We start from the raw sequence: 56,863 nt of genomic DNA, 5'->3' as shown, positions 1-56,863 counted from the left end.
CAAACGGATCGGGGTCATGTACATCTGGACGACCCTCGGTTTCTTCGTGGTGGCCGGGATCCTCGCCCTTTTGCTGCGCCTCAAACTCCTGGTGCCGGGTCCCGCCCTGTTCAGCGACCACACCTACAACGTGCTCTTCACCATGCACGGGGCGATGATAATCTTTCTCTTCATCATCCCCGCCATCCCCTCGGCGTTGGGGAACTTCTTCATCCCGCTGTTGATCGGCTGCCGGGACGTGGCGTTTCCCCGGCTGAACCTCTTCAGCTACTGGATCTTCGTTGCGGGGATCCTGGTCACCGTGGGGACACTGGTAGCGCCGATGGACACCGGTTGGACCTTTTACACCCCCTACTCGACCCGGACCTCGGCTGCCGTCACGTCGCTGAGCTTCGGGCTCTTCCTGATCGGCATGTCCTCCATCCTCACCGGCCTCAACTTCATCGTCACCATCCACACCATGCGTGCTCCCGGCATGAGCTGGTACCGGATGCCGCTCTTCATCTGGGCCATGTACGCGACCAGCGTGATCCAGGTGCTCTCCACCCCGGTCATCGGTATCACCTTCCTGCTTCTCGCGGCGGAGCGGGTCTTCGGCATCGGCATCTTCGACCCCGCCAAGGGGGGCGACCCTCTCTTGTTCCAGCACTTCTTCTGGTTCTATTCCCACCCGGTGGTCTACGTCATGATCCTGCCGGCCATGGGGATCGTTTCCGAAGTGGTGCCGGTCTTCGCACGCAAACCGATTTTCGGCTACAAGGCGATCGCCTACTCGGCCCTGGCCATCGCCTTTATCGGTTTTCTGGTCTGGGGACACCACATGTTCGTCAGCGGCATGTCCACCATCTCCGGGGTGATCTTCTCGTTTCTGACCTTCTTCGTCGCCGTACCCACCGGGATCAAGATCTTCAACTGGATCGCCACCCTCTACAAGGGGTCCATCAGCTTCGACTCGCCGATGCTCTACGCATTGAGCTTCATCTTCCTGTTCATCATCGGCGGGCTGACCGGCCTCTTTTTGGGGTCGCTTGCCACGGATGTGCACGTACACGACACCTACTTCCTGGTGGCGCACTTCCACTACACCATGATGGGTGGGACCGTGATGGGGCTCTTCGCGGGGTTGCACTACTGGTTTCCCAAGATGACCGGCCGGATGTTCAACGAGACCTGGGCAAAAAACGCCTGGTGGCTGGTGGTGGCCGGCTTCAACATCACCTTCTTTCCGATGTTCATCCTGGGGATGCAGGGAATGCCGCGGCGCTACGCCGAATACCCCGCCAAGTACCAGCCGCTCAACGTGGTCGCCACGGTGGGGTCCTGGTTCCTCGCCCTTGGGGTCATCATCATGTTCGCCAACTTCGTCAGGTCGTTGCGCAACGGCGAACCGGCCCCGGACAACCCCTGGCGGGGCCTCACCCTGGAATGGCAAACCAGCTCTCCCCCGCCCGAGGAAAACTTCCACGAGATTCCGACGGTAACCGACTGGCCCTATGGCTACGGCAACAGGAACGAGGCCTCCCGTGACCACTAACCACGATGCACACAACGGCGCACCGGTGTCGGCGCGTCTGGGGATCTGGGCGTTTCTGGCCACCGAACTGCTCCTCTTCGGGGCCCTGTTCACCGCCTACGCCCAGTTCAGGATCACCCACGCCGAGCTCTTCCACCAGGAGCACCTGAAGCTGAACCGGATGCTGGGATTCCTGAACACCCTGGTGCTGTTGACCTCGAGCCTCACCATCGCCGTGGGGATCGCGGCCATCCGGCGGGGACTGCAGAAGGTTTTGAAGATCTGTCTCGCGCTCACCCTGGCGCTCGCCTGCGGCTTCTTGTTCATCAAGTACCTGGAATGGAGCCATGACTTTCACCAGGGGTGGTTTCCGAGAACAAACCTGTTTTTCGGCCTGTACTTCATGATGACCGGCCTGCACGGACTGCACGTCATTGCCGGCATGGCGCTGATGGTCTGGTTACTCATCAAGGCGCAGCGGGGCGCCTTCAGCGCGGAGTACAGCACCCCGGTGGAGATCACCGGTCTCTACTGGCATTTCGTGGACATCGTCTGGATCTACCTGTTCCCCCTGCTCTACCTGATCGGCTGAGGTGACTATGGCGGCCTACAAGATCTACTTCGTGGCTTGGAGCACGCTCCTGGTCCTCACCGCGGTGACGGTGGCGGTTTCCTACCTGAACCTGGGGCTTTGGAACGCGAGCGTCGCCCTCGCCATTGCATCGCTCAAGGCAGGGCTGGTAGCACTCTACTTCATGCACCTGCGCCATGAAATCAAGTTGGTACTCGGCTTTGCCGTCTTTCCCTTCCTGATCCTGGGTCTCATCTTGGTCGGCACCCTGATCGACGCCATCTACCGGTTCTGACCTCGCAGCAGGCCATCCTGGTGCCGCCAAAGGGTGGCACCGGGTACATCGCTGGAGCCACGAGCGGGCCTTACCAAGCCCAATCCAGCCACGATAGGAGGTTACATGCTTGGCACCCTGACTGCTGGACTCTTTTTCGTACTGCTCATCTGGGGGAACCTGGTGGCAGGGATGCACGCCGGCATGGCGTGTCCGGATTGGCCGCTTTGCCAGGGCAACGTGCTTCCGCCCCTGCGCCTGGACGTCTGGATGGAGTTCCTGCACCGGGTTCTGGCCGCTCTCGCCACCCTGCTGCTCGTGCTATTGACCCGACAGCGCCTCGCCAGCTACCGCGGCTGGCAGCGCGCGGTCCCCATCCTCGCCCTGGCGCTGGTTGCCCTGGAGATCGGACTGGGTGCCGTGGTGGTCCTCCTGGAGCTCCCGGTGCAGCCGACCACGATCCACTTCATGATCGCCCTGGCGGTCTTCCTCTTGGTCCTCTACCTTGCAGCCAACGACGGCAGTAACCCCGCCCCGGTCAGCTTTTCGGGGTACGCCGCGGCACTTTTCTGCATCACGCTGTTGGTCTTCTCGCAGGCCTCGCTGGGCGCCTACCTGCGCCATTCGGCAGCCGGCCTCGCCTGCCCGGATTTCCCCACCTGCCGGGGTGAGTGGATCCCCAGGTACTGGGACGCGCCGACCATCACCAACCTGAGCCACCGCCTGCTCGGGCTGGGCACCCTGGGGAGCGTGTTCCTGCTCTACCTCGCCTCCCTTTTGGACCGGCGCCTCAAGGAACGCAGGCCCCAGTTCTTCTCCCTGGCCGTGCTGGTCGCCGTGCAGATCTGCGTGGGCATCGCCACGGTGCGGTCGGGCCTGAGTTACCCGATAACCTCGCTGCACCTGGCCCTCACCCTTACCATCATCGGTTTCTCCCTGCGCCTGTGGCTCGCCCAGAGAGAACCTTCCGGCTTGACATGATCAGGCTCGCTCTTACCAGTCACGCGGTAGCCAAGGAGCGCAGCCACCTGTTCCAGGTGTGCCGCGCTTTAGTGCATCTGGGAAAGCCGGGCATCGTATTGGCCGTGGTGCTGAGTGGCTACGCAGGTATGGTGCTCGCGGTGGACCACCTGCCGGATCCGGCACCCGCCCTGTACGGTTTGGCCGCACTGTTTCTCACCGCGTTCGGTGCCGCGCTCTTTAACTCCCTCATGGAGCGCCACCGGGACCGCTCGATGCAGCGTCTGGCCCAACGTAACGCCGCCTTGCAGCTGCTGGGAGTGCCGACGATAGCAACCGTGGCCGGTGGCGCCATCTGCGCCGGTCTCGCGACCGCCTGGCAGACCCTGGACCCGCAGGTAACCGTGCTGATACTGCTGGCGCTTTTCAGCTATGTCGTCATCTATACCCGCATCCTCAAGCCAGCCAGCCCGTGGGCCGCCGTACTGGGTGGATTGCCCGGCGCCCTCCCCGTCCTGGTTGGTAGTGCCGCCATCTCCCCCGATTTCAGCAGCTCCGTCTACTGGCTTTTCCTGGTGCTCCTGTTCTGGCAGCCTCCGCACTTCTGGCTGCTCGCCCTGGACCACCTCTCCGATTACCGGCTGGCAGGGATTCCGGTCCTGCCGCTTATAGCCAACCCGGCGGTCACCAGGCGTGCCATCCTGATCGGAATCGGCTGCCTGATCCCCAGCTCACTGTGCCTGTGCTGGTTCGGCACCTGTTCCCTTTACTACGCCCTGGGTGCCGCACTGCTTGGCAGCTGGTTCCTGATAGCAACCCGCGCCAGCCTGCACGGCAAGCACCCACGCCCGGCTTTCGTGCTATCCATTCTCTACCTGGTTTGCCTGCTTACCCTGATCATCATCGACCGTGCTTTCCCCTGATGCACCCCTTGGGTTGCACCCCGGAAAAGACTAAAATAGGGGTATCCCTGAGAATAGGAGGATGGTCATGGTGCGCTTTTACGATCCAAAAGACGAACAGGACCTGGCCCGGGTGGAGGCCCTGTTGACGCGGGCGGGAGTTGAGTTCTTCCTGGCAGGAACATCGGGTGGGGGTGAGTGGGAGATAGAGGTGGCAGAAGAGGACGTTCCGAAGGCTGAAGAGCTGTTGCTGAACGAGCAGTCGAGGCAGCCCTAGCCCAGGGGGCGATCGGAATGCGCCTCGGCACTGAAGGCCAGCACCTGCTCAATGCGTGCGGCCAGCCTCCACTGCGCCTGGGGAAGCCCGAACGGTTCCAGTTCCGGTGCGTAACCGTCCATGAGGGCAGTTTCTTCGACCCTTTCCACACGCGCCAGGAACTGGTATCCCTTGCCGGTGGCCGGGTCGGCAATGGCTACGGCGATGCGCGGGTTCCCCTGGATGTTGCGCAGGGTGGTGGTGCAGAACCAGGCCTCGAAGACCAGGAGCGTCGCCTCCGGGAAAGAAATATCGCGCCCTGCCGCGAGGTGCGGGGTGCCCTCGGAATCGGTTGAGGCCACGAAGGCATGTCCGATCGCCGCCGCGAACGATCTGATGCTGTCGGTTACCAAGGGGACATACCTCCTCTTGCCCAAGCGGCAGAGCCTGCGGTGCCAACGCAGGCGTATCGGCCACCGCCGTGAAGGGTGCCGCGACCGTTGCAGCACGAGGGTGGAAAGGGCTCGCCTAAGCGAGCCCCTCCGCCTACTGCCAGTGGATGCAGTTGACCGGGCAATTTCCCACATCTGCAACCTATTGATATGCATAAGTAATTTCAAGTTTAATGTCCGTAATATCAAGCATTTACTGATTTATGATGAAGCATACTGAAGCATCGTGAAGCATACTAGCGAAACGCATTCGGTAACAAATCGGTAACATAGAATGACTTTGGATAATCATATCACGAAAAGGTGGGCACTAGGCGGGTTGACAATGCGATGAGATTCCCGAGTCGTTCGATTTCTAGAGCGACAAGATGTCGGTTTTTACAGAGCACAAGAAATTGGCCAGCCGAGTGCCCAATCAACGGGGCTTTTCTGGAGACAACGACGTCTCAAGGGTATTCGATGTGCATAAAAAACTTGAGTTTGGAGTTTGCATCCGTTATGGTAGACTTTCTTAAGCGATCCTCAGGAGACACCTTGATTAAGCATGCGACAGTTACTCTACTCAACCAATGTTCGGCTTAAACTAACAATTCAAGAAATGTTCCGGAACGATATTCATTATGTTTGGTGTAGTGAATTTTTTGACGGAACAGCACAGGGTCGTTATACCGCAGGGTCACAAACCCCTCCGAGTTCTAACCCCGCTGACATTTACAGACAACTGAAGCAAGACGTTGACAGAGGAGATTTACACAGCGCGAAAATTGCGGAACAAAAGGCTTCTTTTCTGCGTTTGGCTATTGATTGGGAAGCTGCAGGAATTATTAGTCCGGACGAAAAAGATGAAATCATATATTTAGTAAATAACGCTACATCTAAAGACTGGAAGCCCTTGATTTACGTCATACCTCAGCCACCAGTTGCTTCCAGGCTACAACTAGTTCCCGCCTCCCAACGAGCCGGAGTAGGTAGAGAATATATAATTAGTGACCTGACCAGATGTGAATTTGATATTATAGAGATATAGCCATGAAGATTAAAGCTCTGCGAAATCATGATACAAAAACAATTGAGGGCATATTAGCTGCTCTTACACTGAAGATGTTGCCACACCCATACAACAAACCGCCTTCATTGAAGTTTGATTCTAACATTTTAGACGCAGTAATGAGAGAGGTTAGAACTAAACTAAATATTATTGAATCAGACGACTCCAGCGTTGCCCAAGCAAAACTATACAATTTTATAGTAAACGAAATTTCAAGGGCAGCATTTAAAGGTAAAAATTCTGATGATGCAAAAAAAAGATTAGGACAAAAAGGTGTCCTAAGATCTGACCTTTATAAAATAGAATACACTAAAAATTTTTGGAATTCTTTTTTTAAGTTATATGTTCGTCCTGCACACATTGAAGAGGCAATTCATTATCCAGATGAAGTTGAACATCTGATTCCTGAAAAATTTGGATTTGAAGATGGCTCAGCTGCTTCACTGTACATGAAAAATGTTACTGATAGCAACATGTCCTTAGTGGTTACTGCCGCTAGGCATGGTTCTACTCAGACTGTTATCTCTGCGTGGAGAGTATATTACGATGACATAGATTTAAATGATATAAACATGAGTAGCCCTTTGGGAATGTTGAGAGCTTTTGTTCATACATATGGAATCAATCTTAATATCGGAAATAAAACAGATAAATTTTTTCTTTATGAAAAAATAACCACGACTTTATCTGCAAATACGGAAGATGACGTAAATTTAGTTCATTTTGTGGAGCCTCATAGTACAAACCTTTTTGAACATTTTATGCTACGAAAGTTAGATGACAGTGATTCGATCGAAATAGCTTTTGCATATGCCATCAATCTTAGCAACTACCTTAACGACCTTAAACGGCACAAATGACCCAAGGCGCCACTTGGCCAATTAAATTTCTAAAACGCGGCAATCCACTAAGCATCTAGGTTTACTGCGTTTTTTGCTTTCCCTGAAGAACAAGCACTTTGCTACGTTCGGCATCTACGGCTTTAGACAAGGAAACTGCGGTGACAATTACAAGGCCAAGAGGCAGGTAGTGTCCGAATTCATGGTTCAGGTTTACGTCTCCCACCCCCCTCTCGATGTAGCCAAGTCGCCCTGTCTCCAGGGCGACTTGCATTTCGTCTGTGTTTTTCTGTGGTTCCTGCTGATGCTTTTAGCGGCAGCATCTTTTGACCAGCTAAACCGCCTCATCAGTGCATACTTGGCAGCGAAAGCGAGCATATAGAACACACAGTCACGACAACTGTATCCATTTCAATAGCAGGCCCGGCGGATTCAACTAAATACTTACATGATTTCGGTCACTTACGCATTCGGTAACAAAAAGGTAGCACTTAAGAACACCCAGGCCACATAACTACCTGGTTTTAAACTGTTTATTGCCATGTTATGCAGTTGACCGGACAGTTGTCGATGGCATCCTGAATTTCCTTTTCCGAAGCACCGGTGGGATCATGTACTTCAGCAAAACCATCTTCCCCCATCTGGAAGACGTCAGGCACCATGTTGACGCATAATTCACAACTGATGCACACGTTCTTGTCGACGTACGGTTCTTTTGCCATTGTCTCTCCCCTTTGACGGATCCTGTGACAGTCCCGCCTTGATCTGATTGGGCCGCATGAGCAGTCGCAGCCGTGGCGAAAATCTTAAATTGTTTTAACATCACCCTTTCAATAGTCAAGGCAATCAGTGCAGCCAGTCGCACGGTCAACCCGGTACTTCCGCCCGGACTCGTGACACCGCGAAGCCAAGGAACCTTCGACGGGAACCCCTGCTGCTGTTGCCTCCCCGCGACTTCTCTTGATGACATCCGACGAGGTTTCTGCAATACTCCCGGCCATGGAACAGGTACCGGAACCAGACATTACCGAGACGCCCGAACAGGACTGGGTGAGCGTGCCGGCCTACAGCGTGGACGGCAGCACTGGGCGCCTGACCCAGCGCAAGGCCCAGCTCTGGGCCCTGGTCCTTGAGTCGCGCTTCTTGGAGGCCCGCATCCTCCCGGTAGAATACGGCTGGCGGGTCCAGGTGCTCCGCCCGGACCTCGACACGGCCACGGAGGAACTGCGCCGCTTCGTTAAGGAGAACCGCGACTGGCCGCCGCTGCTCCCTCCGGTGCGTCCCATGAGGGAAAACACCCTGCCGACCCTCTCGGTGCTCCTGCTGGTTGCCACCTTTCACAACCTGACCCGTCTCGATCTGACGGTCCTCGGGCGCCACCCGGTCGACTGGGTTGAGATCGGCAGCGCCCAGGTGCACCGGATCCTGGACGGCGAGTGGTGGCGGCTCGCTACCTCGCTCACCCTGCACGCCGACTGGCTGCACCTGCTCAGCAACCTCTCCATCGGCGGTCTCTTCATCGTCTACCTCTGCCGCGACCTCGGTTCCGGACTCGCCTGGAGCCTGCTCCTCGCCGCGGGCATGCTTGGTAACCTTTTGAACGCCTGGGTCCAGCTCCCAAGCCATGCCTCGATCGGCGGATCCACCGCGGTCTTTGCCGCCGTAGGAAGCCTCGGCGCCATCGCCATGATGCGCTACCGTCACCACCTGCGCCGCCGCTGGCCCGTCCCGGTGGCAGCCGCACTCGCACTCCTGGTGCTCCTGGGGAGCGAGGGGAAACAGACCGACCTGGGCGCCCACTTCTTCGGTTTCCTGTCGGGCCTGGTACTGGGTTGGCTTACCGAGCTCCTGGTCGGGATTTACGGCCGCCCCGGTCGTCTCACCAACGCGGTCCTCTGCCTGGCAAGCTCAGCCGCGATCCTGTTCTCCTGGTGGTCGGCCCTCACCTTTGCCGACTGACCCGCAATGAGCGGCAGGATCGCACCGCCGCCCCCTCCTATCCCCCTTCCGGCTTCCTCGCCGTCACGAGCTTCGGCACTCCCGTCCCCTACCGAAGGCCCCTGGGCCCCCAACTTCGCTACCCCGGACCCGTCTCCCTCGATCCCCATTGGCTTCTTGACTATCCTGCACCGCCCCCTATACTACCCTATGAATTTTTCCTAATCTTTTCCCGCCTGTTTCAGCACGTTAACAACCCGACATACAATGGTTTGTCACCGTCTCATTGATCAGCACCGGCCCCGGGAGGACCTCATGACAACGGACCTGAAGATCAAGATGAAACTTTTTCTCGGTTTTGGCGTACTGATGGCCCTCTGCGCGGTCGTCGCCGGTACCGCGCTGATCTCCATCAGCCGGCTGAATCACAACATCGAAAACCTGATGAACACCCGGATCCCCCAGATCAAGTGGGTGGCGGATATCAACCTGGCCATCTCCTCGAGCGCACTGCACATCGACGAGGCCGCGATGGCAAAGAACCAGGAGCGGGTCGCCAAAGAGTTGGCGCCACTAACGGCAAACCAGAAGGCAGCCGGAGAGAGTCTGGAAAAGCTGAAGGGAACACTGCAGTCGGACAGGGAGAAGGCGCTATTCCACGCGGTGGCGGCTCAACGGGCACCCTACAGCGCTACCCGGAACCAGGTCGTGGCACTGTTGCAGGAAGGAAAACGGGACCAGGCAGTGCGGCTACTGGGCGAGTTGCGCCCGTTGCGCGACAGCTATCAGAATGCCCTGATCCAGTTGCAAAACGACGTCCTGCAGCGGGCGCGGCTGGAGGGAGGCGAGACTGCGAAAAGTGCGCGGGCGGCCCGCTGGGCCATCATCGTCATCATGGCGGTAGCTACCTGCATCGCGGCGGGTGTGTCGCTTTGGATCGTCGCCAGCATCACCCGACCGCTCAACGCGGCAGTGGACACGGCGGATCGCATTGCCCGGCGTGACCTCACGGTCGAGGTAACCGGCATCGACGGGACCGAGACCGGGCACCTGATGGCCGCCCTGCAGAACATGATGCAGAACCTGCGCGAGATCGTGGCGCAGACCACCAGCATCGCGGCGAGCATCGCCTCATCCTCGACCCAGTTGCACGGCACCGCGACCAAGATCGCCAGCGGTGCCGAGGAGGTGGCCTGCCAGACCCAGACCGTGGCAACGGCCAGCGAGGAGATGTCGGCCACCTCCAACGATATCGCCCAGAACTGCCACGCCGCGGCACGCAGCGCGCAGCAGGCGACCAGCGCCGCCGAGGCGGGTGCTCAGGTGGTAGCCCAGACCGTAGAGGTGATGAACCGAATCGCCGAGCGGGTCAACGCCACCTCGCACACCGTCGAGAGCCTGGGGGAGCGTTCCGACCAGATCGGCGCCATCGTCGGCACCATCGAGGACATCGCGGACCAGACCAACCTGTTGGCACTCAACGCCGCCATCGAAGCGGCTCGGGCCGGCGAACAGGGACGCGGCTTTGCGGTTGTGGCAGACGAGGTACGTGCCCTGGCCGAGCGGACCACCAAGGCGACCCGCGAGATCGGTGAGATGATCAAGGCGATCCAGACCGAGACAAAGGGAGCGGTCGGAGCCATGGAGGAAGGGGTGCGCGAGGTGCAAAAGGGAACCGAGGAAGCGTCCAGATCGGGAGCGGCACTCCAGGAAATTCTGGACCAGATCAACGCGGTGAGCGTGCAGGTGAACCAGATTGCCACTGCCGCCGAAGAGCAGACCGCAACGATCGGCGAGATCACCGGCAACATCAACAAGATCGCCGAGATCGTTCAGAGTTCGGCCCAAGGCTCCCAAGACTCGTCGCAGGCTGCAGCGCAGCTCGCCAGCCTCTCCGACGACTTGAGCACCCTGGTGACCCAGTTCAAGCTCGCCTGAGTCTTAGGAGCGCGAAACACGAACGGTATCCGGCAGCAAATTAAGCCAACACGACGCAAAGCGCCCGGTGCGAATACCTGCACCGGGCGCTTTAGTGTGTAGCAACTAGTGGTAGCTGCGTTCTCCTTGGGGGAGACGCGCTACAGAACGTCTCGCTCAGCTTGGTGGTACTGCCGGGCACGGCCGCTTGAAGACCGCGTGATGTTTCCAGGCATCGTCCGAGACCGGGTGACCGAGAAACTGAACCAGCTCCCACCCTTGGGCGCCGAGCTCGTTGAGCATGTGCACCCCCTCATGCAGGTTGGTCTCGTAGCCCGGTTCATCGGAAAGGGGCTCGATGCAGAAGTAGACGATCTTGTATTCCCAGGTCATGGCCCCCTCCTAGTACCCCGGCGCCAGGCCGGAGATCGAGCAGTTTAGGACCCGGAAAGTATAGAGCAGGGCTTTCCCTCCCGCAAGACAACCGGAAGGACCCGATTCGGAAACGGCTACCCGCTCAGACCGAGCTTGCCGATCATGTTGAAGAGCCCGTCTTTGGAGACCGGTTTCACCAGGTAGGCTGCCGATTGGGCCTGGCAGAACGCCTCCATGGCATCGTTGGCCGAGTTAAGGGCGGTCAGCATGACGATGTGCCCCTTCTTGGCAACCCCCTGGGCCGTCTCGATCTCGCGCATCTTCTTGGCCACTTCCTGTCCGTTCATTCCGGGCATCATGATGTCCAGGATGACGAGATCGAAGGGAACCTTGGTAGCCAGAGCCTGGTTAAATTTTTCCAGGGCCTCGGCTCCGGTCCCTGCCTGGTGGCATTCGGCAGTGGAGCGCAAAAGGGTAGCCACAAACTCGCGGCAGAACATCTCGTCGTCAACGATCAAGCATTTCATCTTTTTCTCCTCCCTGGCGCCCTTCTTGCCGTTCGGCTCCGGGCACCTATTGTGGAACAGGCTATCCAGCCTGGACCAGTTGCAAAAGTGGTGGCCCGGCATCGTCATCTTTAAGCTCGCCCCTGATCCGGCAGAACAGCTCCAGGTTTTCCAGTAACAGCGTCAGGAGTTCCGGATCGAAGAAAATCCCCCGCCCGTTTTCCATGATGCGCAGGGTCTCTTCGAGGGAAAACGCCTTCTTGTAGGGGCGCTCGGACAAAAGTGCGTCGAAGACGTCGACCACCATCACGATGCGCCCGAAGATGTGAATCTGCTTGCCGGCCAGCCCGTTAGGATAACCTGAGCCGTCCCATTTCTCGTGATGCTGCAGCGCGATGATCTGGCCCGCGGCAAGTAGCGGAAAACGTCCGGCTTCCGAGAGGATGCTCGCCCCGATCTGGGTGTGCAGGCGCATAACCCGCATCTCCTCGTCATCGAGGGACCCCGGCTTGAGCAATATCCGGTCCGGGATGCCGATCTTGCCGACATCATGCAGGGGCGAAGAGAAACGCAGCACCTGGCAGGCCTTCTCGGAGAGTCCGGCAAGTTTGCCGAGCTGGTAGGAAAACTCGGAGATGCGCCGGATGTGCATCCCGGTTTCCACATCGCGGAACTCGGCGGCCCTGCCAAGGCGCAGGGAGATCTCGTACTCGGCGTTGCGGGAAAACTCCAGGGCGCGCGAGAGGTCCGCGGTTTTCTGGATCACCTCCTGCTCGAGGAGCAGGCTCATGTTGTTGGACAGGTCCAGAAGTTTCTTGCTGCGCACGTGGTTACGGACCCTCAGCAGCAACTCCTCGGGATTGTACGGCTTTCCCAGGAAGTCGTTGGCCCCCAGGGCCAGGGCGCGCAACACCTCGTGCTTGTCCGAGGTCACCACGATGACCGGAATGTCCCGCAACCGGGGATGTTTCTTGAGCGTCTCCAACGTATCGAAACCGTTGAGTACCGGCATCTCCAGGTCGAGCAGGATGGTATCGGTGTCCGGATGTTCCTCGAGCAGACGGAGCGCCTCGCCGCCGTGCAGCGCCTTCAGCACCACACCGCCCAACCCCGAGAGCATCAGCTCCAAGAGCTCCAGGTTCATGGGCACGTCGTCGACGGCCAGAAGTTTGACGGAATCGTTTATCACGCGTTTTCTCCCACAGGAGCAACCTCGGTCTGAAAGTCTACAAACGCCTGCTGCAGCGCACTGAACAGAGCGGGGACCCCTTCCAGGGAACCTTCCTTCGCAATCTGCTCCATCCGGCTGGCCAGGGCGCGGATCTGCAGGGCGCCGACGTTGGCCGCCGTGCCCCCGACGGTGTGGGCACGGTAGTAGACCTCGGCCAGGTCCTCGCGGTGTAGCGCCGCATCCAGCTCCAGCAGATGTCCCGAAACGCTCTCAACAAACATCCCCACGAAGCGGTCGACCAGTGCCTCGGCCCCGTCCAGGCGCGCCAGGAGGTCGTCCCGATCAAAGACGCAGGGAGCCTGGTCCTGGGCACCCCGCGGCTCTGCCTGGAGTGCTGGTTCCAGGACCTGGCCGGCAACCTGCGCGATCACCGCACAGAGGTCGCGCTCCCGCACCGGCTTGGCAAGGTAGCTGTCCATCCCCGCCTCGCGGCAGATGGTGATGTCTTCCTTCATGGCGTTGGCGGTCATGGCGCAGATGTGGACCCGGCTGCCACGCTCCTCCGAGCGGATGGTCCGGGTGGCCTGCAGCCCGTCCATGACCGGCATCTGCACGTCCATGAAGATGAGGTCGTAGTCTCCCTGGCGCCACTTTTCCACCGCCTCGGCACCGTTACCCGCACCATCGATCAGGTGCTCCCCGGTTTTCGCGATGAACTTCTGCGAGATCAGTTGGTTTACCGGGACATCGTCCACCACCAGGATATTGAGGGGGCGCACCGACCCTTCCGGGCACGGAGCCGCCGGCTGCAAGGCCGATTCCTCGTACGGGTGCGGGATGCCGCACAGCACGGTGAAAAGGAAGCAGCTCCCCTCGCCTACCCTGCTCTCCACCCTGATCCCGCCCCCCATCAGTTCGACGAGGCTGCGGCTTATGGGGAGTCCCAGCCCGGTGCCGCCGTAAAGACGCGTGGTCGAGCTGTCTGCCTGGGAGAACTTTTCGAAAATGCTCTCCAGGGCGTGCTCGGGAATGCCGACACCGGTATCGACCACACTGAAAGCCACCCGGATGCAGTCGTCGAGTTCGGCCTCCAGCCGGCTCTCCACGCACACGCTGCCGTGCTCGGTGAACTTGAGGGCATTTCCCACCAGGTTTGCCAGAACCTGCCCCAGCCGAACCGGGTCCCCCACCAGCACCCTGGGGAGTTCCGGTGCAACCTGGAACTTAAGCTCCACCCCCTTCTCGCGCCCCTGGATCTGGAAGGACTGCAGTGAACGCTCCAGGAACCCGGAAAGCTCAAAGGGAACCGCCTCGAGCACCACCTTGCCCGCCTCGATCTTGGAGATGTCCAGGATCTCGTTGATGATGGTGAGCAGGTTCTCGGCCGAGTTCTCCAGGGATTCCATGTACTGGCGTTGTTCCCGGGTCAGCTCGGTGTCCATCATGAGCCGGGAAAGCCCCATGATGCCGTTCATCGGGGTCCTGATCTCGTGGCTCATGTTGGCCAGGAACTCGCTCTTGGCCACCGTCGCCGCCTCGGCGAGTTGTCGGGCCGCCTCCAGTTCCTGGGTGCGCTGCGAGACCTTCTCCTCGAGGGTCTGCATGTTCTCCTGGAGCATCTCGTAGAGTTCGGAGTTCTCCACCGCGTAGGCGGTGCTGATCAGGATGCTGCTCAGGGCGTTGAGGGTGGAGACCTCGGCGCAGCTCTCGGTCCCCTCGAGGATCCCGCAGAACATGCCGCGGATCCGGGAATTGGTCGCCAAAACGTGCAGTACCAGGGTCTGCCGACCGCAGATCGTGGCGACGATCACTGGGTGGTTCTGGTTCAGGGCCCAGGCGAAGCTGCCGTCGTCGACCTTGGCCTGGAACTCGCTCTCGATGAGGCTGCGGGCCTGGCTCGGCTCGCAGACCGAGATCTCGAAAGAGGCGTCTTCCGCGATGCTGAACATGGCCATGGTGCGAAACGGTATCAGGCGCCGCAGCTGCTCGAACATGGCCCGCACCACGAAGGAGGGTTCTTTGTTGCGGTAGATGTCGGACTGAAACGAGCTGCAGGCTGAAAGCACGTCGAGCGTACGCAGGTAGTGGAGATTGGTCTCCTCCAGGTAGTTGACCCGTTCCTGCAATAGTTGCAGCTTGATGGCCTGACTCCCCTTAGGCACGGGCATCCCCTCCGAACAGCACCTCGATGGTTTCGCTGAAGGTGCTATCGACCTGTTGCACCAGGGTCGGCAGGTAGTGGCAGGAGATGTTCAGTCGCTCCCACACCGTCTGGTCCAGCGTCGGGACCAGGGGCTCGCCGCTGTTCCCCAGTTGCAGGGCGTGGGCAACGAAATCGGCGAGATGCAGGACCCCCGCCTCCCGCGGGTAGTGCTCCGCCTTCTGGCAATGGTGGTGGCGCTCGACCGGCTCGGCAACCCGCGGCGGGATCTTCCAGCGCCGCAACAGGGCGCCCCCCACCTCGGCGTGGTCGAAGCCGTAGAAATCGCGCTCGGCCAGGTAGAGCAGCTCGCCGGTTTCCCGGCAGCGTTCCAGGAGGTGCAGGCAGTTATCCGGGTCCCGGATGTACATGACCAGGCGTCCCACGTCGTGCAGTATCCCGGCGACGAAGAAGCGCTCGAGGCTCGACTCCCGCTGGCTGGTGGCCAGGTGGCGCGCGGCAAGCCCTGCCGCAAGGCTGTGACGCCAGAACTGCTCCATGTTGACCAGCGTCTCGGGGATCCCCGCGAAGACGTCCATGACCGAGAGCGCCAGTGCCAGGTCGCGCACCTGCAGGACCCCGATGATGGTGACCGCCTGGGTGATGGTCTCGATCTTGGAGAAGTAGCCGAAGAGCGGACTGTTGGCGAGTTTCAGGATGCGCGCGGTAAGCCCCTGGTCCTCCGAGATGATCTTCGCGATGTCGGCGATGGAGCTGCGCGGGTGGTCGATCGCCTCGGAGAGCCGGGTATAGAACATGGGAAGCGAGTGGATGGTGGCGACGTCGTGCACCATCTGGTCCACGCCGATCCGCTGACTACGCTTCATGGGCCGCCCTCCTCCTGATGCAGATGCGCATCAGCTCCCGGACGACGGGATGCTCCGGATCGTTGTGGGCGAAAATCCGTGCCACCTCGGCGCTGGCCCGCGCCACCAGTTCGGGATCGAGTTCCGGGACCAGGAGATCCGGCGCGACCTCCGCCTCGCTCTCGTCGGTCACCTCGACATCGAGCACCCCCCACATCCGGAAGATGTTGAGGTGCTTGGGTTCCAGGGCAGTCCCGGAGGGGAGCAGTAACCGGCCGCTGCGATCGGTCACGTTCTTTTTGAGCACCATCCCCGGGCTGAGATTATCGATCTGTACCGATGCCAATGCCGCCTTCTTCCTGGACCTGCAGCCGTCACGCGGCAGGTTCCGATAGTGTCCGTGTCTCTTCTCCTATCGGACACATGAGAGCCTTTCTTTAGCGGGATTATTAAAATATGTGGCAGCGGGCTCCTCGTTGCGGAGCAGGGATCGGGCGGGGATGGCGTGGCGCCGGTGCGGGTGAAACGAGGGACGGGGCACAAAAAAGATCCCCCGGGAGAAGGGGGGATCTTTCAGTGCCGTGTGGAGACGATAGTCAGATCAAGAGTCGTACCGGGCTCTCCAGGATCTCCTTGAGCTCGGCGAGAAATTCGGCGGCGTAGGCGCCGTCGACGACCCGGTGGTCGGCTGACAGGGTGAGCTTCATGCTCCGCACGCAGACCGGCGACCCTCCCCGTGCCACCACGGCGTCGGCCACCGCCCCCACGGCGAGCACCCCCGCCTGGTGCGGGAAGATGATGGCGTTGAACTCGCTCACCCCGAACATCCCGAGGTTGGAGACCGAGAAGGTACCGCCCTGAAGGTCGTGCTCGGAGAGCGACCCGCTGCGGGCGCGCTCCACGAGCGACCGGGAGATCTCGGCGATCTGCTGCAGGGTCCGGGACTGGCAGTCGGGGACCACCGGAATGAGCACACCGTCTGGCACCCCCACCGCGATACCGATGTTCGCCTGCGGGTGCATCTCCAGAGCATCGCCGGTAAAGGAGGCGTTAAGCCGCGGGTACTTGCCCAGGGCGAGCGCCACCCCCTTCACGATAAGGTCGTTCAAGGTGAGCGCGACCCCGGACTCCTTCAGCTGGCGGCGCAGGGCCTCGGCCTGGTCCATGAGGACATCGACGGTGACGCTGAAGTGCGGGATGCTGCGCCAGGACTCGGCCACCGTCTTGGCGACCGCCGCGCGCAAGCGCGAGAGCGCTTCGCCCTGGCCAGGGCCGGCGCCTGCCGGGGCTACGGGTTCACCGACAGGTCGTGGCTCCCCTCCTGCCGCTTCCGGCCTCGTCCCCGGGGCACCCGCCGCGAACGCCTCGAGGTCCTTGAGGAGGATGCGCCCCTCAGGCCCGCTCCCCGGTACCTGCCCAAGGTCGACCCCAAGTTCGCGCGCCCGGCGCCGCACCACCGGAGCGGCCCGTTCCACGGGCAGCGCCCCACCCGGCGCGGCGGGACCTTGCGGGGAAATCTCCTCACCCTTCTTGCCCGGGACCTTGGCCTCCACCTGGGCCTGCGCCTTGGCCCGGGCCTCGGCATCGGCCTGTACCTGGGATAGGGACACCGCCTCGCCGGGGGATTCCGGGGCGGCTGCAAGTTGCGCCTCGGCCGGCAGCCGGACTTCGGTCGGCGCCTGTCCTTCGGTGGCAGGCTGCACCGTGGCGGTTACCTCCTGCGACTGGGCCGCGACTCCAGGAGGCTCGCCCGCTCCCACACCACCCGGTGCCTTCTCGCCAGGTGTAGCCTGTGGCTCGGCGGGGGGTTGTGCGCCAGCCGATACCGCCGGGGCACCCGTCGGGGTCGCTGCGCCACGCTCCGCTGCATTACCGATAACCGCGATGACCGTTCCCACCGCAACCGTCTCGCCGGGCTGCACCCGTATCTCCAGGATGACTCCGTTGGTGAAGGCTTCCAGCTCCATGTTGGCCTTGTCCGTCTCAACCTCGGCCAGCACCTCGCCACGGTTCACCTGGTCGCCCACCCGCTTTTTCCAGGAAACCAGCCGCCCCTCGGTCATGGTGTCGGACAGTTTCGGCATCACAATCTCGTTCATGTCGGCTCCTAGTACGCCTGGGCCAGCAGGTCGCGCACCCCCTGCGCGATCCCCTCGGCCTGCGGAATGCAGAGTTTCTCGATCTTACGCGAATACGGCATGGGGACGTCCAGACCCGAGATGCGCTTGACCGGCGCCAGGAGCCGATCGAAGCAGCACCCGTAGATCCGCGAGGCGATATCGCCGCCAAGACCCGCGCTTTGCCAGCACTCCTCGACCACCACCGCCCGGCCCGTCTTCTCGATGGAGGCAATTACGGTCTCCAGGTCGAGCGGGTTGAGGGTCCTCAGGTCGACCACCTCGCAGGAGATCCCCTCCTTCTCCAGTTCCAGGGCGGCCTGCCGGCTGAGAATCGCCATCCGCCCATACCCAACCAGGGTCACCGCGTTTCCCTCTTTGAGGATTGCGGCCTTTCCGAAGGGGACCAGGAACTCGGGGTCGTCGGGGACCTCCCCCTTGCTGTTGTAGAGCAGTTCGTGCTCCAGGAACACCACCGGGTTGTTGTCGCGGATCGCCGTCTTCAAGAGCCCTTTGGCGTCGGCCGGGGTGGCCGGATAGGCGATGTGCATCCCGGGGCAGTGCATGAAGTAGCTCTCCAGGCTTTGCGAGTGCTGGGCCCCCAGCTGGCTCCCTCCGCCGCCGGGCATCCGGATCACCAGGGGGACCTGGGTTTGTCCGCCGAACATGTAGCGCACCTTGGCCATGTGGTTCACGATCTGGTCCATGGCCAACAGCGCGAAGTTCACGGTCATCAGTTCGGCGATGGGACGCAAGCCCCCCATGGCCGCCCCGACCGCCACACCGACGATGGTGTTCTCCGAGATCGGGCAGTCGCGCACCCGGACCTCGCCGAACTCGGACAAGAGCCCGCGGGTCACCTTGAAGGCCCCCTCGTAGAGCGCCACGTCCTCGCCGTAGATCACCACGCTGGAGTCGCGGCGCATCTCCTCTTTGAGCGCCAGGTTGATGGCGTCACGGTAGGTCATCTCAGACATAGATATCCTCCCAGATCTCCTGGTCGTCGGGCCAGGGTGACTCGGAAGCAAAGCGCACCGCCTCCTGGACCTGGGCCACGCAACGGCTGTGGATCTCCTCAAGGAGCGCCTCGCCGGCGATCCCCTCGGCCACCAGGCGCCGCGCCAGGTTCGGGATCGGATCGCGGCTCTTCCAGACCTCGTGCTCCGACGAGCTGCGGTACTTGGCGGGATCGGCCATGGAGTGCCCGCGGAAACGATAGGTAACCGCCTCGATGAAGTAGGGGCGTTGGCGCTCCCGGACCCAGGCGGCGGCCCGCTTGGTCGCCTGGTACATGGCGATCACGTCCATGCCGTCCACCTTTTCGCTCGGGATGTCGTAGCCGCAGGTACGCCGGTGCAGCACCGCCTCGGCGGAGGCCCGGTGCACCTCGGTGCCGATGCCGTAGAAGTTGTTCTCGCAGATAAAGAGGACCGGCAGGTTCCAAAGCCGCGCCCAGTTGAGCGACTCGTGGAAGGTCCCCTGGTTCATGGCACCGTCCCCGAAGAAGCAGACGGTGACCCGGTCCTCGCTGCGCACCGTGGAGGCGAAGGCGAACCCCACCGCGATGGGAAACTGGCCGCCGACGATGGCGTACCCCCCCATGAAGTTGTGCTCCGGGGAAAAGAGGTGCATGGAGCCCCCCTTCCCCTTGCAGATCCCGGTGGCCCGCCCGAAGAGCTCGGCCATGACCCGGTTCGGGTCCGCGCCGCGCACGATGGCCTGGGCATGGTCGCGGTAGGCCGAGAGGATGTAGTCCTTCTGCTCGAGTCCCGCGGTGCAGCCGACCGCCACCGCCTCCTGCCCTGAGTACAGGTGCAAAAAGCCGGTGATCTCCCCCTTGGCGTACTGCTCGGCGCAGCTCTCCTCGAATTCCCGGCAGAGTACCATCTGTTCGTAAAAGCGGAGCAGCTCCTCGTCGGGGAGCACCCCTTTCAGGCTATCTTCCATGGCTTTCCTCCCGGACCTTGTTCAAAAGCCCGCCCGCCAAAAGTTCCTCGCGCTCGCGCTCATTAGCGTTGAGCAGCGTCACCACCTCGCCGCCCGAGCCGAGCTGCCAGGTAAGTTCCACGGCGCCCGAGGCTACCTGATCCCGCAAGCCGGCGATGCGCAGCCGGTCCCCCCGGTTCAGCCGGTCGTAGTCGCCGGGATTTTTGAAGGTAAGCGGCAGGATCCCGAAATTGATCAGGTTGGCGCGATGGATCCGGGCGAACCCCTTGGCGATTTTGGCGCGGATTCCGAGGTAGCGCGGCGCCAGTGCGGCATGCTCGCGCGAGGACCCTTGGCCGTAGTTCTCGCCGGCCACCACGACCCCGTCTCCCTTCGCCTTGGCCCGCTCGGAGAATTCCGGGTCGGCCTGTTCAAAGACGAACTTGCTGATCGCAGGGATGTTGCTTCTGAAGGGGAGTACCTTGTTGCCGGCCGGCATGATGGTGTCGGTGGAGATGTTGTCCCCCACCTTGATCATCACCTCGAGATCGAGCTGGTCCGGCAGGGAGGCAAAGGCGGGGAACGGCACGATGTTCGGGCCGGTGACGATCTCGACCCGTGAGCCGTCCTCGGGGGGAGCCGCGATCCCCGAGTCATCCACCAGGTAGCGCTCGGGGTTCTGCACCGCCGGCCAAGGGAGCAGGTCCCCCAACTTGCGCGGATCGGTCACTACCCCATAGACACCGGCTGCGGCCGCCGTCTCGGGGGAGCAGAGGTAGACCCGGTCCTCCTTGGTGCCGCTGCGCCCGGGGAAGTTGCGCGGGAAGGTGCGCAGCGAGACCTGATTGGTTCCCGGCGCCTGCCCCATGCCGATGCAGCCGAGGCAGCCCGGCTGGTGCACCTGGGCCCCCGCCAACAGGAGCATCATGAGCCCTCCCTTGTCCACGACGTTTTCCAGCACCTGGCGGCTTCCCGGATTGATGTGGAAGGAGAGTCCCGGGGCGATGCGCCGTCCCTCGAGGATCCGGCAGACGGTCATCAGGTCGCGAAAGGACGAGTTCACCGAGCTCCCCACGATGACCTGGTCGACCTTGAGCCCCTCGATCTCGGCCACCCGCACCACGTTGTCCGGCGAGGAGGGGCAGGCGATGAGCGGCTCCACCTGGGAGAGGTCGATCTCGTCGTAGTCGTCATAGCCGGCGTCGGGGTCGGCGGTGAGTTCGCGCCAGCAGTCGCCCCGCCCCTGTGCCTCGAGAAACTCACGGGTGCGCCGGTCGCTGGGGAAGATGGTGGTGGTGGCACCGAGTTCCGCCCCCATGTTGCCGATGGTGGCGCGGTCGGTCGCCGACAAGGTGGCGACACCGGGGCCGTAGTACTCGATGATCCTCCCCACGCCACCTTTCACGGTGTGACGCCTGAGCATCTCGAGGATCACGTCCTTGCCGGAGACCCAGGGGCGCAACTCGCCGGTCAGCTTGATCCCCCAGATGCGCGGGCAGGTCAGGTGGAAGGGGTGCCCCGCCATGGCGAGTGCCACGTCGAGCCCGCCGGCACCGATGGCCAACTGCCCGAGTCCGGCAGCGGTCGGGGTGTGGGAATCGGCACCCAAAAGGGTAGTCCCCGGGACCCCGAAGCGCTCGAGCTGCACCTGGTGCGAGACGCCGTTACCGGGCTTGGAGAGGTAGATGCCGAACTTCTCCGCGCAGCTGGCCAGAAAGGCATGGTCGTCGGCATTCTTGTTGTCGGTCTGCAAGAGGTTGTGGTCGACGTACTGCGCCGCGAGGTCGACCTTGACCCGGGGCACCTCGGTGGCGATGAACTCGAGCATCGCCATGGTGCCGGTGGCGTCTTGCAAAAGCGTATGGTCGATCTTGATGGCGATCGGCTGACCGGCGACCAGTTCCCCCTCGACGAGGTGGTTGGCCAAAATCTTGGTTGCCAGATTCTGTCCCATGATTGATTCCTCCCCGACCGGCCCTGTCACCGCGAAAATGACGCTGGTAAAGGACCGCGGCCGTTAGTGTCACAATGGCGGCTGTTTTGAGCTACGCTGAAACCGCCAAGCTGCCATAGCCAAGGCTATGAGAATGAAGCCCCCTGGCTCACCTTACTGTCAGGTCACTAGGTTGCCAGGAAGCCGTGCCTGAAAGCCAGGTACGACATCAGATACATGATACCACCAATCCAGAAACTAAGATGCGGCGTGATTTCTTGCGGTTGTAGGGGGAACAAGCGGTACGTGCCAGTACGTAAGCTGCCGGATACAGGCGCAGCAGCGCACCCAGAAGGAGCAAAGGAGGGGGGGCTATTCCAGTAACAGTTCCTTGAGTACCACGGCGTTGTTGTGCTCGGTATCGCGAGCCGCATAGACAAGGGTGATCCGTTGCCGGTCCGCCAGTTCCCGCAGCTTGGCGAGCTCGCCGGAAAACGCCGCGAGTTCGCGGCGGTAGCGTTCCCGGAACTCCGGCCAGCGCTGCGGGTCGTGGCCGAAAAAGTGGCGCAACTCGTCGCTGGGGGCGATCTCCTTGAGCCAGTCGTCGATCTGTGCCTTGTCCCGGGAGATACCGCGGGGCCAGAGCCGGTCAACCAGGATGCGCCTGCCGTCGGACTCCGCGGCAGGGTCGTAGATCCGCTTGATATCGATCATCGCGCTCACAGCTCCTTCAGGTTGCTGAATTCACCCCATTCCAGAAAGTACTTCGGGGATTCCACGAACTCGTAGATGTTCTCGATGATGTTGAGGTGCAGCTTTTCCTCGGCTGCGAGGTGCAAAAGCAGCTGGCGCAGCTCGGCTGAACTCTGCTCTTCGGCCGCCTGGTTGTAGTAGGCGATGGCCTCCTCCTCGGCGCGGATGGCGAGCCGGTAGGCGTCGGGATCCGCGGGGGGTGTCGGGGTCTGGTCGAGTTCCCGTTGCGCCAGCAGGGTCTGGAAGATGTTCTTCGCCTGCTCGACGATACCGCTCCCCTCCCCTCCCCCGAGCTCCACCCGACGCTCCTTGAGCGCATCGTAGTGCGCCTGTTCGGCCTCGGCGAGCAGCGTGAAGAGGGTTCTCAACTCCCGGGAGTCGGTTTCGGCGGCCAACCTGTGGTAGTAGTCCCTGCCGTCGGCTTCCATCTGCAGCGCATAATCGATGAGGTTCATATCCCCCCCTTCTCCCGGACACCTGTTGCCGGGAGTCCCTACGGTTTGGAAAATGGCGCGAACAGGCTTCCCGGACCGGGAGCCTTTACAGGGCCGAGATCGCCCGTTTCATGCTCTGTTGCACCGCGTGGGCCAGTTCAGTGAGCTGCGGGTTGCCTACCAGGGAGAGTGCGGCAACCGGGTCCATGGCCATCACGACGGTGCGCGAGTCGGAGATGGCGTAGACGGCCACGTTGCAGGGAAGCAGGGTGCCGATGTTGAGTTCGATGCCGAAAGCCTGGTAGGCAAGACCCGGGTTGCAGGCACCGAGGATGAGGTAGTTGCGGAACTCCTTGTGCAGTTTCTCCCGGAACTTCTGGGTGATGTCGATCTGGGAGATGATGCCGAACCCCTCCTTATGCAACTCTTCGTGAACGCGGCGCACCGCGTCGGCAAAGGGGAGTGCCACGGTCATCCCGAAGGCGTACGGGGTGGTGATGGGCTGGGAATCTTCCTGTTCCAGGGACTCGGCCCGATCCTTGAGCATCAGCACCTCGGTTTGCACCTGCTGGGGGAGTTCGCCCGAGAGTTGGCGCTCGGCCTCCTCGTCCTTCGGGGTCCAGTCGAGTTCGATGGTGAGCAACTGCGGGGCACCCGGGTTCTGGGCGGCCGAGGCGACCACCCGGTTCACCACCCGGCCGCTGAAGCGGGGATGTTCCAGGAGAAAGTAGTGGATCTCTCCATGGGTCCGGTCGATCACCACCTTCTCCTTGATCAGCATTCCGTCGCGTTTGACCTCCCGCAGGACGCCATTTCCATAGTGCTGCAGGATACGGGAATGGATCACCCCCGGCAGGTAGTTTTGCGGCTGTTCCACTTTCTCGATCAGCAGTTTCCACACCGTATCGAGTCCGGCGTTCACGGCACAGCTATAGGAAATCTTCGGCATGATGAGCTCCTTACGAACGGTGGCACCCGGACGACCCGGATGCCGAGACGGCCGAACGACGCCTGTCCCCGGCCCAACCATAACTTTACCCGATTGTTAAAAAGGAGCAATGCGCACTGCACAATTTTTCATGTAAACATGCACATTTTAAAATCAGCAGCGGGAGGCTGGCAACGCCTGATTCTGCTAAGGAAATGGGAATACCGTTACCGGGAGGGTGAAGCTGCAGGAGCGGGGTTCATTAACTAGGGGGGCGACGGGTCCGAGAACTGCTGCAGGCCAACGTGCCGGCCGGGGAGAGTTGGCACCGGGCACCGCCACTTCAGGGGGGAAACTGCGCGCAGCCGGGCCGTCCGACGGGGCCCGGCCGCGCTGAAAGGTCAGGTTATTTGCGGTTCACGGCGAAGGGACCCCAGGACTGGTTCACCGACATCACCTCGAGGGTGTTGATGTTGACCCGGGCAGGGAGACTGGAGACCCAGACCACGATCTCGGCGATATCTTCGGGGAGCAGCGCCTCGGTACCGACGTAGACCTGGTGGGCGCGCTCGTCGTCCCCCTTGAAACGGACCTTGGAAAACTCGGTCTCGGCCATGCCGGGGGCTATGTTGGTGACCCGCACCGCGGTCCCTAAAAGGTCGGCACGCAGGTTACGCGAGAACTGCTCCACGAAGGCCTTGGTTGCGCCGTAGACATTGCCGCCGGGATAGGGCCAGCTGCCGGCCACCGAGCCGATGTTCACCACCTGCCCACGGTTACGCTGCACCATGCCCGGCAAGAGCGCCCTGGTGCAGTACATGACCCCCTTCACGTTGGTGTCCACCATGGTGTCCCAGTCGTCGAGCGAAGCCCGTTGCGCGGGCTCCAGTCCGAGGGCGAGCCCGGCGTTGTTCACCAAAAGGTCCACCTCGGCGAATTCCGGGGGGAGTGCCGCGAAGGCAGCCTCAACCGCATTGCGGTCGCGGACGTCGAGGGTGACGGTGTGGACCGGGCAGAGCGCGGAAAGTTCCTTCCTGGTCTGCTCCAGCAGCGCGCTGCGCCGCCCGGTGAGCACCAGACGGCAGCCGAGGTTGGCGAAGGCGCGGGCGCAGGCCGCTCCGAATCCGGACGTGGCACCGGTAATGACGACAGTTTTTTCCATGGTTCCTCCTTTGAGATCAGCCGGACGCTGGGGTGGTCTCCGGCCCGGCGGGGCCGTAGAGCGTTTCCCCCTGCTCCAGCAGGGTCAGGTAGAGCCGCACGTCGAACTCGAGTTGGTAGTAGTCGGGTTCCATGTGCTCGCAGAGTTGGTAGAAGGCCTTGTTGTGCTCGCGTTCTTTCAGGTGGGCGAGTTCATGGACCACGATCATCCTGAGAAACTCGAGCGGTGCCGATTTGAACAGGGACGCGATGCGGATTTCGTTCCGGGTCCTGATCCTGGCACCCTGGACCAGGCCCTGGTAGCTATGCAGCCCGAGCGCCTGCCGTTCCGCGGTGATGCGCGTGTCGTAGAGTACCTTGCCAAGCGGACTCGAACTGCGCAGGTACTGGTTTTTCAGGCCGAGGGTGAAATCGTAGAGGGCGCGATCGGTACGAATGACATGCGCCGCCGGGTAGCGCCTGGAGAGCACCTCGCCCAAGCGTCCCTGGGCGACCAGTTCCCTCACCTGGTCCAAAACCTTCTCAGAATACCCGGCCAGGTAGCGCAGGCAGTCGGGATGTAGTCGTTCGTCCTGGTGCACGGTCAGCCCCCGCAACACTCGGCACAGCGCTCCTCGGTGCCGGCCAGGCGACAGCCGCAGGCGGCGCAGGCGTTATCCCACTCCGGGTGCCCGGCACGCACCGCCCGCGCCCTGGCTTCCAGGCGCCGGATCTCGGCGCTCATTTCTTCGTCGTACTGCTGTTCGAACACGTGCACCTCCTTTCTGTAACGCGCTACCTTACCGCATCCGGCCCTCAAGATAAACCAATTTTGTCAAGGTTCCCGGGTGTGTTCGGTACCCGTCGGGGTAACCGGCCCGCATCAGAGATAGATGATCCCGTGACAGGTTCCCGCAAAATTCAAGGATCCAGAACTAAAGGGACTGGACAAGAAAGCGAGTTAGCTTCAATATTGCAACGCACCGTTCCAGAGGAGTGGTTGATTCGGCGCTATGAGGAGAAAGGCGGCCTATTCTGTGTCATTCACGAAGGGTTTATGCTCTGGTGAATAGCTGCTCCCCGGGAGTGCCTGACAAACAACACGAACAATGAGCTTTCGCCAATCTTATCTTCTAAATTCGGCACGGCACTGCCGTTTTTTGTCACTGAATCTTTAACGCTACCTGCCGAACAGATACCAGGTTAGCTTATCTCTTTACAATCCCACGTGGTCCCGAGGTCGACGATATGACACCACTTTCATTTGGACGCAGACTGACCCACCTCTTGGCAGCCCTCGCCGCGATCCTTGCCGTTACCAGCCAGGCCTGGTGCGGCGACCTCCCCCAGGTACGCAAAAGCGGTGTGCTGCGCCACCTGGGCATCCCCTATGCGAACTTCGTCACCGGAGCCGGGGACGGCATGGACGTCGAATTGATGCGGCTGTTCGCCAAGCACCTCGGGGTGCGCTACGAGTACGTCAAGACGGACTGGGGGACGGTGGTGCAGGACCTGGTGGGGAAAAAGGTCCAGGCCAAGGGGGACGAGGTGACCATCCTCGAGGATACCCCGGTCAAGGGGGACCTGATCGCCAACGGGTTCACGGTGCTCCCCTGGCGTCAGAAGGTGGTCCTGTTCTCCAACCCCACCTTCCCCAGCCAGATCTGGCTGGTGGCGCGGGTCGACGCCAAGGTGAAACCGATCAAACCCACCGGCAACATCGACAGAGACATCGCCCGCACCAAGATGCTCATGAAGAACCGGGAGGTACTGGCCCTGAAAAAGACCTGCCTCGACCCGGAACTCTACAACCTGGATGCCACCGGGGCCAAGGTCACCTGCTACAACGGCAGCCTCAACGAGCTGGCGCCTGCCGTTATCGCCGGCGAGGCGCAGATGACCATTCTCGATGTCCCCGATGCCCTGGTCGCCCTGGACAAGTGGCCGGGCAAGATCAAGATCCTCGGCCCGGTTTCCCACAAACAGGAAATGGCGGTGGCCTTTCCCAAGAGTTCCCCGCAGCTGCGCGACGCCTTCAACAGTTTCCTGAAGCAGGCCCAGCGCGACGGGAGCTACGCGAGAATCGTCAAGCAGTACTACCCGAGCGCCTCCGCGTTTTTCCCGGAGTTTTTCAAGGGCAAGTAGCCACCCCGGGCACGGCAACGGTTCCAAAAGGTTGACCCTCTATGGTGTTCAAGATCCTCAGTCAGACAAGCAGGGTACTCGCGACGCTGATCGGCCTCGCACTGGTCGGCTACATCGGCTACCTGGTCCTGGCCCAGTACCGGACCCAGCTCGCCGTCCAGGACGCCGCCCTCACGCAGCTGACCTCGGATACCTCGCGGCGCGCCACCGCCTTGAGCTACTTCTTCGGCGAGCAAAAGGACAAGCTGCACGAGCTCAGTGAGTCCCGGGAGGTTTCCGCCTACTTCGAAAACAAAGACCTGGGGATGTCCTTCGAGTACGGCTTGCGGGCCAGCCAGATCATGATCGACGAGTTGTTCCAGAAGATGCGCAACTCCAAACGCCTGGGGGGCTCCCCCATTTTCGAGCGCCTCGTCTACATCGACGACAGCGGGGTGCTGCTCGCCGATACCCGGCACGGCTCCGATGGGAATGCGGCATCCTGGCAGAACTACCTGGGTGCCGCCAAGCCCGCTCCGCGCATGGCCCTGGAGCTCAAGGGAGCCGATGCCAAGCTGGTCCTTTCCGAGCCGGTGAGCTTCAAGGGACGCTACGTCGGCGAGGTCGTCGGGTGGATCTCCGCCGCGCAGGTCTACCAGTACTTCATCGAGGCCTCAGCGGAGACCTCCCGCTTCCCGGTGGCACTGGTCTTCGACCGGAACTACCTGAACCTTCCGGCCCGCCTGCGCACCCTGCTCGGCCCCGGCCAGTCCTCCCTCCCCGCCGACATCCAGCCGCTGGTTCCCTACCGGCTCCCCGCAGCCCCCGGAGAATCAGGCTCCCTCGGGCACGCCATCCTGGTGCCGGTGCAGGGGACCTCGCTCTCTCTCATCACCGTCGTCCCCGGGGCCGAAATGCTCGACACCCGTGCCCCGCGCCGCATGCTCTACACCACCGGCGGCATCGCCCTCTTCATCCTTTTGGGGATGTTCTACCTGCAGCGCATGAACACCCGAAACGCCATCTTGCAGGTACACCTGGCGGAGACCACCCTGCGCGAGGCTGAGGTCGACGAGCGGAACCGGATGCTTGCCGCGGAGATCGAGGAGCGGCGCCAGGTGGAGGCGGCACTGCGCGAGAGCGAGGCCCGTTTCAGGGCCATGGTCGGGGCGGTGCCGGTGGTGATCTACGAATACCGTAAAAGCGGGGGGAGCGAAGGGTTCAGTTTCGTAGGGGATAAGATCAGCCAACTGGCCGGCATCACCGCGGAGGAGCTTACCGGGGACGCCGCCAGGTTCCTGGAGCTGGTGCACCCGGAGGACCGCGCCGGCAGCCAGCGCACCGGCGACTTCACGGTGTCGGAAAGCGGCCCGTTCAGCAGGGAGTTCCGGATCCACCCCCCCGACGGCCCGGCGCGCTGGATCCTGGCCACTGCGCTCCCCCAGCCTGCTGCGGACCCCGGCGACCTGGTCTGGACCGGCTGTCTGGAAGATATCACCGACCGCAAACGGGCGGACCTCGCCCTCAGGGAATCCCGTCAGCAGCTCTGGGATATCATCGATTTCCTCCCCGACGCCACCCTGGTCATCGACAGGGAGGGTAGGATACTCGCCTGGAACCGCGCCATCGAGGTGATGACCGGCGTGAAGGCCCGGGAGATGATCGGCAAGGGGGACTACGAGTACGCCCTCCCCTTCTACGGCGAGCGTCGTCCCATCCTGATCGACCTCGCCCTGAACCCGGCCTGCCAGGACCGCCCGGAGTACGCCGTGTTGCGCCGCGAAGCAGACACGACCTTCGGCGAGGCCTACACGGGAAGCCTCCCCAACCGCGAGGGGCGTGCCCCCTTCCTCTCGGCAACCGCCTCGGTGCTCAGGGATTCTCGGGGCAAGGTGATCGCCGCGATCGAGTGCATCCGGGACAGCACCGAGCGGCTGCGGGCCGAGCAGCTTTTGCGCGAGAGCGAGGCCACCCTGCGCACCCTCATGGACAACATGCCGGCGGGTGTCTGGTGGTACAACGAGGCGGGGGTCGTGGAGTACCTGAACAGCCGGTTCGCGGAACTCTTCGGCTACCGGCTGGACGAACTGCCGACGCTTGACGAGTGGTTCGAACGCGCCTACCCCGACGAGCACCAGCGCCGGTTCCAGAAGGAGAGCCGCCAGGCGCTCATCGCGGAGGCGCGCCGCCGCGGCGGGACCGTGCCCCCGCTGGAGACCCTGATCGCCTGCCGAGACGGCAGCCTGCGCCACGTCATCGTAAACACCCAGCTCTCCCAGGGGCGGACCCTGGAGATCCTCACCGACATCACCGAACAGGAGTTCATCCATAACGAGCTTTTGAAGGTGCAGAAGATGGAATCGCTGGGGGTCCTGGCAGGAGGGATCGCGCACGACTTCAACAACATCCTCACCGGCATCATGGGGAACATCTCCTTCGCCCAGATGGTCCTCAAGGAGGAGAGCGAGGCGCGCCTCCCCCTGCAGGCTGCGGAAAAGGCCTCGCTGCGGGCGGCGGAGTTGGCCCACCAGTTGCTCACCTTCGCCAAGGGGGGGCAGCCGCTCAAAAAGGTGGTCTCGGTCAGGAACTTGGTCTCCGAGGCGGTGTCACTCGCACTCAGGGGGACCAGCGTCCAGGCCCGCCTCTCGCTCCCCATGGATCTCCGGCATATCGAGGCGGACGCGGGGCAGATGAACCAGGCCTTCAACAACATCGTGATCAACGCGGTGCACGCCATGTCCGGCGGCGGCACCCTTACGGTAGCGGGCGAAAACGTGCTCCTCGAGCCCGGGAACCGGCTCTCGCTGCCGACCGGGCCCTACGTGAAGCTGCAGTTCCAGGACGAGGGGTGCGGCATCCGGCAGGCCGACCTGAAGAACATCTTCGATCCCTATTTCACTACCAAATCCGGCGGCAACGGTCTGGGGCTCGCCTCGACCCTCTCCATCGTCCGCAAGCACGGCGGCCACATCATGGTGGACTCGGAACTGGGGGTGGGGACCAGTTTCGACCTCTTTCTCCCCGCCAGCGAAGAACGCGCCCCGGAGCAGGAGGCGCACGGCGAGACGGTCCCGGGAGAGCGCGCCGGAGGGTGCGTGCTGGTGATGGACGACGAGGAGATGGTCCGGGTACTCGCCGCGCAGATCCTGGGATACCTGGGTTACCAGGTCACTACCTGTACCGACGGCGAGCAGGCGATCGCGCAGTACCGGCAGGCGCGGGAGAGCGGCACCCCGTTCCTTGCGGTGATCATGGACCTCACCATCCCGGGGGGGATGGGGGGCAAGGAGGCGGCCCAGCACATCCTGGCCTACGACCCGGCGGCGCGGCTGGTGGTCTCCAGCGGTTACTCCAACGACCTCGCCCTCTCCGACTACAGCGAATTCGGGTTTTGTGGCGCGGTCCGCAAGCCCTACAAGGTTTCGGAACTGGCGGAGACCCTGGCCTCACTGCGGGAGACCGGGCCCCAGGGGATCAGCTAAGGCGCTCGAGCAGCTCCCGGGTCGGGGAGATCTGGGCATAGGGGACGGAGAGGGCCGCCATGAAGGCGGCATGGACCTCGGCCGCCTTCACCGGTTTCCCCTTGAAGACGAGGTCGCGGGTGGCGCAGGCATCCTCGGCAACGGTGCAGTTGAACCCGAAGTCGAAGGCGGCCCTGGTGGTGGCGTCGATGCACATGTGACTCATGGCCCCGCAGATGGTGAGATCGCAGATCCCCTGCTCCTGGAGGGTGTCCAGAAGCGGCGTGTGCCTGAAGCTGTTGGGGAAGTGTTTCACCAGGACCGGTTCGCCCGGCGCGGGCGCCACCATGGGGTGGATCTCGGCCCCGTGGGTCTCGGGCAGGAAGAAGCTGGCGTCGGGGCGCGCCGCCACGTGCTGGATGTGAATCACCGGCAGGTTTGCCGCGCGAAAGCCCGCCAAGAGGCTCTGGGCGCGCGCTGCAGCCTCCTCCATGCCGACCAGGACCATCTTCCCGCCCGCGAAGTAGTCGTTCTGGATGTCAACCAGGATCAGGCAGCTCTTCATAATCATTCCTCCCGTGTTCTCCCTCTAAAGTACCCACCTGGTTCAGGCCGGTTTGCCGTGGCCATTCTAGGGGACTCCCCCACAAAGTCAACACCCTTCCCTCCCCTGTTTCAGGGCTCCGCTCTGCCAGCGCAGACCGCCGCCACCGTCCAGAAGACATCACACATTAACATTTGAGGTATTTAGCAGGCAAGTTTTTGTAAGGAAATATCAGGTGCGGCCGATAACTGTCAGGGTGTAGGGCGATTGCCGCCCGACGAGCGCCGCGTATGAAAAAGGAGTATCATGAGGATCACCGCTTCCTACAACGACCTGACCTGTGACATCACCCGTAACCACACCAGCGAAGGCCTGGCCGCACGCAGCCTCGCAGACTTCACAACCCTTGCCGCCTGGAGTACCCCCAAGCCCTGCCTATACGCCGCAACCGCGTCAGCCTGCGCCCGCTCCACGCCCCATCCCCGCCGTTACTCACGCTAAGGGGCGCCGGCGAACGCCAGTTACTGGCGCGTTGTAAAGAAAAGAAACCTGTGCCGTTTTTTACAAGGCGGATCCAAGTCATGTAAATTCGGAAGGTTAGCCCTGTCGGCGCGGGTCGTTGTAAACAAATTCACACCAAGGCCCCTCCCCGCAAGTAGCAGCACCTCCGCTAAGCATTTGAAATAAGGCGACAAACGGCTACCGCACTCTTTGGTACGCTTCTGGTATACAGCTCAATTCGCCGCAGCTGCGAGCATCAACCCGGAGGACGCCGTCATTATGGACAACCAGTACCGAATCATCAATCAATGCCTGCAGTTGCTCAAACAGAGCGAGATGCCTACCATAAAGAAGCTGCGCGTGGAAATCCAGCTGATCCAGATGAAGCGCCTTTTGCTCAACGATGCGCTCCCCAACGAGGTGAGATCGGGCTGTTGCGGAGAAGAGGTGTTCGAGGCCTTGCTGCACCAGATGAGAGGGATCTGTTGCGGAGGGTACGACGGGGAGGCGTTGAGCAACCTGATGGAGCGGATCAGCGGCATGCTGAGCATCCTCGGTTCGGAACAGGCCTTGCCCCCTAACTAGGTGGCGGCCGGCGCGGGTCCCTGCGCCGGCAGTACCACCCGGGCCCGGGTCCCGCCGCCCGGGCGGGGGGTCAGCTGCAGTCGTCCGCCGTGCTCGGCCACGATGTACTGCGAGATGTACAGACCAAGCCCACTGCCGCCCTGCTCCAGCTTGGTCGAATAAAACGGTTCGAAGAGCCGCTCCCTGTTCTCGGCACTGATCCCCACCCCGTCATCTTCCACCTCGATCACCACCTCCCCGGCAGCCGCCTCGAATCGGGTGCTCAGCAACACCACCCCGCGCCCGTCCGGGAAGGCCTGCATCGCGTTCAGGATCAGGTTGATGAGTACCTGCTCGATCTGGTGCTGGTTGCCGGTGATGACCGGCAACTCCCGGTTCAGCGAGGTCTTGAGCCAGATGTCCTTGTGCATCTGGCAGGCGAGCACCGAAAGGGCCGCTTCCACGGCTGCGTTCACCTCGAGGTCGGGACGCAGGCCGGAGCGGTCCCCCACCCCGTAATCCCGCAAGCCCTGGACCACCCGGGCGATCCTCTCGGAATTCTCCACGATTTTTGCCGCATTCTCCTGCAGCGCGCCACGGGCCTGCTGAAACGGCAGCCCCCCCAGGTAGAACTCCCCCTCCTCGCGCCAGACCCCGTCCAAAAGCGGCATGGCGTCGTTCCAGATCTTCGCGATGATGTGCCCGGAGAAACGGATCGAGGCGTTGGGGTTGTTGATCTCGTGCGCCATGCTGGAGAGCAGCAGCCCCAGGGAGGTCATCTTGTTGGTGTGGATGAGCCGCGCCATCACGCGTTTTTTCTCCTCCTGGACCTCGAGGCGCATCGCCTTCAGGAGCTCCTCCTGCAGGGAGAGGTTTTCAAGTTCGCGCAACTCGAGCGAAGCGGCCATGGCGTTGATCGCGTTGGCGGCGCGCCCCAGCTCGTCGTCGCTGTCCAGGTCCACCCGTGCCGAGAGGTTACCCGATCCGATATCCTCGATGCCGCGCATCAAAAGGTTGAAGGAGGCAGTCACCCTTTTGAGGATCTGGTAACTCACCAGCGAGACGACGATCCAGAAGAGCGTCCCGATGGCCAGGGTGGCGGCCACCAGCTTCTGCAGGCGCTCCCGGGCGCTCGAGGTGTCCAGGCGCAGGTGTACCTGGCCGATGACCCGTTGCTGGTCCACCGGCGGGTGCCCAAGGAGCACTGCCTCGGGGGAGCTCACCAGCCCCGGTGAGGTCACCTCGACCACCATGTCGATGGCACCTTCCGCGGTCCCCTTGGGGTTGTTCACCTCGGTGAGCGGGCGCCCCTCGGTGTTGTTGATGGAGACGTAGAGGACCGAGGGGTAGCGTGCCGTACCGGCGGCCAGCAGGGCAAGCGCCTCGCGGTTCTCGGCGAAGAGCGGCAGCCGGGAGTTCTGCGCGAGGACCGTGGCCAACAGCCGCCCCTCGCGTTCCATGGTGGCCCGGAAGCCGTTCACCTCGGTGATCACGTAAAATGCAGCGAAGGCCGCGGTCAAAAGGGCAATGGTCGCGGTAAAGGTGATGTAGATCCGGAACCGGAAGTTCTTGGCGATATGGGGGATACGGAACCGCAGGGACATCAGCTCCCCCCCGGAACGGCCAGCTTGAACCGGCGCAGCACGCCGTCGTTGACCTTCATGAGCACGCGGCGGGGGTACTGGGTGGGGAGTTCCTCGACCGCCGTCCCGTCGAGGACGCTCTGGGCCATGCCCCCCAGTTGCCGGCCGATATCGTAGCGGTCGAAGGAGAGCGCGACGGCCCCCCCCATGGCGAGGTAGGCATCGGCGAAGCTCACCACCGGAATGCGCTCCCCCTGCGAGAACAGGAAGTAGGCCTCCGTCGTTTCGGTGGAGACGGCGGTCAGGTCGGGGAGCATCCAGAGCGCGTCCACCTTGCCGCGCAGCGACTCCAGCACGGCCACGGTCTCCTTGGGGGAGCGGACCTCGCGCGCCAGGAGGTCGATGCCGCTGCGCCGAGCGGACACCTGGGCGCGCTTGAGGTAGCCGCCGGTACGCTGCGGGTCGTAGAGGACCCCTACCCGCCTGGTCCCGAGGGAATCGAATACCGAGAGGTAGCGCTGCGGGTCGAGCATCATCCAGACCCCGGTCACCGGCGCACCGGGGCGGACTTTGGCGTGCAGGGCCATCATGTAGAGCACCGGGACATTGCGCTGGCGCTCCGCCACCTCGAGAGCCCGGTCCCCCACCGCGATGATGAGCCGGGGATGCTCTTCACGCATCAAGCGGGTAAGGTCGATCTCGGCGTAATCCGACATGACGACGGTACGCATGCTCGCCGCACACTCGCGCCTGACCCCGCGCAACGCCTCGTCGTAGCTGCGCTCGCGCAAGGACTGCAGAACCAGGACGTCGTAAGCCAGGACGGGGAGCGGCAACAGCAGCAGTAGTATACCTACCACCAGGGTCCTCAGAAGTTGCATCTGACCCCCGCTTCCGCCCAGGCACCCGGGTTCTTGTAGCGTTCCGATACGTAGGATTCGCCGTCGAAGATGTTGCGGACCGACGCGAAGAGTTCCAGCGAAAGCGTGCTGGACAGGGAGAATTTCTTGGCGAGGTGCAGGTCCCAGACGAAGTCGTCGTATTTGCCGTTGCTGCGGTCACCGTTCCAGTCGATGTAGCTGCCGGTCAGCAGCACCCGGAAGTTGTGCTGGTCCTGGTACTTGATGCCGAGCTTCACGGTGTGGCGGGGCACTAGGGGGAGCACCCCGGGGGTGTCGTCGGCGTGGGCATCGATGAAGGTGTAACCAGCCGACAGCGAGGTGTTCATAACCGGGGTGGTGCGCAGCTCGACCTCGCCCCCCTTTTTCAGGATGCGCCGCTTGATGTTGAGGGTCGGACTGGAGGTGGGATCGCTCGCGTTGAAATTCGGGTTGGCCACCGTGGAACTCACGTTCCAGGTGTCGTTGCGAAACAGGGTCCCTTTCATCCAGAGGTACGGGATGTCGCCCGATTCGAAGCCGATTTGCGAGGTCCAGACCTCCTCTACCGCGTTCACCTGGTTCAGCGAGGTGATGCTGTAGCCGCGCGAAGTGTAGCCGCGCAGGACGCTGTTGTCGGTAAGTGCGTAGGTGACACCGAAGCTGGGGTTGAAGAGATCGTCGCCGGTTCCGGTATGGTCGTAGCGCACGCTCGGGGTCAGGGCGAGGTTTCCTATCGTGAAGGTGTCGTTGAGGTAGATGCCGACCCGATCCGCACTGCGGTTCAACAGGTCCTGCTGCGCCTGCGGCACCCTCAGGCGGGCCTTGGCGTGATCGTAATCCACACCGGCCACCACGCGCTGCAGATCGCTCACCCAGGAGAGACTCGCGCTCCCCCCCACGGAGGACTCCTCGGTGTTGTGGACCTGCAAAAGGGTGTTGTCCAGCAGCTTGATCTGGATCTCCTGGCTGATCACCTTCGACTTCAGGGCAGCCTCCAGGTTCAGGTGATCCGAGATGGGGTAGGACAAGGAGAGATTCGACAATAGCTGGTTGCCGTGCTGGTCCGCCTTGTAGGGATACAAGGCGAACTGGCCGCTGGAGCCGTTCAGGTAGAGCGTGGAAAACCCGAGGACACCGTGCACGGGAAGGTCGTAGGCCACTTTTCCGTACAGGTTACTCTGGTTGATGCTGTTGTTGGGCACCAGCCCGTCCGAACGGAGGTTCCCGCCGCTCAGATAGTAGCCGAGCCTGCTCGCCATGCCGGAGAGTTCGGCCCGCGTATCGGCGGTGCCGCGCCTGCCCAGGGAACCGGATACCTGTCCGGCCACCGGACGCTCCTGCTGAGGGCTCTTGGTGATGACGTTGACCACCCCGCCCAGGGCGCTCCCCCACGAGGTCGAGGCCGCCCCCTTGACGATCTCCACGCGGTCCACGAGTTGGGCGGGGATGGCGGAGATATCGGGGAAGTTGTCCGAGAGGTTGTTGATCGGGATGTTGTCGATCAGGACCAACACGTGGTTGAAGCTCGAGCCCTGGACCTCGAAGTTACTGACGGTACCCGGCGTGCGCAGCATCTCCAGCTGGATCCCGGGGATAACCGTCAGGATATCGGCGAGGGTATGGGCATTGAGTGCCTCGATCTCCTGCGCGGTCACCACGGTGATGTTTTCGGCAGTCTGCGACGCGGGACGCGGGGACCTGTTGGCCGAAACGAACTCGCTGGCACTGCCGTTGTACAGTTCCAGGGAGCGTTGGTCCTCATCCTCGGCAAAGGCCGGGGACGCCGCCAGAGACAACCAACAGGCCATCATGACAGAGACCTGCAGCGTACTGGCAGTAATCGACAGTATGCTCGCCCCACACTTTTTCACGCACCCTCCTGTTACCGACTCTGCCAGAGAAAAAAATTAATAAACTATTTTAAATTTTACTATTGCCATTCAAATAAAGGCATGCTAATGTAACACAATCAACCGGGGATGTCCAAATTTTTTTCTAACACAAAAGGAGGAGCAGGCCATGAGCAAGGACAACGTTGCATTGGTAGTCGTCGAGGAAGGCACAAACGAAGCGACTCAGATCGAGGCACTCGGATGCTGCTGGGCTGTCTTCGCGTTCACCTTCTAAGAGAAAAGGCATGTTCCGCTATGACTTGCGGAACGTGCCTTACTTCTGTCCCTGAGGTTCCATCGTTAACCTCTGCGTAAACCACCCCAATTTTTGCGACACCTGCCTAGGACCGACCTAAACCTTCCCTAAAGCCTGGAACGCCCCTCCCCCTACCGAAACTACCGAACTGCCTATTTCAAAAAAGAACACGACGTCTTTTTTCCTTGCTCATTAATTTAGGCAATGTTAATTTGCGCGCACAAAATAGTCATTCAGCAATAAAAGGAGGTCACCATGTCCAATGAAGAAATGGTAATCATCGAGGAAGGAACCAGCGTCGGGGCACAGGCGGAAGACTTCGGCTGCTGCTGGGCTGTCTTCGCGTTCACCTTCTAAGACTGAAGGCCGGCCCCGCGTTGTCAGCAGGGGCCGGCCCGTTGTCTGGTACAGCGCCCCTAAGAGAGTAACCAGGCCAATAACCACTCACCGGAAATCACCATGCATCTGTCGCGCTACCTGAAAATCTACCCCGCAAAGCAACGCCCCGGCTACTATCTCCTCTATTCGACGCTGCGCGGTTCTTCGGCCCTGCTCTCCGAGAGGAGCCTCGCCCTGGTGCAGGACGGCACCCTCGCCGAACCCGAGTCGGGTACCCTTAAACGGCTCGGCATCCTGGTGCCCGACCTGAACGAGGAACGCCAGCAGATGTGCGACATCATCGACGAGGCGGATGTGCGCAGCAGGGTCTTTCGGGGGATCGTGGTGCTCAACCTCGCCTGCAACCTGGATTGCAGCTACTGCTACGAGGGAGGCTTCCGCTTCGACCAGAAGATGTCCGAAGCGACGGCCGGCCGCCTGGTAGACTGGCTGATCCGGGAGAAACTCGCCAAGGGGCACGACGTCTCCCTCTCCTTTTACGGCGGTGAGCCGCTGTTGACCCCCGAATTGATCCGGCGCATCTCGGAGCCGCTGCGGGAGGCGGCACGGGTGCACCAGGTCACCTACAACTTCAGCCTGGTCACCAACGGTACGCTCCTCACCCGCGCCGTCGCCGAAGAGCTGCTGCCGCTCGGCCTCAATGGCGCCAAATTCACCCTGGACGGCCCTCCCGAGGTCCACAACGCCCAGCGCCCCTACACCTCGGGGGCCGACAGTTTCGACAGCATCGTGGCGAACCTGGCAGCGGTCTGCGACCTGGTCCCGATCCAGTTGGGAGGCAACTTCACCGAGGAGAACTACCGGGAGTTTCCGCGGCTGCTCGATCACCTTGTGGCACACGGCATTACCGGTGACCGGTTGCTGCAGGTGCTCTTCACCCCGATAACCCCGCAAGCCGGCTGCTCCGAGTACAACTCGGGATGCGCCTGCTCCAGCGCACCGTGGCTTGTCGAAGCGCACCTCTTTCTGCGCGAAGCGATCCTGGCGCGCGGCTTCGTACCCAGTAAGCCCAAGCTCGCCGCCTGTATCGTGGAACTGAGCAACAACTTCGTGGCGAACTGGGACGGTTCACTCTTCAAGTGCCCCACCTTCATGGCCTACCCAGAACTCAGCATCGGCAACCTCTCCGACGGCATCGGGGACTACCGCGCCTCCCACAGTATCCGCAACTGGCGCACCGAGCGCTGCCTGGACTGCTCCTATCTCCCCATCTGCTTCGGCGGATGCCGGTTCCTCACCAAACTGCAGGGTAAAGAGCTGAGCGAGGTCGACTGCCACTTCGACTTCCTCGAAGCGACCCTCGAGACCTTCCTGAACCAGAACATGAACTACCCCGCCACGGCCGGAGCGAAACGCTAGCGCGAGGTTTCCTGCGGCGCAAGGCGGCGTTCCGGGTCTCGCTACCCTACGGCCCAAGGGTGCGCCTCGGGGAGCGGGCTTACTGCCGATCGTGCTTGAGGCGCTTGTTCAAGGTGGGGCGGGCAAGCCCGAGCATCTCGGCTGCCGCGGTCTGGTTGCCGCCGGTGAGCCGCATCGCCTCGGCGATCAGGTATTCCTCGACCTGCAGCACCGTGGGGAAGCGGCCGAAGATGGAGACGAGCGGGGTCTCCCCGGGGGCGATCTGCAGCGAGCGGGCCGGTGCGGGCTTGAGCCCGGGGAAGTCGCAGACGTCGAGGACACCGCCGTCGCTGCAGGTCACCGCGTGGTGCACCATGTTGTAGAGTTCGCGTACGTTTCCGGGGAAACTGCCCTGGGAGAGCGCCGGAATCAGGTTGGGCGAGACGCCCGGTACCGACTTCCCCTGCTGCAACGCGAAGGTGGCGACGAAGTACTCCACCAAGGGTTCCAGATCCTCGAGCCGCTCCCTCAGGGGGGGGACCCGGAACTCGTGGGCGCAGAGCCTGAAGTAGAGATCGTTTCGGAAGGTCCCCGCGGCGCGCAGGGCCTCGAAGTCCATGTTGGAGGCGGCGACGATGCGCGCATCGCTCTTTAACAAGAGGTCGGAACCCATCCGGTAGTATTCGCGCTCCTGCAAGAGGCGCAGCAGCTTGATCTGCGAGGAGTGGTTCAGGTCGCCGATTTCGTCGAGAAAGAGCGTCCCCCCGGCGGCCGCGCTGATGAGCCCGTCACGCTGGCTGTCGGCGCCGGTGAAGGCCCCCTTCTTGTGCCCGAACAGGGTATCCGAGAACATGAAGTCGTCGAGCCCCGCGGCGTTGAGCGAGATGAAGGGGCCGCGCACCCCGGAGACCCGGTGTACCGCGCGAGCCAGAAGCTCCTTCCCTACCCCGGTCTCGCCGGTGATCAAGACCGGCAGCCGCGAGCCGGCGATCGCCTCGATGTACTGAAAGATGGAGCGCATCTTCTTGGACTGGGTGACGATCCCCTCGAAGGCGTCCGGAAAGCGCAGCCGGTCCCCCAAGAGGTAGTCCTTCAAAAGCCGGTTCTGGTTCCCCAGGTCGCTCACCTGCAGCGCCTTGCGGATGCTGGCCACCAGGCGGTTGGGATCCACCGGTTTGGTCAGGAAATCGAAGGCCCCCTCCTTCATACAGCTGACCGCGGTGTCCACGTCCCCCATGGCCGTCATGACGATAACCGGGATCTGCGGGTAATCGGCGGTGATGCGCTGCAGGAGTTCCCCTCCGGTCACGTTGGGCATCACCCAGTCGACCACCACCACGGCCACCGGTTTGCTCCTCAAGTAGGGGAGCACCTCGCGGCTGTCCGAGAGGGTGATGACCTGCTGGATGTCGCTTGAAGCGAGCAACAGCGAGACCTTGGCGAGGATTCCCGGTTCGTCGTCCACCACGAGCACCTGCTGTTGTTCCAGTTGCACCGTCATCTCATTACTCCTCAAGGGCCCGGCTTCTCATGGGGCAGTCACCCACACGCGCTTTATTTAAAGGCTTCACATCATATACAGAGCCGAATCGATATTCAAGGTTTTGTTGCACCCCGATCCGAAAAGCCGGGGCCGGCCGACCCCGCTCCCTCTTGCATTGGCGCGCGTTTCGTCCTACCCTAAGACGTGATCCTCATGAGATAACCAGGAGAGCCATGTCACCCTATACCCTTTTGGAAAAGCACTTCGGCGCGAACCGGACCGGTTGCGAGCTGGTCTACCGGCACAGCCGCATGGTGGCCGACAAGGCGCTGGCCATCGCACGGCACAACGCCGACCAGCCCCTGGACCTCGGCTTCATCGAGGAGGCCGCCCTTTTGCACGATATCGGCGTGGCGCGGGTGCACGCCCCCAAGCTCAACTGTTTCGGGCACGCCCCCTACATCTGTCACGGCATCCTGGGGCGCGAGATGCTGGAGGCCGAGGGGCTGCCGCGCCACGCGCTGGTCTGCGAGCGCCACATCGGCGTGGGGCTCAGCGTCGAGGACATCGCGGCGCAAAAGCTCCCGCTCCCCCCGCGTGAAATGGCACCCACCTGCCGCGAGGAGCGCATCGTCACCCTGGCCGATCTCTTCTTCTCCAAGAGGCCCGGCGAACTGGAGCGCGAGAAGTCTCTCGCCGAGGTGCGTGCCGACCTCTTCAAGTTCGGCCCCCACAAGGTGGCCATCCTGGAGGGGTGGCTGCGCGAACTGCTCCCTTTCCTCGCTCATGAGTAGCCTCCCCCCGGCAGTTTCACGAATTAAAGCCGCATAAACAAAGTATGCTATACTAGGCTGGCCGCGGAGCCAACGGGCGCTGCACGCGGCTTGAGGCCGGTTGCGTCGGCCGGCCACGCCCCCCTCCCCTTGCAACAGAGCCGGTGAAGGTCGATTCTCATGGGAAAACCGCTGCGCGTACTGATCGTCGAGGACTCGGAAGACGACGCTCTCCTGCTCATTTTCGAGCTCAGGCGCGGGGACTACACGCCGGTGGCCCGACGGGTCGAGAGCGTCGAGGCGATGCAACAGGCGCTCTGCGAGGAGAGCTGGGACGTGGTGATTTCGGACTACGTGCTCCCGGGCTTCAGCGGACTGGAGGCCCTGAAACTGGTGCGGCGCAGCGGTCTCGACCTCCCCTTCATCGTGGTCTCGGGAAAGATCGGCGAGGATACCGCGGTGCAGGCCATGAAGGAGGGGGCTAACGACTACCTCATCAAGGGGAACATCTCCCGGCTGGTCCCGGCCATCGAGCGGGAGATGCAGGAGGCCGAGGTACGGCGCAAGCGGCGCGAGGCGGAGGCGGCCTTGGTGCGCAGCGAACGCCGCTACAAGAAGCTGGTCGCCGCGGTCACCGACTACATCTACACGGTGAGCATCGATCAGGGTAAGGTGGTCAAGACCACCCACGGCCCGGGCTGCCTCACCGTCACCGGCTACAGCAACGAAGAGTACAACGAGAACCCCTTTCTCTGGTACCAGATGATCCTCGAAGAGGACCGCCCCGCCGTGGTCCGCCTCACCGCCGAAGTCCAGGCCGGAGAGGACATCCCCTCCCTGGAACACCGCATCCGCCACAAGGACGGCTCCATCCGCTGGGTACGCAACACCATCGTGCCGCGCTACAGCGAGCAGGGAGAGCTGATCGCCTACGACGGCCTCATCTCGAACATCACGGATCGCAAACGCGCCGAGGAGTCGTTGCGCCTGCAGAGTGTGGCGCTCGAGGCGGCCGCCAACGCCATCGCCATCACCGACAACCAGGGGCAGGTGATCTGGGTGAACCCGGCGTTTACCCAGATGACCGGTTACACCCCCAAGGAATCGCTGCACCGGGACCTGAGCTTCTTGAAGTCGGACCTGCACGACCCCGCCTTCTACCTGGAGCTGCGCAGCACGATCAACGCCGGGGAGGTCTGGCACGGCGAGATGGTGAACCGGCGCAAGGACGGTACCCTCTACCCCGAGGAGCAGACCATCACCCCGGTTACCGACGATACCGGCATCATCAAGTACTTCGTCTGCATCAAGCAGGACATCACCGAGCGCAAGGAGGCGGAACAGGCGCTGCTGGAAAATGCGAGCCTCGTAAAGGAGCTGGAGATCGCCAAGCAGATCCAGCTTTCCCTGCTCCCCGATGCCCCACCCGCCCTTCCCGGCATCGACTGCGCCGGCCGCTGCGTCTCGGCCACCCATATCGGGGGTGACTACTACGACATCTTCGCGAACCGCGACGAGGTCGGGATGGTGATCTCCGACGTCTCCGGCCACAGTGTCGGAGCCGCGCTCATCATGGTGGAAACGAGAAGCGTCTTGCGTGCCCAGCTGCAGACCCTGCACCGCCCCCCCCAGGTGCTCTCGGCCCTCAACGACCTCTTGCACGACGACCTGACCCGCGCCGAACTGTTCATCACCATGTCCTACCTCTGCTACCACACCAGAACCCGCCAGCTGCACTACACCAACGCCGGACACCCTCCCCCCCTGCTCTACCGCCCGGGCCAGGATTCCTTCCAGGAGCTCGACGCCGAAGGACTCATCATCGGGGTAAAGAAAGGGGTGAGCTTCGAGGAGCGCAGCATCCAGATCGAGCCGGGCGACCTGTTGTTCCTCTACACCGACGGCATCACCGAGACCGAGGGGGCGCGCGGCGAGCTTTTCGGTACGCGCCGGTTGCAGACCATCCTGGCGAGGGAGCACCGCAAAACCGCGGCCGGGCTCATCGAGGCGGTGCTCGCTGCCCTGCGCGCCTTCAACGGCGGCTCCACCTTCCGCGACGACATCTCCATGCTCGTGCTGAAATTCCTGTGACGACACTTGACGCAGCGCCTTGGCTTGTGTAAACATACCTCCCATTTACGGCGGAAGGGGTGCAAGGCATGGCGAAGAAGATCTTTGTGGCGGCAACCGGGCAAAACTGTGGCAAGACGACCATCAGCATCTCGCTCATGCACCACGCCCGCAAGAAGTACCAGCGCGTCGGTTTCGTGAAACCCTTCGGTCCGAAGGTGCTCCTTTACAACGACTTCATGGTGGACATGGACGCCCTGCTCATGGCGAAGGCCTTCGGGATGGAGGAGGATATCGCCATCATGTCGCCGGTCGCCCTGCACAAGGATTTCACCAAGGATTACCTGACCGGTAAGCTCGACGACCTCTCGCTCAGTTCCTGCATCCTCGAGGCGGTCCAGGAGCTTGAAAAGAAATACGACTTCCTGATCATCGAGGGAGCCGGGCACGGCGGGGTTGGTGCGGTGGTGGGGCTCAGCAACGCCAAGGTCGCGAACCTGATCGGCGCCCCGGTGGTGATCGTCACCGAAAGCGGCATCGGCAAGGTGATCGACGCGGTGCACCTCAACATGGCGCTCTTCGAGCGGGAAGGTGCCGACGTACGCGGGGTGATCGTAAACAAGCTGATCCCGAGCAAGAAGGAAATCACCCGCAAGTACCTGAAACAGGCCTTCGATCCGCTGGGGGTCAGGGTGATCGACGGTTTCGACTACTCGCCGATCCTGGCCAACCCGACCCTGAGCCATATCTCCAAGCTTTTCGGCCTCCCCCTGCAGGGCGAAGAGCGCGAGAGGAGCCGTATCATCCACAACATCCAGTTGGGGGCCGCTTCCTCGCAGCGGGTGATCGACGGCCTGCTCGACTCGACCCTCATGATCGTGACCAGCTCGCGCGACGAACTCTTGGTGACCCTCTCCTCGCTCTACCACATCCCCTCCTTCAAGGAGAAGATCGCAGGTCTCGTGGTTGCCGGTCACGGCCCGGTCTCGAAGATCACCCAGCAGATCCTGCACGACAGCAGGGTCCCCTACATCAGGGTCGAGGAGACCACCGCCGAGGTGTTCAGCGCCCTGAGCGAAGACGTCGCCAAGATCACCTACGAGGACCAGGAGAAGCTGAACTGGATCATGGCCAACACCAACAAGTCCCTCGACTTCGAGGCGATCGAGGCCCTGATCTAGCGGGTAGCCAGCCAAACGATGTGCCACACAAAAAAAAGTCCCGCCTCAAAAGGCGGGACTTTTTTTCGTCTATTACGGTTATTTCCCCTCTCCCTCACCCATCATAGATCTTCACCCCCGGGGGGCGCCCCGGCCCCTCGCGGTCTTTCTGGCACGCCACGCAAAACGCGGTGAAAGGGACCACCTTGAGCCTTTCCAGGCTGATGCGCTGGCCGCACCCCTCGCAGACCCCGTAGGTCCCCATCTCGAGCCGACGCATGGCCTCTTCGAGCGCGGTCAACTGGGCGCGCCTTAGGTCGGCGATGGCAAGCCCCGAGTCGGCCAAGAGGTCGAGGATACTCATCTCGCCGGGGTCCTGCGGGATCTCGTACTGGGTGTGCAACTCCTCGCCGGCGTTGGCGAAGACCTCCTCGCGCAGTTCGGCCCACAGCCTGCGCTTTTGCTCGATCAGCAAATGTCTCTGTTCCAGATCGACCACATCCGACTTTTCCGGCATGGGAAACCTCCTCCGCAGTCTGGGGACTCGGCAGCGCAGCACTGGTTACCAGGGCAGGTACCTGACCCGGCTCCCGCGCAAGCGAGCTGCCCGAGGCCGCCGACCGGGCACGTTGTGAGTTTACTCCGTCTCTTCACTGTCACAGACCGGGCAGAGATACTCGTGACTCTCCTGGTCCATTTCCAGTTCGGCCCCACACACAGCACAGAGCGCTGTTTCTCCCTTTTTTACTGGTTGATCTTTTTGAATGTCTTCTTCGGTAGGTACTCTTCTCATGGTCGTCCCCCCGCTTTTGGCAGCCCGCAACCTGAGTTAGTATACCTTAAAAAAGAGTGACACGGCGCGGGGAAAAAAGAACGGCCAAGGGAGGGAAAATGCCGACGAGTGGCAGCTGAGGCTCAGCTTATGTCCTGGTACTCCAGGGTTTCGCCCGTGTAGGTTGTGACCACGAGACGCGAGCCTTCACGACGCACGCACTCGGCGGAGACTTCCACCTTCCCCTTGCCGCCGGGGAGATCGATCACGTAGTGGGGAACGGCAAGTCCCGAGGTGTGGCCGCGCAACGCCTTGAGGACCTCGACGCCCCGGGCGAGCGGGGTGCGGAAGTGTGCGGTCCCCTTTACCAGGTCCATCTGGTGCAGGTAGTAGGGACGCACCCTGAGGTACAAAAGCTTCTGCATGAGCCGGCGCATCACCTGGGGATCGTCGTTCACCCCCTTGAGCAGCACCGACTGGTTCCCCAGCGGAATGCCGGCATCGGCCAAGAGTGCGCAGGCACGGGCCGCCTGCTCGGTAATCTCGTCGGGGTGGTTGAAGTGGGTGTTGATGAACAGCGGATGGAAGCGCTTGAGCAGGGCCGCCAGCTTGGGGGTGACCCTCTCGGGGAGCGTAACCGGGACCCTGGTGCCGATGCGCACGATCTCCAGGTGAGGGATGCGGCGCAGACCGCTCAGGAGATCCTCCAGGCGCTCGTCGCTCAGAAGGAGCGGGTCCCCGCCGGAGAGGATCACGTCGCGGATCTCGGGATGTGCCGCGAGGTACTCCAGGGCTTCGTTTTGCGGGGCCACCTGCATGCCGGCGCACCCCACGCCGCGCTTTCTCATGCAGAACCGGCAGTACACGGCGCAGGAGGCGGAGGCGATCCAGACCACCCGGTCCGGGTAGCGGTGGATGAGGCCAGGGACCGGGGAGAGGCGCTCCTCGTCGAGGGGGTCCGGTGACTGGGAGAGATCGGCAAGTTCGGCCGGATCCGCCACGCACTGGCGCCAGATGGCGTCGCCCGGTTCCCTGATGAGGCTAAGGTAGTACGGGGTGATGCGCATGGGGTAGCGCTCGACCACACCGGAGAGCGCGGCCGCATCCACGCGAAAAAGCCCGGCTAGCTCCTCCGGGCTGGTAACGCTTGCGTTCAGGCTCTTCTCCCAGGCGTGCATCAGACCTCGAGTGCCCCGATGAGCGAGGCGACGGCAGCGATCTTGTGGTCGACCAGGTACTGCTCCATCTCGGCCGCGATGCGCTGGGCGGCACCCGGGTCTAGAAAACTCGCGGTACCGACCTGGACCGCACTGGCACCCGCCAGCAGGAACTCCAGGGCGTCGCGCCCGTTCATGATGCCACCGATACCGATGAGCGGCAGCTTGACCGCACGCGCCACCTGCCAGACCATGCGCAGGGCGACCGGTTTGATGGCAGGTCCCGAGAGCCCGCCGGTCACGTTGGCCAGGACCGGGCGGCGCCGGTCCAGGTCGATCGCCATGCCGGTCAGGGTGTTGATGAGGGAAAGTGCGTCGGCACCGGCGTCGGCGCAGGCCTTGGCCATGACCACGACGTCGGTCACGTTGGGGGAGAGCTTCACGATCATCGGCTTTTTCGTGTTGCGCCGCACCAGTCGGACCACCTCCTGCGCCGCGGCGGGATCGGTACCGAAGACGATGCCACCCTGCTTCACGTTGGGGCAGGAGATGTTCACCTCCACCCCGGCCACACCGGGAAGGGCATCGAGACGCGAAGCCACCTCGCCGTACTCCTCGAGGGTGTTGCCGTAGAGGTTGGCGATCACCGGGGTGTTCACCTTGGCGAGGTAGGGGAGCTTTTCGGTTATGAAGGCGTCGATCCCCACGTTCTGCAGTCCGATGGCATTCAGCATGCCACCCGGGGTCTCCACGATGCGCGGGGTCGGGTTGCCCGCCTTGGGGCGCAGCGAGAGCCCCTTGGTGATCAGGGCGCCGATGCTCTCCAGGTCCAGGTGCTCGGCGAATTCGGCGCCATAGCCGAAGGTGCCGGAGGCGGTCATCACCGGGTTGCGCAGCGTGATCCCGGCCAGCTCGACGGTCATGTCAGGTCTATGCATGCTCTAACTCCATTTCAGTTCGAAGCTGTCGAAGACGGGGCCGTCCTTGCAGACGCAGCGGTAGTCGGGGGTCTCCTCGGTGTGGGCCGCGCCCGGCAGCACGCACCCCAGGCAGGCGCCCACGCCGCAGGCCATGTAGGCTTCCATGGAGACCTGGCAGGGAACCTGGTGCCGCTCGGCCATGAGTGCCACCGCGCGCAGCATCGGGGTCGGGCCGCAGGCGAAGATCCGCTTGCCCGGCGCCAGGTGACGCTCGAGCACCTCGGTGACCAGGCCGCTCTCGCCGAGGGTGCCGTCATCGGTGGAGACGTAGGTTTCCACCCCGAGGCGCTCGAACTCGGTGATGCAGAGGATATCGTCACGGTTTCGGCCACCCGCAAAGAGGCGCACCTTCTCCCCCTTGGCCACCAACTCCTTGGCCAGGTAGTAGAGCGGAGCCAGACCGATCCCGCCCCCCACCAGGAGTTTCTCTTCGCCGCCTGGGCCCGGGTTGAAGGGCTTGCCGAGTGGGGCCAGCAGGTCGACCAGGTCGCCGTGGTGCAGGGTGGAGAGCATCTTGGTCCCCTTCCCCACCACCTTGAAGAGGATCTCCGCGTAGGTCTGGTCCGCGCCGCCGGCGTACTCGGCCGGAAGCACACCGACATCGAAGAAGCCGAAGGGGCGCCGCAAAAGCGGGTCGATCGACTCGCTCACCTTGAGCATGAGAAACTGCCCGGGGAGCGTCTTTTCCAGCTCTTTGGGAGCGGTCATCCTCATCCGGAAATAGCCCGGCGAGACCTCCACATTCGACACTACCATTGATTTAAACTGCATGGTTCTCCTCTGCCTGCTGCTCAAAGGTGTATTCCATCAAGATGGCGTCATCGCCATTTTCATAGTACGCTTTGCGGCGGCCGACCTCGTGAAAGCCGACCGATTCGTAGAGGGTGATCGCCTCCCGGTTGCCGGTACGCACCTCGAGCCCCAGACGAAGGACCTGACGTTCCCGGCACAGGGCGAAGGCATGCTGCACCAGCAAGCGACCGACGCCGCGGCCGCGCTGGGCAGGGTCGACGGCGACATCGAGGATCTCGGCCTCATCGAAGATGACTTTTAAACAGAGATAGCCGGCGAGGTGATCTTCCGGCATCAGGGCGACGAGAGGGATACCGAAGGGCGACTGTATTTCGTCGCGGAAGTGCTCTCTGGTCCAGGGGCGTGCAAAGGACGCTGACTCGATTTCAAGGACCGCATCCAGATCAATTTCTGACATGGAACGGACTTTTATTTCAGTAGGTTTACCCGTCACTGCAGCGCATCATAAGCAAAGGACAATGGGAAGTAAACAAATTTTTCGCTTTGACTTTTGCCCCTACATGCGTTAGATTTCTCCTTTATTTTATCGGAGGATCTGCCTTGAACGAGACTAAAATCACATACAAAGACGCCGGTGTAGACATCGATGCCGGCAACACGTTTGTCAAGATGATCAAGCCACTGGTGAAGGCCACCTCGCGGCCGGAAGTGCTGGCCGACATCGGTGGTTTCGGCGGCTTGTTCTCCCTCAACACCGGCAAGTACAAGCACCCGGTGCTGGTCTCCGGCACCGACGGCGTCGGCACCAAGCTGAAGCTCGCCTTCCTGGCCGACCGCCACGACACCATCGGCATCGACCTCGTTGCCATGTGCGTGAACGACATCATCGTCCAGGGCGCCGAACCGCTCTTCTTCCTCGACTACCTGGCCACCGCCAAGCTCGACCCCGCCAAGGGCGCCTCCATCATCAAGGGGGTCTCCGAAGGGTGCGTCCAGGCCGGCTGCGCCCTGATCGGCGGCGAGACCGCCGAGATGCCGGGCTTCTACTCCGGCGACGAGTACGACATGGCCGGCTTCGCCGTCGGCGTCGTCGAGCGCGAGAACATCATCGACGGCTCCTCCATCACCGTGGGCAACCACCTGATCGGCCTGGCCTCCTCCGGTCTGCACAGTAACGGCTACTCGCTGGCCCGCAAGGTGATCCTGGATGTCATGGGTATGGACATCAACGACCAGATCCCGAGCCTGGGCAAGACCGTGGCCGAGGAACTGCTCACCCCGACCCGCATCTACGTCCGCTCCATCCTGAACCTCTTGCGCGACTTCACCATCAACGGCATCGCCCACATCACCGGCGGCGGCCTTTTGGAAAACATCCCGCGCGTTCTCCCCAACGGCTGCAAGGCGGTGATCCGCAAAGAGAGCTGGCAGGTCCCCGAAATCTTCAAGATCATCGAGAAAGGCGGCAACATCGAGGAGTCCGAGATGTTCCGCACCTTCAACTGCGGCATCGGCATGGTGATCATCGTGCCGGAGCGCGAGGCCGAAGAAATCCTGATCCGTCTCTCCGGGCTAAACGAGACCGCCTTCCACATCGGCGAAGTCGTCAAGTGTGAAGCCGGCAAGGAATGCGTCGAGCTCGTCTAGGACCTTAGGCCCTCCATGAATAACCTCCTCAACATCGGCGTTCTGGTATCCGGCAGCGGCACCAACCTGCAGTCCATCATCGATGCCTGCAGTCGGGGTGAGCTGCCGGGCCGGGTAGCCTGTGTCATAAGCAACAAGGCCGACGCCTACGCCCTGGAGCGCGCGAAGAAGGCCGGTATCCCCGCGCTCCACCTCGACCACCGCGCCTACTCGGGGCGCGAGGCCTACGACGAGGCACTGGTGGCTGCGCTGCGCGAGTTCGGGGTCGAGCTCGTGGTGATGGCCGGCTTCATGCGCATCATCACCCAGGTGCTCCTCGACGCCTTCCCGATGGCGGTCATGAACATCCACCCTGCCCTGCTCCCGTCCTTCCCCGGTCTGCACGCCGCCCGCCAGGCGCTGGAATACGGCGCCAAGTACGCCGGCTGCACCGTGCACTTCGTCGATTCCGGCACCGATACCGGTCCCATCATCGTCCAGGCCGCCGTGCCGATCCTCGAGGGAGACACCGAAGAGACCCTCTCGGCGCGCATCCAAAAAGAAGAGCACCGCATCTATCCCGAAGCGGTGCGTCTCTTTGCCCAGGGGCGGCTGTCGGTCGAGGGACGGGTGGTGCACATCGGGTAGCTGCTCGGACACGAGCCTGTCCGGCGCTGCTTCCCAACTCTCCCGTTCCACGTTTTTTCTACACGCTTCGAGGCAACTCCCGGGTGCCCCCACGCCTTACGTCCCTTCCCCCAGACGGTACCCGTTACTTTCATCCAGTGAGTAGAGCCACACGAGCAGTTCCGCCACCGCCTGGTACAGTTCCGGCGGGATCTCGCTGTCCAGGTCGACCTGCATCAGGAGGTTGACCAGCTCCGCTGACTGGTGTACGTAGACTCCCGAATCCTGGGCGAGCGAGATGATCGCCTCCGCGGTCACACCGCTCCCTTTGGCAACCACGCGGGGGGCACCATCGTCCGAGCCGTAGGCCATTGCCACTGCCTTTTTCAGGTCATTCGGCCGTCTCTGCATCTCTCGCCACCATGCGGTTCAGTGAAAGCCCCCGCGCCAAAAGCGCCTCGCGCAACTCAGCCGCGCCACCCTTGAGTATCCCGGCCGAACCTGCCTGATCGCAGACCAGCTCGAGCTTTACACCTTCGGCTGTCAGGCGCAGGGTCGCCGCCACCCGCCCCAGCCGCGGGAGGGTTACCTCGAGATTCGACTCCACCTCGCGCTCCCCGGATTCCTCGCGCACCGTCACCGCCAGATTCATCTCCTGACCCGGCCACGCCTCGCCGCGCCAGGCAAGTACCCCGCCGTTCAACAGGTGCAGTTGCTCCTTGATGAACGGGAGCGTCCTGTTGTCCGCGATCCCGGGTCCCGCGGTGCCGTTGTCCCCCTCGTCCCCTCCCCTCAGGCGCCGGGAAAGCTTCCCCTGGGGTTCCTTGAGGACTTCCGCCAGGGGGCGTCCACCGGCAGCCCACTGCGCCAGGTGAGCCTCGTAGAAAAGCCCCCCTTGGGCAAGCGCCTCCTTGAGACGTTCCGATAGAAGGGGGGCCCCCTGCAGCGGGTTCTCCAGGAGTGTCCCCTGCAAAAGCGGCAGCGACGGCGCCTCGTTGACCACGCTGGCCAGCCACTTACCGAGCGAACTCAAGGAGACCGATGAGCCGACCTCGGGGCGCAGCACGTTGAAGGTAACCTTGGGATCCGCCGAAACGAAGGTCATCTCCAGGGTTTCCCCCGGCTGCACGTTGAGCGGGATCTCCAGCTTGAAGAGTTCGCCGGCCACCCGGGCCAGGTAGAGGTTGTTGGGGAGGTTTGCGATGATCTCGGCCTTCACCTGCTGCCCGGGGTTGAGCTGCAGTTGCGTCCCCGCCCGCTGCTGGACCTCGACGGGCGGAGCAACCGTGGTACGGGCCAGTACCGGCAGAACTTGTCGTTGTACTTCATCGTTTATCAGCATGCCGGTTCCCGGGACTGCCGGTAAGAGAGCGTCACTTCAAGCTGCGCACGCAGGACACAGTGGTAGCTGTTCCACCTATCGGCGGAAACGGCGGTCTCTTAAGGATTTTATTGGAGAGAAAGCCGTCGCTCCCTCATGGCGCACTGGTAACGGCGGCCTCTTTGCCGGAGCAAAAAAGCCGGCCAGCCATAGCATCTTCCGGCAATATTAGTAGTATTGAATGAGGTTTCCCGCCTCGGGAGCATCAGCTCCGGGTTTTTAGACTAAACAAATCTCACAGCTGACCGATAAGCAGTCAGAGAAGCAGTTACTCCGGGTGTGTTGCAGCGAGGGCAACTGATGAAACATGCACTCCGCATCCTTATCGTGGACGATTCGCCCGAGGATGCAGCCCTGATTGCACGTCAGCTCCTGCAGGAGTTCGCCCCCAGTTACGAGCGCGTCGAGACTGCCGAGGAGATGAGCCTCGCCCTGGACAAGGGGGGATGGCACCTCGTGGTATCGGACTGGGTGATGCCCCGTTTCAGCGGGCTGGCGGCGTTGCAGCTGCTGCATGAGCGCGAGGTGGACATCCCCTTCATCATGGTCTCAGGACAGATGGGGGAGGACGTCGCCGTCGAGGCGATGCGCGCAGGGGCACACGATTTCCTGATCAAGGACCATCTTTCCCGTCTGGTCCCCGCCATCAAGCGGGAACTGAACGAGGCCGTGGTGCGTCGCGAGCGCAACCTCGCCGAGGACGCCCTGACCGCAACAGAGGCCCGTTTCCAGAGCCTTGTGGAACAGTCCCTGGTGGGCATCTTCTTGCTGCAGGACGACATCTTCACCTATGTAAACCCCAAGTTCGCCGAGGTCTTCGGCTACCGGCAGGACCAACTCACCGAGAAAATGTCCCTGCTCGAACTGGTGACCCGCGACGACCAGATTCGGGTCAGCACCCAGTTCCTGCGACCGCTGCAGCAGGGGAGCACCAGCCTGCACTTCAGCTTCCGCGGCAGGCGCCAGGACCAGCAACGCATCGAACTGGAGGTGAATGGTACCCGGACCCAGCTAAACGGCTCACCCGCCGTGATCGGCACCCTTCTGGACGTTACCGAACGCAAGAGGGCCGAGGAGGAACTGAGCAAGCTCTGGCGCGCCGTCGAACAGAGTCCGGTCTCCATCGTGATCACCGATCTTGCCGGGCGCATCGAGTACGTGAACCCGCGCGTTGCCGAGGTGACCGGCTACAGTGAGACCGAACTCGTGGGTCAGAACCCGCGCATCCTCAAATCCGGGACCATGGGGGGGGACTTTTACCAGAACCTCTGGCAGACCATCAGCTCGGGACGCGAGTGGCACGGCGAGTTGCACAACCGGAAAAAAAACGGCGACCTCTTCTGGGAAAGCGGATGCATCTCGGCGGTGAAGAATTCCGAGGGACGCATCACCCACTTCGTGGCGGTGAAGGAGGACATCACCGAGCGCAAGCTCTCGGTGGACCACCTGCGCCAGGTCCAGAAGATGGAGGCGATCGGGCAGTTGGCCGGCGGTATCGCCCATGACTTCAACAACTTGCTGACCATCATCAACGGCTACAGCACGCTCATCATCAAGGGTCTGGAGCCGGGCACCCCGATGCGCAAGGAGGCCGAACAGATCCTGCGCGCCGGCGAGCGGGCCGCCGACCTGACCCGGCAACTGTTGAGCTTCAGCAGACGCCAGATCCAGGAGCCCAAGGTTCTCAACATCAACACCCAGGTGCAATCCGCCGAAAAGATGCTGCGTCGGCTGATCGGCGAGCACATCGAGCTGGTGACAGAACTCGCGACGGAGGTGGGACTCATCAAGATGGACCCCGGCCACGTCGAGCAGGTCATCATGAACCTGGTGGTCAACGCGCGCGACGCCTCGGAAAACGGCGGGCGGATCACCATCGAGACGGGGAACTGCCAGCTCGACGAGGATTTCACCCAGCAGCACCCGGGTTCGGTTGCCGGAAGTTACGTCCGGGTAACGGTGCGCGACCAGGGTCAGGGGATGAGCGAAGAGGTGAAGCGTCGCCTGTTCGAGCCGTTTTTCACCACGAAAGAGATGGGGCGCGGCACCGGCCTGGGGCTTGCCACGGTGTACGGCATCGTAAAGCAAAGCGGCGGCTACATCGACGTGGTCAGCCAACCCGGCCAGGGGGCCAGCTTCGACATCTACCTGCCGCGGGTCTACCAGCCTGCCGACACCTTGAAGCGCCCGGCCAGCGAGGACCCCAGCCGCGGGAACCACACCATCCTGGTGGTCGAAGACGAACCGGGGGTATTGAACCTGGTGGTGCATACCTTGAGAAAGCGCGGGTACCAGGTGCTGGAGACCACGGACCCCGAACTCGGTGTGGAGATCTTCGAGGAAAACCAGAACCAGATCGACATGCTGCTCACCGACGTGGTGATGCCATTTATGAGTGGCCCCACGCTGGCCGAGCTGCTGACCCGCAAGAAACCGGGTCTCAAGGTCCTCTTCATGTCCGGCCATGCCGAAAACCGGGCCAGCCTGGAGAAGATCCTGGAGCAGGGAGTCCCCTTCCTGCCCAAGCCGTTTGCCAGTGACACACTCATCAGCAAAGTAAAAGAGACGTTGGCCGGAAGCCCGCTGCAGCCGGGCCCGGAAGTTTCAGGAGGTAGCCATTGAAAGGAAACATCCTAATCGCCGATGACGAGGAGATGATCCGCGATCTCATCAACATCACCCTCTCCAAGGAGGGGTATACCTGCCACCAGGCAGCCAGTGCCGAAGAGGGTCTGGAGATCATCAACCATACCAAGCTCGACATGGCCCTGTTGGACATCATGATGCCGGGACGTTCGGGGATCGACCTGCTCAAGGACATCAAGGAGTACACACCGGACACCACGGTGCTGATGATCACGGCCCTCAACGACATGGATACCGCCCTCTCCTGCATCCACCACGGCGCCGAGGACTACATCACCAAGCCCTTCAACCTGGACCGGGTGCTCCTCACCGTGAAGAACGTGATGGAGAAGCGCCGGCTGGTCCAGGAAAACCGGGAATACCAGGCCAACCTGGAGCAGAAGGTGCGCGAGCAGACCGAGGTGATCCGCACCGTCATGGGCGAGATCAACCAGGCCTACGAACACACCCTGGTGGCCCTGATCCGGGCCCTGGACGCGCGCGAAAAGGAAGTGGGGAGCCACTCCGAACGGGTGATGGCCTACGCCAAGCTTTTGGCCGAGGCGGCGGGGATCGAGGAGCGGGGACGCTCCATCCTTGCCAAGGGGGCGCTCTTGCACGATATCGGCAAGATCGGCGTTTCCGACAACATCCTCCTCAAGCCGGCGAAGCTCGACGATGCCGAGTGGGAAGTGATGCGCCAGCATCCGAGCACCGGGTTCGAGATCCTCTCCGGGATCCGCTACTTCGCCGGCGCAGCCGAGCTCGTGCTGTCGCACCACGAACGCTACGACGGGGCCGGCTATCCGCATGGGCTACGAGGCGAGGCGATCCCCATCAGCGCCCGGATCTTCGCCCTGGTGGACACCCTGGACGCGATGACCTCCGATCGTCCGTACCGCAAGGCACTCTGCTTCGAGGCGGTGCGCGAAGAGGTGTTGCGCTGCTCGGGACACCAGTTCGACCCGAAGCTGGTCGAGGTGTTCCTGGAGATTCCGAAATCGGCCTGGGAAATCGCAGCGGGAAAGAAGCTGCTTTAAAGAGGTACTCACCGAATTGAGGATAAGGAACCTCTGGCAGGGCCTTCCGCTGGGTTTCCGAAAGATTCAAAAAGAAGAGCCGGAAAGCATGGTCGCTTTCCGGCTCTTTTTGTTTCTCTGCAACGCTCAGGCAGCCTAGTCGTTGGCTCCGATGCGGTAACGCTCGAGGCGGTCGCGCAGGGTGTTGCGGCTGATCCCCAAGAGCTTGGCCGCGAAGACCTGATTGTTGTTGCTCTTCTCCATCGCCATGTGGATGAGCGCCTTCTCGAGCCCCATGTTGACGCTCTCGTAGATGGCACCCTTGTTCTTCTGGCAGATCCCGTCGAAAACCGGTTCGAGCATGCTCCAGAATACCTCGTAGTAATCGTCGCCAGCCGCCTCGAGATCGACCTCCTTGATGCCGGTTCCCGGCTTGGCCTTCAGGAAGGATTCAAAATCGCCGGGCACCAGGATGTCGCCGCGGCAGAACACCACCGCCGAGTTGATCACGTTCTTGAGTTCCCTGATGTTCCCGTCGAACTGGTGCGAGCACAAATGCGCCATGGTTTCGGGGGAGACCCCCTTGATGTTTTTGCCGTACTTCTTGGAGAACTTCCTGACGAACAGGTCGACCAGCAGCGGGATGTCCTCGGACCGGTCCCTGAGCGGCGGCAGGAAGAAGTTGACCACGCGCAGGCGGTAGAAGAGGTCCATACGGAAGGCCTTCTCCTTGACCTGGTTCAACAGGCTGCGGTTGGTGGCGGCGATCACCCTGACGTCGACCTTGATGGTCTCGTTCCCCCCTACCCGCTCGAACTCCTGGTTCTCCAGGACGCGCAGGAACTTCCCCTGGTTGGTGGGGCTCATCTCGCCGATCTCGTCCAGGAAAATGGTGCCGCCGTTGCACTGCTCGAACTTGCCGATGCGCCGTGAATGTGCGTCGGTGAAGGCACCCTTTTCGTGACCGAACAGTTCGCTCTCCAGGAGCGCCTCGGGAAGTGCGGCGCAGTTCACCGCCAGAAAGGGGCGGTTCTTGCGGCGCGAGTTGTTGTAGATGGCACGGGCCAGGAGCTCCTTGCCGGTGCCGGACTCCCCCTGGATGAGGACCGTGGCGTCGGAATCGGCGACGGTACCCACCATTTTCCAGATCTCGATCATCTCCGGCGAGGAGCCGATCATCAGGTCTTCGGTGAGGTCCTCTTCGACGCTGGGGCGCTCGCGGGTGTAGCGCACCTTGCGGCTCAACAGGTTGCACTCCAGCGCCTTTTTCACCGCCGCCTTCAGCTTGTTCATGTCGAAGGGCTTGGTGACGTAGTCGAAGGCACCGTGTTTCATGGCCTCGATGGCGTTCTGGGTGGTCTTGTAGCCGGTCGCCATGATGACCGCGAGCCCCGGGTCGATCTTCTTGGCCTCCTTGAGCACCTCGATCCCGGATTTCTGCGGCAGGCTGATGTCCATGATGGCCACGTTGGGACGGTCGGCAACCACGCGCCTCAAGGCCGATTCGCTCTCGCTCTCCAGGAAGAGTTCGTACTCTTCGCCGCCAAAGACGCTTTTCAGCATGAGCAGGATATCGTGGTCGTCGTCCAATATGAGAAGTTTAGCGGTCATCGTAAGTTCTCCCTCGCTGGCGTATCTGGCGCTAAAAGGAGCCGCGCGGCAGTTGCCATGAAACCACGCCGCTCCGATATGTCAAGTGGTAGGTAGCGGCACAAAGGGAATCATGCCGTCGAGTTTCTTTTCGGCAGGAGTTAAAAAAAGATGAGGAAATCTCCCCTCACGGACAAAAAAAACCGCCCCCGGTGGCAACGCCCTTACTTAAAGTGTTGAAAAACTCGTAACGTAAGGTATACTCCCTCTAATCTTCGGGTTAGGGGGAGTATTTTTATGACTGAAGCTCAACAACCTGCCCAAATCACTCGCATTCCTCCTGCC

General features: G+C 62.2%; 53 protein-coding genes (1 of these 53 cut by a window edge). 22 read left to right on the top strand and 31 right to left on the bottom strand.

Annotated features, from left to right (window positions below):
• The 6 genes from ctaD to H7688_RS16680 form a co-directional block, all read left to right on the top strand.
• A protein-coding gene (gene ctaD / locus H7688_RS16705; protein WP_183362342.1) for a cytochrome c oxidase subunit I crosses the window boundary here: on the top strand, window positions 1-1,534 show its 3' portion. Its footprint begins 89 nt before the window's first position; only the last 1,534 of its 1,623 coding nucleotides appear in the window; its start codon lies off the left edge, out of view; the stop codon is at window positions 1,532-1,534.
• Window positions 1,524-2,105 carry a cytochrome c oxidase subunit 3 family protein gene (locus tag H7688_RS16700; protein WP_246329852.1) on the top strand — a complete coding sequence of 194 codons (582 nt, stop codon included), beginning with the start codon at window positions 1,524-1,526 and terminating at the stop codon, window positions 2,103-2,105. Before ctaD ends, H7688_RS16700 begins: the two co-directional genes overlap by 11 nt.
• A 7-nt stretch (window positions 2,106-2,112) precedes the next feature.
• Window positions 2,113-2,379, top strand: coding sequence for a cytochrome C oxidase subunit IV family protein (locus H7688_RS16695; RefSeq protein WP_183362340.1), 267 nt, complete (start codon window positions 2,113-2,115; stop codon window positions 2,377-2,379).
• A 105-nt stretch (window positions 2,380-2,484) separates the two neighbouring features.
• The gene (locus H7688_RS16690) at window positions 2,485-3,339 is read left to right on the top strand and encodes a COX15/CtaA family protein (RefSeq protein WP_183362339.1); all 855 of its coding nucleotides are present in this window, start codon (window positions 2,485-2,487) and stop codon (window positions 3,337-3,339) included.
• Complete coding sequence (locus H7688_RS16685) at window positions 3,336-4,241, top strand: protoheme IX farnesyltransferase (RefSeq protein ID WP_183362338.1); 906 nt, start codon at window positions 3,336-3,338, stop codon at window positions 4,239-4,241. Before H7688_RS16690 ends, H7688_RS16685 begins: the two co-directional genes overlap by 4 nt.
• 67 nt (window positions 4,242-4,308) lie before the next feature.
• Window positions 4,309-4,497 (top strand): putative signal transducing protein, encoded by a 189-nt coding sequence (locus H7688_RS16680; RefSeq protein ID WP_183362337.1) that lies wholly within the window; start codon window positions 4,309-4,311, stop codon window positions 4,495-4,497.
• On the opposite strand, the gene H7688_RS16675 is transcribed toward H7688_RS16680, so the two are convergent.
• Window positions 4,494-4,889, bottom strand: a complete 396-nt coding sequence (locus tag H7688_RS16675; RefSeq protein ID WP_183362336.1) for a pyridoxamine 5'-phosphate oxidase family protein — start codon at window positions 4,887-4,889, stop codon at window positions 4,494-4,496. The genes H7688_RS16680 and H7688_RS16675 overlap by 4 nt on opposite strands.
• Before the next feature lie 583 nt (window positions 4,890-5,472).
• Here H7688_RS16675 and H7688_RS16670 point away from each other — a divergent pair.
• Together H7688_RS16670 and H7688_RS16665 are read left to right on the top strand one after the other, a co-directional pair.
• Window positions 5,473-5,955, top strand: a complete 483-nt coding sequence (locus H7688_RS16670; RefSeq protein WP_183362335.1) for a hypothetical protein — start codon at window positions 5,473-5,475, stop codon at window positions 5,953-5,955.
• Window positions 5,956-5,957: 2 nt separating this feature from the next.
• Complete coding sequence (locus tag H7688_RS16665; RefSeq protein ID WP_183362334.1) at window positions 5,958-6,836, top strand: hypothetical protein; 879 nt, start codon at window positions 5,958-5,960, stop codon at window positions 6,834-6,836.
• 512 nt (window positions 6,837-7,348) lie between these two features.
• On the opposite strand, the gene H7688_RS16660 is transcribed toward H7688_RS16665, so the two are convergent.
• Entirely contained in the window at window positions 7,349-7,537 is a 189-nt protein-coding gene (locus tag H7688_RS16660; protein WP_183362333.1) for a ferredoxin, read from the bottom strand.
• A gap of 277 nt (window positions 7,538-7,814) precedes the next feature.
• On the opposite strand from H7688_RS16660, the gene H7688_RS16655 reads away from it, so the two are divergent.
• Window positions 7,815-8,774 (top strand): rhomboid family intramembrane serine protease, encoded by a 960-nt coding sequence (locus tag H7688_RS16655; protein ID WP_183362332.1) that lies wholly within the window; start codon window positions 7,815-7,817, stop codon window positions 8,772-8,774.
• A gap of 294 nt (window positions 8,775-9,068) precedes the next feature.
• Entirely contained in the window at window positions 9,069-10,691 is a 1,623-nt protein-coding gene (locus H7688_RS16650; protein ID WP_183362331.1) for a methyl-accepting chemotaxis protein, read from the top strand.
• A 156-nt stretch (window positions 10,692-10,847) separates the two neighbouring features.
• Here H7688_RS16650 and H7688_RS16645 read toward each other — a convergent pair whose 3' ends face one another.
• From H7688_RS16645 to H7688_RS16570, 16 genes are all read right to left on the bottom strand, one after another.
• The gene (locus H7688_RS16645) at window positions 10,848-11,063 is read right to left on the bottom strand and encodes a DUF4177 domain-containing protein (protein WP_183362330.1); all 216 of its coding nucleotides are present in this window, start codon (window positions 11,061-11,063) and stop codon (window positions 10,848-10,850) included.
• A gap of 116 nt (window positions 11,064-11,179) precedes the next feature.
• Window positions 11,180-11,572, bottom strand: a complete 393-nt coding sequence (locus H7688_RS16640; protein ID WP_183362329.1) for a response regulator — start codon at window positions 11,570-11,572, stop codon at window positions 11,180-11,182.
• Between the two features lie 61 nt (window positions 11,573-11,633).
• Window positions 11,634-12,740 (bottom strand): HD-GYP domain-containing protein, encoded by a 1,107-nt coding sequence (locus tag H7688_RS16635; protein WP_246329851.1) that lies wholly within the window; start codon window positions 12,738-12,740, stop codon window positions 11,634-11,636.
• Window positions 12,737-14,884: an ATP-binding protein gene (locus tag H7688_RS16630; RefSeq protein ID WP_371873197.1), complete on the bottom strand. Its 2,148-nt coding sequence runs from the start codon at window positions 14,882-14,884 to the stop codon at window positions 12,737-12,739. Before H7688_RS16630 ends, H7688_RS16635 begins: the two co-directional genes overlap by 4 nt.
• Window positions 14,877-15,749 (bottom strand): HDOD domain-containing protein, encoded by an 873-nt coding sequence (locus tag H7688_RS16625; RefSeq protein WP_183362327.1) that lies wholly within the window; start codon window positions 15,747-15,749, stop codon window positions 14,877-14,879. Before H7688_RS16625 ends, H7688_RS16630 begins: the two co-directional genes overlap by 8 nt.
• Window positions 15,739-16,074 carry a hypothetical protein gene (locus tag H7688_RS16620; RefSeq protein ID WP_183362326.1) on the bottom strand — a complete coding sequence of 112 codons (336 nt, stop codon included), beginning with the start codon at window positions 16,072-16,074 and terminating at the stop codon, window positions 15,739-15,741. The genes H7688_RS16625 and H7688_RS16620 overlap by 11 nt, the downstream gene beginning before the upstream one ends.
• Before the next feature lie 250 nt (window positions 16,075-16,324).
• Window positions 16,325-17,827, bottom strand: coding sequence for a dihydrolipoamide acetyltransferase family protein (locus tag H7688_RS16615; RefSeq protein WP_183362325.1), 1,503 nt, complete (start codon window positions 17,825-17,827; stop codon window positions 16,325-16,327).
• A gap of 8 nt (window positions 17,828-17,835) precedes the next feature.
• On the bottom strand, window positions 17,836-18,822 hold the full coding sequence (locus H7688_RS16610; protein ID WP_183362324.1) for an alpha-ketoacid dehydrogenase subunit beta: 987 nt from the start codon (window positions 18,820-18,822) through the stop codon (window positions 17,836-17,838).
• Window positions 18,815-19,792 carry a pyruvate dehydrogenase (acetyl-transferring) E1 component subunit alpha gene (gene pdhA / locus H7688_RS16605; protein ID WP_183362323.1) on the bottom strand — a complete coding sequence of 326 codons (978 nt, stop codon included), beginning with the start codon at window positions 19,790-19,792 and terminating at the stop codon, window positions 18,815-18,817. Before pdhA ends, H7688_RS16610 begins: the two co-directional genes overlap by 8 nt.
• Window positions 19,782-21,725, bottom strand: a complete 1,944-nt coding sequence (locus H7688_RS16600; protein WP_183362322.1) for an aconitate hydratase — start codon at window positions 21,723-21,725, stop codon at window positions 19,782-19,784. Before H7688_RS16600 ends, pdhA begins: the two co-directional genes overlap by 11 nt.
• A gap of 351 nt (window positions 21,726-22,076) precedes the next feature.
• Window positions 22,077-22,418, bottom strand: coding sequence for a DUF488 domain-containing protein (locus H7688_RS16595; protein WP_183362321.1), 342 nt, complete (start codon window positions 22,416-22,418; stop codon window positions 22,077-22,079).
• Between the two features lie 5 nt (window positions 22,419-22,423).
• Window positions 22,424-22,912 carry a ferritin-like domain-containing protein gene (locus H7688_RS16590; protein WP_183362320.1) on the bottom strand — a complete coding sequence of 163 codons (489 nt, stop codon included), beginning with the start codon at window positions 22,910-22,912 and terminating at the stop codon, window positions 22,424-22,426.
• Between the two features lie 85 nt (window positions 22,913-22,997).
• Window positions 22,998-23,840 carry a DUF302 domain-containing protein gene (locus tag H7688_RS16585; RefSeq protein ID WP_183362319.1) on the bottom strand — a complete coding sequence of 281 codons (843 nt, stop codon included), beginning with the start codon at window positions 23,838-23,840 and terminating at the stop codon, window positions 22,998-23,000.
• A 385-nt stretch (window positions 23,841-24,225) separates the two neighbouring features.
• Window positions 24,226-24,981, bottom strand: a complete 756-nt coding sequence (locus tag H7688_RS16580) for an SDR family oxidoreductase (protein WP_183362318.1) — start codon at window positions 24,979-24,981, stop codon at window positions 24,226-24,228.
• A gap of 16 nt (window positions 24,982-24,997) precedes the next feature.
• Window positions 24,998-25,561, bottom strand: a complete 564-nt coding sequence (locus tag H7688_RS16575; protein ID WP_183362317.1) for a M48 family metallopeptidase — start codon at window positions 25,559-25,561, stop codon at window positions 24,998-25,000.
• A 2-nt stretch (window positions 25,562-25,563) separates the two neighbouring features.
• Window positions 25,564-25,731: a hypothetical protein gene (locus H7688_RS16570; protein WP_183362316.1), complete on the bottom strand. Its 168-nt coding sequence runs from the start codon at window positions 25,729-25,731 to the stop codon at window positions 25,564-25,566.
• Between the two features lie 515 nt (window positions 25,732-26,246).
• Between H7688_RS16570 and H7688_RS16565 the strand changes: the two genes are divergently transcribed.
• Together H7688_RS16565 and H7688_RS16560 are read left to right on the top strand one after the other, a co-directional pair.
• Window positions 26,247-27,104, top strand: a complete 858-nt coding sequence (locus tag H7688_RS16565) for a transporter substrate-binding domain-containing protein (protein WP_246329850.1) — start codon at window positions 26,247-26,249, stop codon at window positions 27,102-27,104.
• Window positions 27,105-27,145: 41 nt separating this feature from the next.
• Window positions 27,146-30,565 carry a PAS domain-containing hybrid sensor histidine kinase/response regulator gene (locus tag H7688_RS16560; protein ID WP_183362314.1) on the top strand — a complete coding sequence of 1,140 codons (3,420 nt, stop codon included), beginning with the start codon at window positions 27,146-27,148 and terminating at the stop codon, window positions 30,563-30,565.
• On the opposite strand, the gene H7688_RS16555 is transcribed toward H7688_RS16560, so the two are convergent.
• Window positions 30,558-31,109 (bottom strand): cysteine hydrolase family protein, encoded by a 552-nt coding sequence (locus H7688_RS16555; RefSeq protein ID WP_183362313.1) that lies wholly within the window; start codon window positions 31,107-31,109, stop codon window positions 30,558-30,560. The two genes, H7688_RS16560 and H7688_RS16555, sit on opposite strands and share 8 nt — an antisense overlap.
• Before the next feature lie 285 nt (window positions 31,110-31,394).
• Here H7688_RS16555 and H7688_RS16550 point away from each other — a divergent pair, with 285 nt between their 5' ends.
• Both H7688_RS16550 and H7688_RS22705 read left to right on the top strand, forming a co-directional pair.
• Window positions 31,395-31,589, top strand: a complete 195-nt coding sequence (locus tag H7688_RS16550; RefSeq protein WP_183362312.1) for a hypothetical protein — start codon at window positions 31,395-31,397, stop codon at window positions 31,587-31,589.
• Window positions 31,590-31,925: 336 nt separating this feature from the next.
• Window positions 31,926-32,174, top strand: a complete 249-nt coding sequence (locus H7688_RS22705; protein ID WP_246329849.1) for a hypothetical protein — start codon at window positions 31,926-31,928, stop codon at window positions 32,172-32,174.
• Here the strand turns inward: H7688_RS22705 and H7688_RS16545 are convergent.
• Genes H7688_RS16545 through H7688_RS16535 form a run of 3 tightly spaced genes read right to left on the bottom strand, consistent with a single transcriptional unit; the run spans window position 32,171 to window position 36,488 of the window.
• Window positions 32,171-33,757: a sensor histidine kinase gene (locus H7688_RS16545; RefSeq protein WP_246329848.1), complete on the bottom strand. Its 1,587-nt coding sequence runs from the start codon at window positions 33,755-33,757 to the stop codon at window positions 32,171-32,173. The genes H7688_RS22705 and H7688_RS16545 overlap by 4 nt on opposite strands.
• On the bottom strand, window positions 33,757-34,617 hold the full coding sequence (locus H7688_RS16540; protein ID WP_183362311.1) for an ABC transporter substrate-binding protein: 861 nt from the start codon (window positions 34,615-34,617) through the stop codon (window positions 33,757-33,759). The genes H7688_RS16545 and H7688_RS16540 overlap by 1 nt, the downstream gene beginning before the upstream one ends.
• Entirely contained in the window at window positions 34,605-36,488 is a 1,884-nt protein-coding gene (locus H7688_RS16535; protein WP_246329847.1) for a TonB-dependent receptor plug domain-containing protein, read from the bottom strand. Before H7688_RS16535 ends, H7688_RS16540 begins: the two co-directional genes overlap by 13 nt.
• Before the next feature lie 736 nt (window positions 36,489-37,224).
• On the opposite strand from H7688_RS16535, the gene gptM reads away from it, so the two are divergent.
• On the top strand, window positions 37,225-38,523 hold the full coding sequence (gene gptM, locus H7688_RS16530) for a geopeptide radical SAM maturase (protein ID WP_183362310.1): 1,299 nt from the start codon (window positions 37,225-37,227) through the stop codon (window positions 38,521-38,523).
• Window positions 38,524-38,602: 79 nt separating this feature from the next.
• Here the strand turns inward: gptM and H7688_RS16525 are convergent, their stop codons facing one another.
• On the bottom strand, window positions 38,603-40,003 hold the full coding sequence (locus H7688_RS16525; RefSeq protein WP_183362309.1) for a sigma-54-dependent transcriptional regulator: 1,401 nt from the start codon (window positions 40,001-40,003) through the stop codon (window positions 38,603-38,605).
• A 215-nt stretch (window positions 40,004-40,218) separates the two neighbouring features.
• Between H7688_RS16525 and H7688_RS16520 the strand changes: the two genes are divergently transcribed.
• The 3 genes from H7688_RS16520 to H7688_RS16510 all read left to right on the top strand — a co-directional run bounded on the left by H7688_RS16520 (window position 40,219) and on the right by H7688_RS16510 (window position 44,009).
• Window positions 40,219-40,779 (top strand): HD domain-containing protein, encoded by a 561-nt coding sequence (locus tag H7688_RS16520; protein WP_183362308.1) that lies wholly within the window; start codon window positions 40,219-40,221, stop codon window positions 40,777-40,779.
• Window positions 40,780-40,938: 159 nt separating this feature from the next.
• Window positions 40,939-42,849: a SpoIIE family protein phosphatase gene (locus H7688_RS16515; protein ID WP_183362307.1), complete on the top strand. Its 1,911-nt coding sequence runs from the start codon at window positions 40,939-40,941 to the stop codon at window positions 42,847-42,849.
• A 68-nt stretch (window positions 42,850-42,917) separates the two neighbouring features.
• Window positions 42,918-44,009: an AAA family ATPase gene (locus tag H7688_RS16510; protein ID WP_183362306.1), complete on the top strand. Its 1,092-nt coding sequence runs from the start codon at window positions 42,918-42,920 to the stop codon at window positions 44,007-44,009.
• 94 nt (window positions 44,010-44,103) lie between these two features.
• On the opposite strand, the gene H7688_RS16505 is transcribed toward H7688_RS16510, so the two are convergent.
• The 5 genes from H7688_RS16505 to rimI form a co-directional block, all read right to left on the bottom strand.
• A complete protein-coding gene (locus H7688_RS16505) occupies window positions 44,104-44,505 on the bottom strand; it encodes a TraR/DksA family transcriptional regulator (RefSeq protein WP_183362305.1) in 402 nt (133 codons plus the stop codon).
• Window positions 44,506-44,903: 398 nt separating this feature from the next.
• Window positions 44,904-45,938 carry a KamA family radical SAM protein gene (locus H7688_RS16500; RefSeq protein ID WP_183362304.1) on the bottom strand — a complete coding sequence of 345 codons (1,035 nt, stop codon included), beginning with the start codon at window positions 45,936-45,938 and terminating at the stop codon, window positions 44,904-44,906.
• Complete coding sequence (locus H7688_RS16495; protein WP_183362303.1) at window positions 45,938-46,855, bottom strand: dihydroorotate dehydrogenase; 918 nt, start codon at window positions 46,853-46,855, stop codon at window positions 45,938-45,940. The genes H7688_RS16500 and H7688_RS16495 overlap by 1 nt, the downstream gene beginning before the upstream one ends.
• A gap of 3 nt (window positions 46,856-46,858) precedes the next feature.
• The gene (locus H7688_RS16490) at window positions 46,859-47,668 is read right to left on the bottom strand and encodes a dihydroorotate dehydrogenase electron transfer subunit (protein WP_183362302.1); all 810 of its coding nucleotides are present in this window, start codon (window positions 47,666-47,668) and stop codon (window positions 46,859-46,861) included.
• Window positions 47,658-48,107, bottom strand: a complete 450-nt coding sequence (rimI, locus tag H7688_RS16485) for a ribosomal protein S18-alanine N-acetyltransferase (protein ID WP_183362301.1) — start codon at window positions 48,105-48,107, stop codon at window positions 47,658-47,660. The genes H7688_RS16490 and rimI overlap by 11 nt, the downstream gene beginning before the upstream one ends.
• Before the next feature lie 143 nt (window positions 48,108-48,250).
• Between rimI and purM the strand changes: the two genes are divergently transcribed.
• Both purM and purN read left to right on the top strand, forming a co-directional pair.
• Entirely contained in the window at window positions 48,251-49,297 is a 1,047-nt protein-coding gene (gene purM / locus H7688_RS16480) for a phosphoribosylformylglycinamidine cyclo-ligase (protein WP_183362300.1), read from the top strand.
• Between the two features lie 15 nt (window positions 49,298-49,312).
• Window positions 49,313-49,924, top strand: coding sequence for a phosphoribosylglycinamide formyltransferase (purN, locus tag H7688_RS16475; protein ID WP_183362299.1), 612 nt, complete (start codon window positions 49,313-49,315; stop codon window positions 49,922-49,924).
• A gap of 96 nt (window positions 49,925-50,020) precedes the next feature.
• Here purN and H7688_RS16470 read toward each other — a convergent pair whose 3' ends face one another.
• Window positions 50,021-50,314: an EscU/YscU/HrcU family type III secretion system export apparatus switch protein gene (locus tag H7688_RS16470; protein WP_183362298.1), complete on the bottom strand. Its 294-nt coding sequence runs from the start codon at window positions 50,312-50,314 to the stop codon at window positions 50,021-50,023.
• On the bottom strand, window positions 50,295-51,245 hold the full coding sequence (gene fliK / locus H7688_RS16465; protein WP_183362297.1) for a flagellar hook-length control protein FliK: 951 nt from the start codon (window positions 51,243-51,245) through the stop codon (window positions 50,295-50,297). The genes H7688_RS16470 and fliK overlap by 20 nt, the downstream gene beginning before the upstream one ends.
• A 339-nt stretch (window positions 51,246-51,584) precedes the next feature.
• Here fliK and H7688_RS16460 point away from each other — a divergent pair, with 339 nt between their 5' ends.
• Entirely contained in the window at window positions 51,585-53,906 is a 2,322-nt protein-coding gene (locus H7688_RS16460) for a PAS domain-containing hybrid sensor histidine kinase/response regulator (protein ID WP_183362296.1), read from the top strand.
• Entirely contained in the window at window positions 53,903-54,949 is a 1,047-nt protein-coding gene (locus H7688_RS16455) for an HD domain-containing phosphohydrolase (RefSeq protein ID WP_183362295.1), read from the top strand. Before H7688_RS16460 ends, H7688_RS16455 begins: the two co-directional genes overlap by 4 nt.
• A gap of 135 nt (window positions 54,950-55,084) precedes the next feature.
• Here H7688_RS16455 and H7688_RS16450 read toward each other — a convergent pair whose 3' ends face one another.
• Window positions 55,085-56,539: a sigma-54-dependent transcriptional regulator gene (locus tag H7688_RS16450; protein WP_183362294.1), complete on the bottom strand. Its 1,455-nt coding sequence runs from the start codon at window positions 56,537-56,539 to the stop codon at window positions 55,085-55,087.
• Window positions 56,540-56,863: the final 324 nt, after the last annotated feature.

It is taken from the genome of Geomonas limicola (assembly GCF_014193675.1).
Taxonomy (GTDB): Bacteria; Desulfobacterota; Desulfuromonadia; order Geobacterales; family Geobacteraceae; genus Geomonas; species Geomonas limicola.
Note: the sequence above shows the minus strand (reverse complement) of the source record. Positions and strands in the feature narration are given on the sequence as shown.

What these genes read in the sequence shown, in the direction of transcription:
- H7688_RS16495 (WP_183362303.1), bottom strand. Translation starts at nt 46,855, where the DNA reads ATGCATAGACCTGACATGACCGTCGAGCTGGCCGGGATCACGCTGCGC.
- H7688_RS16660 (WP_183362333.1), bottom strand. Translation starts at nt 7,537, where the DNA reads ATGGCAAAAGAACCGTACGTCGACAAGAACGTGTGCATCAGTTGTGAA.
- rimI (WP_183362301.1), bottom strand. Translation starts at nt 48,107, where the DNA reads ATGTCAGAAATTGATCTGGATGCGGTCCTTGAAATCGAGTCAGCGTCC.
- H7688_RS16460 (WP_183362296.1), top strand. Translation starts at nt 51,585, where the DNA reads ATGAAACATGCACTCCGCATCCTTATCGTGGACGATTCGCCCGAGGAT.
- H7688_RS16680 (WP_183362337.1), top strand. Translation starts at nt 4,309, where the DNA reads ATGGTGCGCTTTTACGATCCAAAAGACGAACAGGACCTGGCCCGGGTG.
- H7688_RS16550 (WP_183362312.1), top strand. Translation starts at nt 31,395, where the DNA reads ATGAGGATCACCGCTTCCTACAACGACCTGACCTGTGACATCACCCGT.
- H7688_RS16580 (WP_183362318.1), bottom strand. Translation starts at nt 24,981, where the DNA reads ATGGAAAAAACTGTCGTCATTACCGGTGCCACGTCCGGATTCGGAGCG.
- fliK (WP_183362297.1), bottom strand. Translation starts at nt 51,245, where the DNA reads ATGCTGATAAACGATGAAGTACAACGACAAGTTCTGCCGGTACTGGCC.
- H7688_RS16525 (WP_183362309.1), bottom strand. Translation starts at nt 40,003, where the DNA reads ATGACGGTGCAACTGGAACAACAGCAGGTGCTCGTGGTGGACGACGAA.
- H7688_RS16585 (WP_183362319.1), bottom strand. Translation starts at nt 23,840, where the DNA reads ATGCCGAAGATTTCCTATAGCTGTGCCGTGAACGCCGGACTCGATACG.
- H7688_RS16540 (WP_183362311.1), bottom strand. Translation starts at nt 34,617, where the DNA reads ATGCAACTTCTGAGGACCCTGGTGGTAGGTATACTACTGCTGCTGTTG.
- H7688_RS16625 (WP_183362327.1), bottom strand. Translation starts at nt 15,749, where the DNA reads ATGAAGCGTAGTCAGCGGATCGGCGTGGACCAGATGGTGCACGACGTC.
- purN (WP_183362299.1), top strand. Translation starts at nt 49,313, where the DNA reads ATGAATAACCTCCTCAACATCGGCGTTCTGGTATCCGGCAGCGGCACC.
- H7688_RS16665 (WP_183362334.1), top strand. Translation starts at nt 5,958, where the DNA reads ATGAAGATTAAAGCTCTGCGAAATCATGATACAAAAACAATTGAGGGC.
- gptM (WP_183362310.1), top strand. Translation starts at nt 37,225, where the DNA reads ATGCATCTGTCGCGCTACCTGAAAATCTACCCCGCAAAGCAACGCCCC.
- H7688_RS16560 (WP_183362314.1), top strand. Translation starts at nt 27,146, where the DNA reads ATGGTGTTCAAGATCCTCAGTCAGACAAGCAGGGTACTCGCGACGCTG.
- H7688_RS16505 (WP_183362305.1), bottom strand. Translation starts at nt 44,505, where the DNA reads ATGCCGGAAAAGTCGGATGTGGTCGATCTGGAACAGAGACATTTGCTG.
- H7688_RS16515 (WP_183362307.1), top strand. Translation starts at nt 40,939, where the DNA reads ATGGGAAAACCGCTGCGCGTACTGATCGTCGAGGACTCGGAAGACGAC.
- H7688_RS16615 (WP_183362325.1), bottom strand. Translation starts at nt 17,827, where the DNA reads ATGAACGAGATTGTGATGCCGAAACTGTCCGACACCATGACCGAGGGG.
- H7688_RS16545 (WP_246329848.1), bottom strand. Translation starts at nt 33,757, where the DNA reads ATGTCCCTGCGGTTCCGTATCCCCCATATCGCCAAGAACTTCCGGTTC.
- H7688_RS16510 (WP_183362306.1), top strand. Translation starts at nt 42,918, where the DNA reads ATGGCGAAGAAGATCTTTGTGGCGGCAACCGGGCAAAACTGTGGCAAG.
- H7688_RS16695 (WP_183362340.1), top strand. Translation starts at nt 2,113, where the DNA reads ATGGCGGCCTACAAGATCTACTTCGTGGCTTGGAGCACGCTCCTGGTC.
- H7688_RS16640 (WP_183362329.1), bottom strand. Translation starts at nt 11,572, where the DNA reads ATGAAATGCTTGATCGTTGACGACGAGATGTTCTGCCGCGAGTTTGTG.
- H7688_RS16670 (WP_183362335.1), top strand. Translation starts at nt 5,473, where the DNA reads ATGCGACAGTTACTCTACTCAACCAATGTTCGGCTTAAACTAACAATT.
- H7688_RS16555 (WP_183362313.1), bottom strand. Translation starts at nt 31,109, where the DNA reads ATGAAGAGCTGCCTGATCCTGGTTGACATCCAGAACGACTACTTCGCG.
- H7688_RS16590 (WP_183362320.1), bottom strand. Translation starts at nt 22,912, where the DNA reads ATGAACCTCATCGATTATGCGCTGCAGATGGAAGCCGACGGCAGGGAC.
- H7688_RS16650 (WP_183362331.1), top strand. Translation starts at nt 9,069, where the DNA reads ATGACAACGGACCTGAAGATCAAGATGAAACTTTTTCTCGGTTTTGGC.
- H7688_RS16655 (WP_183362332.1), top strand. Translation starts at nt 7,815, where the DNA reads ATGGAACAGGTACCGGAACCAGACATTACCGAGACGCCCGAACAGGAC.
- H7688_RS16470 (WP_183362298.1), bottom strand. Translation starts at nt 50,314, where the DNA reads ATGCAGAGACGGCCGAATGACCTGAAAAAGGCAGTGGCAATGGCCTAC.
- H7688_RS16520 (WP_183362308.1), top strand. Translation starts at nt 40,219, where the DNA reads ATGTCACCCTATACCCTTTTGGAAAAGCACTTCGGCGCGAACCGGACC.
- pdhA (WP_183362323.1), bottom strand. Translation starts at nt 19,792, where the DNA reads ATGGAAGATAGCCTGAAAGGGGTGCTCCCCGACGAGGAGCTGCTCCGC.
- H7688_RS16610 (WP_183362324.1), bottom strand. Translation starts at nt 18,822, where the DNA reads ATGTCTGAGATGACCTACCGTGACGCCATCAACCTGGCGCTCAAAGAG.
- H7688_RS16685 (WP_183362338.1), top strand. Translation starts at nt 3,336, where the DNA reads ATGATCAGGCTCGCTCTTACCAGTCACGCGGTAGCCAAGGAGCGCAGC.
- H7688_RS16500 (WP_183362304.1), bottom strand. Translation starts at nt 45,938, where the DNA reads ATGCACGCCTGGGAGAAGAGCCTGAACGCAAGCGTTACCAGCCCGGAG.
- H7688_RS16450 (WP_183362294.1), bottom strand. Translation starts at nt 56,539, where the DNA reads ATGACCGCTAAACTTCTCATATTGGACGACGACCACGATATCCTGCTC.
- H7688_RS16490 (WP_183362302.1), bottom strand. Translation starts at nt 47,668, where the DNA reads ATGCAGTTTAAATCAATGGTAGTGTCGAATGTGGAGGTCTCGCCGGGC.
- H7688_RS16690 (WP_183362339.1), top strand. Translation starts at nt 2,485, where the DNA reads ATGCTTGGCACCCTGACTGCTGGACTCTTTTTCGTACTGCTCATCTGG.
- H7688_RS16600 (WP_183362322.1), bottom strand. Translation starts at nt 21,725, where the DNA reads ATGGGACAGAATCTGGCAACCAAGATTTTGGCCAACCACCTCGTCGAG.
- H7688_RS16595 (WP_183362321.1), bottom strand. Translation starts at nt 22,418, where the DNA reads ATGATCGATATCAAGCGGATCTACGACCCTGCCGCGGAGTCCGACGGC.
- H7688_RS16645 (WP_183362330.1), bottom strand. Translation starts at nt 11,063, where the DNA reads ATGACCTGGGAATACAAGATCGTCTACTTCTGCATCGAGCCCCTTTCC.
- H7688_RS22705 (WP_246329849.1), top strand. Translation starts at nt 31,926, where the DNA reads ATGCCTACCATAAAGAAGCTGCGCGTGGAAATCCAGCTGATCCAGATG.